This is a genomic window from Pseudomonas sp. SYWMCR5, assembly GCF_057197165.1.
The window spans coordinates 279,433-335,496 of record NZ_JBXUNH010000004.1; the positions used below are offsets into that span (position 1 = coordinate 279,433).

53 protein-coding genes (1 of these 53 only partly in view) are annotated in these 56,064 nt (G+C 64.3%); 28 read left to right on the forward strand and 25 right to left on the reverse strand.

The window, feature by feature from the left end; genetic code table 11:
- The first annotated feature begins 192 nt into the window (after positions 1-192).
- From adk to AC2CGW_RS13925, 6 genes are all read left to right on the forward strand, one after another.
- Positions 193-843, forward strand: a complete 651-nt coding sequence (gene adk / locus AC2CGW_RS13900) for an adenylate kinase (protein WP_484574178.1) — start codon at positions 193-195, stop codon at positions 841-843.
- Positions 844-930: 87 nt separating this feature from the next.
- Positions 931-1,599, forward strand: a complete 669-nt coding sequence (tsaB, locus tag AC2CGW_RS13905; RefSeq protein ID WP_186710648.1) for a tRNA (adenosine(37)-N6)-threonylcarbamoyltransferase complex dimerization subunit type 1 TsaB — start codon at positions 931-933, stop codon at positions 1,597-1,599.
- A gap of 131 nt (positions 1,600-1,730) precedes the next feature.
- A complete protein-coding gene (locus tag AC2CGW_RS13910; protein WP_186668644.1) occupies positions 1,731-2,027 on the forward strand; it encodes a hypothetical protein in 297 nt (98 codons plus the stop codon).
- 3 nt (positions 2,028-2,030) lie between these two features.
- Positions 2,031-2,900: a DUF72 domain-containing protein gene (locus AC2CGW_RS13915; RefSeq protein WP_288374451.1), complete on the forward strand. Its 870-nt coding sequence runs from the start codon at positions 2,031-2,033 to the stop codon at positions 2,898-2,900.
- 27 nt (positions 2,901-2,927) lie between these two features.
- A complete protein-coding gene (locus AC2CGW_RS13920; RefSeq protein ID WP_186668640.1) occupies positions 2,928-3,758 on the forward strand; it encodes an isocitrate lyase/PEP mutase family protein in 831 nt (276 codons plus the stop codon).
- 6 nt (positions 3,759-3,764) lie between these two features.
- Positions 3,765-4,454, forward strand: coding sequence for an extensin-like domain-containing protein (locus AC2CGW_RS13925; protein WP_288374454.1), 690 nt, complete (start codon positions 3,765-3,767; stop codon positions 4,452-4,454).
- A 1-nt stretch (position 4,455) separates the two neighbouring features.
- On the opposite strand, the gene AC2CGW_RS13930 is transcribed toward AC2CGW_RS13925, so the two are convergent.
- Entirely contained in the window at positions 4,456-5,079 is a 624-nt protein-coding gene (locus AC2CGW_RS13930) for an energy transducer TonB (protein WP_186668636.1), read from the reverse strand.
- Between the two features lie 94 nt (positions 5,080-5,173).
- On the opposite strand from AC2CGW_RS13930, the gene AC2CGW_RS13935 reads away from it, so the two are divergent.
- Positions 5,174-5,956, forward strand: a complete 783-nt coding sequence (locus tag AC2CGW_RS13935; protein ID WP_186710653.1) for a class I SAM-dependent methyltransferase — start codon at positions 5,174-5,176, stop codon at positions 5,954-5,956.
- 83 nt (positions 5,957-6,039) lie between these two features.
- Here AC2CGW_RS13935 and AC2CGW_RS13940 read toward each other — a convergent pair whose 3' ends face one another.
- Entirely contained in the window at positions 6,040-6,675 is a 636-nt protein-coding gene (locus tag AC2CGW_RS13940) for a TetR/AcrR family transcriptional regulator (protein WP_186668632.1), read from the reverse strand.
- 183 nt (positions 6,676-6,858) lie between these two features.
- Between AC2CGW_RS13940 and AC2CGW_RS13945 the strand changes: the two genes are divergently transcribed.
- A complete protein-coding gene (locus AC2CGW_RS13945; RefSeq protein WP_186668630.1) occupies positions 6,859-7,959 on the forward strand; it encodes an efflux RND transporter periplasmic adaptor subunit in 1,101 nt (366 codons plus the stop codon).
- A gap of 6 nt (positions 7,960-7,965) precedes the next feature.
- A complete protein-coding gene (locus tag AC2CGW_RS13950) occupies positions 7,966-11,034 on the forward strand; it encodes an efflux RND transporter permease subunit (protein WP_484574179.1) in 3,069 nt (1,022 codons plus the stop codon).
- A 9-nt stretch (positions 11,035-11,043) separates the two neighbouring features.
- Here AC2CGW_RS13950 and AC2CGW_RS13955 read toward each other — a convergent pair whose 3' ends face one another.
- Positions 11,044-11,736, reverse strand: a complete 693-nt coding sequence (locus AC2CGW_RS13955) for a pseudouridine synthase (RefSeq protein WP_186710656.1) — start codon at positions 11,734-11,736, stop codon at positions 11,044-11,046.
- Between the two features lie 10 nt (positions 11,737-11,746).
- Positions 11,747-11,968, reverse strand: coding sequence for a cysteine-rich CWC family protein (locus tag AC2CGW_RS13960; RefSeq protein WP_065863133.1), 222 nt, complete (start codon positions 11,966-11,968; stop codon positions 11,747-11,749).
- Between the two features lie 232 nt (positions 11,969-12,200).
- On the opposite strand from AC2CGW_RS13960, the gene AC2CGW_RS13965 reads away from it, so the two are divergent.
- Positions 12,201-12,614 carry a hypothetical protein gene (locus tag AC2CGW_RS13965; protein ID WP_484574180.1) on the forward strand — a complete coding sequence of 138 codons (414 nt, stop codon included), beginning with the start codon at positions 12,201-12,203 and terminating at the stop codon, positions 12,612-12,614.
- Positions 12,615-12,616: 2 nt separating this feature from the next.
- On the opposite strand, the gene AC2CGW_RS13970 is transcribed toward AC2CGW_RS13965, so the two are convergent.
- A complete protein-coding gene (locus tag AC2CGW_RS13970) occupies positions 12,617-13,723 on the reverse strand; it encodes an enoyl-CoA hydratase/isomerase family protein (protein WP_484574181.1) in 1,107 nt (368 codons plus the stop codon).
- 129 nt (positions 13,724-13,852) lie between these two features.
- Here AC2CGW_RS13970 and ung point away from each other — a divergent pair, with 129 nt between their 5' ends.
- The gene (gene ung / locus AC2CGW_RS13975) at positions 13,853-14,545 is read left to right on the forward strand and encodes a uracil-DNA glycosylase (protein WP_186668619.1); all 693 of its coding nucleotides are present in this window, start codon (positions 13,853-13,855) and stop codon (positions 14,543-14,545) included.
- A 99-nt stretch (positions 14,546-14,644) separates the two neighbouring features.
- Here ung and AC2CGW_RS13980 read toward each other — a convergent pair whose 3' ends face one another.
- The 5 genes from AC2CGW_RS13980 to AC2CGW_RS14000 form a co-directional block, all read right to left on the reverse strand.
- Entirely contained in the window at positions 14,645-15,676 is a 1,032-nt protein-coding gene (locus tag AC2CGW_RS13980) for an AbrB family transcriptional regulator (protein WP_186668617.1), read from the reverse strand.
- The gene (locus AC2CGW_RS13985; protein WP_186668616.1) at positions 15,669-17,183 is read right to left on the reverse strand and encodes a tripartite tricarboxylate transporter permease; all 1,515 of its coding nucleotides are present in this window, start codon (positions 17,181-17,183) and stop codon (positions 15,669-15,671) included. The genes AC2CGW_RS13980 and AC2CGW_RS13985 overlap by 8 nt, the downstream gene beginning before the upstream one ends.
- A gap of 3 nt (positions 17,184-17,186) precedes the next feature.
- A complete protein-coding gene (locus tag AC2CGW_RS13990) occupies positions 17,187-17,645 on the reverse strand; it encodes a tripartite tricarboxylate transporter TctB family protein (protein WP_186668800.1) in 459 nt (152 codons plus the stop codon).
- A gap of 76 nt (positions 17,646-17,721) precedes the next feature.
- Positions 17,722-18,702 carry a Bug family tripartite tricarboxylate transporter substrate binding protein gene (locus AC2CGW_RS13995; protein ID WP_125930594.1) on the reverse strand — a complete coding sequence of 327 codons (981 nt, stop codon included), beginning with the start codon at positions 18,700-18,702 and terminating at the stop codon, positions 17,722-17,724.
- 31 nt (positions 18,703-18,733) lie between these two features.
- The gene (locus AC2CGW_RS14000; RefSeq protein WP_484574182.1) at positions 18,734-20,008 is read right to left on the reverse strand and encodes an OprD family porin; all 1,275 of its coding nucleotides are present in this window, start codon (positions 20,006-20,008) and stop codon (positions 18,734-18,736) included.
- Between the two features lie 201 nt (positions 20,009-20,209).
- Between AC2CGW_RS14000 and AC2CGW_RS14005 the strand changes: the two genes are divergently transcribed.
- Both AC2CGW_RS14005 and AC2CGW_RS14010 read left to right on the forward strand, forming a co-directional pair.
- Entirely contained in the window at positions 20,210-20,881 is a 672-nt protein-coding gene (locus tag AC2CGW_RS14005) for a response regulator (RefSeq protein ID WP_054891845.1), read from the forward strand.
- Entirely contained in the window at positions 20,874-22,253 is a 1,380-nt protein-coding gene (locus AC2CGW_RS14010) for a sensor histidine kinase (RefSeq protein WP_186668614.1), read from the forward strand. Before AC2CGW_RS14005 ends, AC2CGW_RS14010 begins: the two co-directional genes overlap by 8 nt.
- 18 nt (positions 22,254-22,271) lie before the next feature.
- On the opposite strand, the gene AC2CGW_RS14015 is transcribed toward AC2CGW_RS14010, so the two are convergent.
- Both AC2CGW_RS14015 and ygfZ read right to left on the reverse strand, forming a co-directional pair.
- Complete coding sequence (locus AC2CGW_RS14015) at positions 22,272-23,078, reverse strand: HDOD domain-containing protein (protein ID WP_484574183.1); 807 nt, start codon at positions 23,076-23,078, stop codon at positions 22,272-22,274.
- A gap of 55 nt (positions 23,079-23,133) precedes the next feature.
- Complete coding sequence (gene ygfZ, locus AC2CGW_RS14020) at positions 23,134-24,075, reverse strand: CAF17-like 4Fe-4S cluster assembly/insertion protein YgfZ (protein ID WP_484574184.1); 942 nt, start codon at positions 24,073-24,075, stop codon at positions 23,134-23,136.
- 135 nt (positions 24,076-24,210) lie between these two features.
- Here ygfZ and AC2CGW_RS14025 point away from each other — a divergent pair, with 135 nt between their 5' ends.
- Together AC2CGW_RS14025 and AC2CGW_RS14030 are read left to right on the forward strand one after the other, a co-directional pair.
- A complete protein-coding gene (locus AC2CGW_RS14025) occupies positions 24,211-24,465 on the forward strand; it encodes an FAD assembly factor SdhE (protein WP_054891841.1) in 255 nt (84 codons plus the stop codon).
- Positions 24,449-24,904, forward strand: coding sequence for a protein YgfX (locus tag AC2CGW_RS14030; protein ID WP_484574185.1), 456 nt, complete (start codon positions 24,449-24,451; stop codon positions 24,902-24,904). Before AC2CGW_RS14025 ends, AC2CGW_RS14030 begins: the two co-directional genes overlap by 17 nt.
- A 60-nt stretch (positions 24,905-24,964) precedes the next feature.
- On the opposite strand, the gene nadB is transcribed toward AC2CGW_RS14030, so the two are convergent.
- Entirely contained in the window at positions 24,965-26,569 is a 1,605-nt protein-coding gene (nadB, locus tag AC2CGW_RS14035) for an L-aspartate oxidase (RefSeq protein ID WP_186668608.1), read from the reverse strand.
- A 435-nt stretch (positions 26,570-27,004) separates the two neighbouring features.
- Here nadB and rpoE point away from each other — a divergent pair, with 435 nt between their 5' ends.
- The 10 genes from rpoE to pdxJ all read left to right on the forward strand — a co-directional run bounded on the left by rpoE (position 27,005) and on the right by pdxJ (position 37,025).
- A complete protein-coding gene (gene rpoE, locus AC2CGW_RS14040; protein ID WP_003252049.1) occupies positions 27,005-27,586 on the forward strand; it encodes an RNA polymerase sigma factor RpoE/AlgU in 582 nt (193 codons plus the stop codon).
- 31 nt (positions 27,587-27,617) lie between these two features.
- Positions 27,618-28,208, forward strand: coding sequence for a sigma-E factor negative regulatory protein (locus AC2CGW_RS14045; protein WP_186668606.1), 591 nt, complete (start codon positions 27,618-27,620; stop codon positions 28,206-28,208).
- Positions 28,209-28,220: 12 nt separating this feature from the next.
- Positions 28,221-29,183: a MucB/RseB C-terminal domain-containing protein gene (locus AC2CGW_RS14050; RefSeq protein WP_186668604.1), complete on the forward strand. Its 963-nt coding sequence runs from the start codon at positions 28,221-28,223 to the stop codon at positions 29,181-29,183.
- 207 nt (positions 29,184-29,390) lie between these two features.
- On the forward strand, positions 29,391-30,791 hold the full coding sequence (locus tag AC2CGW_RS14055; RefSeq protein ID WP_411384446.1) for a DegQ family serine endoprotease: 1,401 nt from the start codon (positions 29,391-29,393) through the stop codon (positions 30,789-30,791).
- Between the two features lie 215 nt (positions 30,792-31,006).
- Positions 31,007-32,806 (forward strand): translation elongation factor 4, encoded by a 1,800-nt coding sequence (gene lepA, locus AC2CGW_RS14060; RefSeq protein ID WP_186668600.1) that lies wholly within the window; start codon positions 31,007-31,009, stop codon positions 32,804-32,806.
- 5 nt (positions 32,807-32,811) lie between these two features.
- Positions 32,812-33,666: a signal peptidase I gene (lepB, locus tag AC2CGW_RS14065; RefSeq protein WP_054891835.1), complete on the forward strand. Its 855-nt coding sequence runs from the start codon at positions 32,812-32,814 to the stop codon at positions 33,664-33,666.
- A 158-nt stretch (positions 33,667-33,824) separates the two neighbouring features.
- On the forward strand, positions 33,825-34,514 hold the full coding sequence (rnc, locus tag AC2CGW_RS14070) for a ribonuclease III (protein WP_288374473.1): 690 nt from the start codon (positions 33,825-33,827) through the stop codon (positions 34,512-34,514).
- On the forward strand, positions 34,507-35,409 hold the full coding sequence (gene era, locus AC2CGW_RS14075) for a GTPase Era (RefSeq protein ID WP_186668596.1): 903 nt from the start codon (positions 34,507-34,509) through the stop codon (positions 35,407-35,409). The genes rnc and era overlap by 8 nt, the downstream gene beginning before the upstream one ends.
- Positions 35,410-35,554: 145 nt before the next feature.
- Positions 35,555-36,238, forward strand: a complete 684-nt coding sequence (recO, locus tag AC2CGW_RS14080; RefSeq protein ID WP_186668594.1) for a DNA repair protein RecO — start codon at positions 35,555-35,557, stop codon at positions 36,236-36,238.
- Between the two features lie 61 nt (positions 36,239-36,299).
- Positions 36,300-37,025, forward strand: coding sequence for a pyridoxine 5'-phosphate synthase (pdxJ, locus tag AC2CGW_RS14085; RefSeq protein ID WP_484574220.1), 726 nt, complete (start codon positions 36,300-36,302; stop codon positions 37,023-37,025).
- A gap of 117 nt (positions 37,026-37,142) precedes the next feature.
- Here the strand turns inward: pdxJ and AC2CGW_RS14090 are convergent, their stop codons facing one another.
- Positions 37,143-38,528: a heavy metal sensor histidine kinase gene (locus tag AC2CGW_RS14090; RefSeq protein ID WP_484574186.1), complete on the reverse strand. Its 1,386-nt coding sequence runs from the start codon at positions 38,526-38,528 to the stop codon at positions 37,143-37,145.
- Positions 38,525-39,199, reverse strand: a complete 675-nt coding sequence (locus AC2CGW_RS14095) for a heavy metal response regulator transcription factor (protein WP_186668589.1) — start codon at positions 39,197-39,199, stop codon at positions 38,525-38,527. Before AC2CGW_RS14095 ends, AC2CGW_RS14090 begins: the two co-directional genes overlap by 4 nt.
- Before the next feature lie 269 nt (positions 39,200-39,468).
- On the opposite strand from AC2CGW_RS14095, the gene AC2CGW_RS14100 reads away from it, so the two are divergent.
- Positions 39,469-39,672 (forward strand): hypothetical protein, encoded by a 204-nt coding sequence (locus AC2CGW_RS14100; protein WP_186668587.1) that lies wholly within the window; start codon positions 39,469-39,471, stop codon positions 39,670-39,672.
- 72 nt (positions 39,673-39,744) lie between these two features.
- Here the strand turns inward: AC2CGW_RS14100 and cmoB are convergent, their stop codons facing one another.
- From cmoB to AC2CGW_RS14135, 7 genes are all read right to left on the reverse strand, one after another.
- Positions 39,745-40,701 (reverse strand): tRNA 5-methoxyuridine(34)/uridine 5-oxyacetic acid(34) synthase CmoB, encoded by a 957-nt coding sequence (gene cmoB, locus AC2CGW_RS14105; protein WP_186668585.1) that lies wholly within the window; start codon positions 40,699-40,701, stop codon positions 39,745-39,747.
- Positions 40,698-41,441: a carboxy-S-adenosyl-L-methionine synthase CmoA gene (gene cmoA / locus AC2CGW_RS14110; protein ID WP_186668583.1), complete on the reverse strand. Its 744-nt coding sequence runs from the start codon at positions 41,439-41,441 to the stop codon at positions 40,698-40,700. Before cmoA ends, cmoB begins: the two co-directional genes overlap by 4 nt.
- Before the next feature lie 91 nt (positions 41,442-41,532).
- Positions 41,533-41,925, reverse strand: a complete 393-nt coding sequence (locus tag AC2CGW_RS14115; protein WP_186668581.1) for a protease inhibitor I42 family protein — start codon at positions 41,923-41,925, stop codon at positions 41,533-41,535.
- A 104-nt stretch (positions 41,926-42,029) separates the two neighbouring features.
- Positions 42,030-44,450 (reverse strand): endopeptidase La, encoded by a 2,421-nt coding sequence (lon, locus tag AC2CGW_RS14120; protein ID WP_186668579.1) that lies wholly within the window; start codon positions 44,448-44,450, stop codon positions 42,030-42,032.
- Between the two features lie 166 nt (positions 44,451-44,616).
- On the reverse strand, positions 44,617-47,028 hold the full coding sequence (locus AC2CGW_RS14125; RefSeq protein WP_484574187.1) for a glucose/quinate/shikimate family membrane-bound PQQ-dependent dehydrogenase: 2,412 nt from the start codon (positions 47,026-47,028) through the stop codon (positions 44,617-44,619).
- A 30-nt stretch (positions 47,029-47,058) separates the two neighbouring features.
- Positions 47,059-48,405, reverse strand: a complete 1,347-nt coding sequence (locus tag AC2CGW_RS14130) for a carbohydrate porin (RefSeq protein ID WP_484574188.1) — start codon at positions 48,403-48,405, stop codon at positions 47,059-47,061.
- 366 nt (positions 48,406-48,771) lie between these two features.
- Positions 48,772-50,829 carry a TonB-dependent receptor gene (locus AC2CGW_RS14135; RefSeq protein ID WP_186668574.1) on the reverse strand — a complete coding sequence of 686 codons (2,058 nt, stop codon included), beginning with the start codon at positions 50,827-50,829 and terminating at the stop codon, positions 48,772-48,774.
- A gap of 212 nt (positions 50,830-51,041) precedes the next feature.
- On the opposite strand from AC2CGW_RS14135, the gene AC2CGW_RS14140 reads away from it, so the two are divergent.
- Positions 51,042-51,263 (forward strand): VF530 family protein, encoded by a 222-nt coding sequence (locus tag AC2CGW_RS14140; protein WP_186668572.1) that lies wholly within the window; start codon positions 51,042-51,044, stop codon positions 51,261-51,263.
- Positions 51,264-51,265: 2 nt separating this feature from the next.
- Positions 51,266-51,895 carry a Pr6Pr family membrane protein gene (locus tag AC2CGW_RS14145; protein WP_186668570.1) on the forward strand — a complete coding sequence of 210 codons (630 nt, stop codon included), beginning with the start codon at positions 51,266-51,268 and terminating at the stop codon, positions 51,893-51,895.
- A 55-nt stretch (positions 51,896-51,950) separates the two neighbouring features.
- Here AC2CGW_RS14145 and AC2CGW_RS14150 read toward each other — a convergent pair whose 3' ends face one another.
- The 3 genes from AC2CGW_RS14150 to AC2CGW_RS14160 all read right to left on the reverse strand — a co-directional run.
- Positions 51,951-52,712, reverse strand: coding sequence for a siderophore-interacting protein (locus AC2CGW_RS14150; protein ID WP_484574189.1), 762 nt, complete (start codon positions 52,710-52,712; stop codon positions 51,951-51,953).
- Positions 52,709-53,251 (reverse strand): PadR family transcriptional regulator, encoded by a 543-nt coding sequence (locus AC2CGW_RS14155; RefSeq protein ID WP_186668566.1) that lies wholly within the window; start codon positions 53,249-53,251, stop codon positions 52,709-52,711. The genes AC2CGW_RS14150 and AC2CGW_RS14155 overlap by 4 nt, the downstream gene beginning before the upstream one ends.
- A 114-nt stretch (positions 53,252-53,365) precedes the next feature.
- A protein-coding gene (locus AC2CGW_RS14160; RefSeq protein ID WP_484574190.1) for a transglycosylase domain-containing protein crosses the window boundary here: on the reverse strand, positions 53,366-56,064 show its 3' portion. The gene runs 418 nt beyond the window's last position; 2,699 of the gene's 3,117 nt are visible here — the last part of the coding sequence; its start codon lies beyond the right edge, outside the window; the stop codon is at positions 53,366-53,368.

Below are 56,064 nucleotides of genomic sequence, written 5' to 3' on the forward strand. Positions count from 1 at the left end.
GATGGGTGCAACCTGCTCGGCAGAAGGGCGCCAGATGGGCGTTCGTGCAATTTTGGAACGCTTGTCTGGCTGCCGGGCGCTGTGTATCTTGAGCAGCCTTTTGACCGATTTTCCGGTCTGATCCGATTTTCCGGACTTGGCCCTGAACGCCGAATCCATTGATTTGCAATAAAAAAATATGAGGAGCACAAGATGCGCGTAATTCTGCTGGGAGCTCCCGGGGCCGGTAAAGGTACTCAGGCAAAGTTCATCACCGAGAAGTTCGGTATTTCACAGATCTCCACCGGCGACATGCTGCGTGCCGCTGTCAAGGCCGGCACCCCGCTGGGGCTGGAACTGAAGAAAGTCATGGACGCCGGCCAGCTGGTTTCCGACGATCTGATCATCAGCCTGGTGAAGGAGCGCATCGCTCAGCCAGACTGCGCCAAGGGCTGCCTGTTCGACGGTTTCCCACGCACCATCCCGCAGGCCGAAGCCATGGTCGCTGCCGGTGTCGACATTGATGCCGTGGTCGAAATCGCCGTGGACGACGAAGAGATCGTCGGTCGCATGGCCGGTCGCCGCGTGCACCTGGCCTCGGGCCGCACCTACCACATCCAGTACAACCCGCCGAAAGTGGCAGGCAAGGACGATGTCACCGGCGAAGACCTGATCCAGCGCGACGACGACAGGGAAGAAACCGTGCGTCACCGCCTGTCGGTCTACCACAGCCAGACCAAGCCGCTGGTGGACTTCTACCAGAAGCTGTCGGCCGCCAACGCCGGCAAGCCCAAGTACGCCCACATCGAAGGCGTCGGCTCGGTCGAGTCGATCACCGCCAAGGTGCTGGCAGCCCTGAGCTGATCGCCCTCTGCGTTTTACAACGGCCCGCTTGCGGGCCGTTGTCGTTTATACTGCCGCTCTTTTCCCTTTCGCCTGGATACACGTTCGATGACCACCCTGCTGGCCCTGGATACCGCCACCGAAGCCTGTTCCGTCGCCCTGCTGCATGACGGCAAGGTGACCAGCCATTACGAGGTGATCCCGCGCCAGCACGCGCAGAAGCTGCTGCCGATGATCAAGCAGTTGCTCGCCGACTCCGGTGTCGCCCTGAGCGCAGTGGATGCCATCGCCTTTGGCCGTGGGCCTGGGGCCTTCACCGGTGTGCGCATCGCCATCGGTGTGGTCCAGGGGCTGGCATTCGCCCTCGAACGGCCGGTGCTGCCGGTGTCGAACCTCGCCGCCCTGGCCCAGGGGGCGCTGCGCCAGCATGGTGTGCAGCAGGTGGCCGCGGCCATCGATGCACGCATGGATGAAGTGTACTGGGGCTGCTACCAGGCGCACGATGGCGAAATGCGCCTGCTCGACCAGGAGCGGGTGATCGCCCCTGAGCGGGTCGTACTGCCCGAGGGTGGCCAGTGGTTCGGTGCGGGCACCGGCTGGGGCTATGGCGAGCGTCTGGGCGTTCAGGTCGAGCGCTGCGATGCCCAGGCCCTGCCGCATGCCCTGGATATCCTCAGCCTGGCCGGTCATGCCTGGGCGCGGGGCGAGGCGGTCGTCGCCGAACAGGCGCAACCGGTCTATCTGCGCGATAATGTCGCCACGCCCAAGGCGCGCTGAGTGCAGTTCGTCGGCTATTGCCGTTCGAGATAAAACCTTTTGCGCGATCTGTGGTCCAGTTATCACACGCGCATTGGTGATGGACGCCTGATGCTGCTAGATTGCCATCATCGCTCCCGAGTGCACCCATCATGCGCATCGACGGTTTCTCCTCACAGTCCTACCCGGTCAAGCGCGCACCGCGCAAAGCATCGGTGCGCGACGAGAGCATCGACGATGCGCAGGTCATCGAGGACGTCGAAGACCACGAAGCCGAGCAGATCGCCCGCGCCAACCGCCGCAGCGCTGGCCTGCCAGCGCGCCAGCAGGACATGGTGTTCCCCCGCGCCCGCGACAGACGCACCGCCACCGCGTTGGCCAGCTACCTCAGCACCGCGGGTTTCACCGACTGGGAGATGGAAGTGCTGGGGTTGGACCTGTACATTTGATGGATGAATCCATCGCCTCTGCCTTATCACCTCGGTTGTCCGTCCTGGAGCGAGAACGCCTGGCGCGACTACCTCTATCCCGCCGACGCTCGCCCTGCTGAGTACCTTGGCCTGTACAGCCAGGTGTTCAATGCGGTCGAGGGCAACACCACCTTCTACGCCCGTCCTGCGTCTGCCACGGTGGAGCGCTGGGCCCAGGTCATGCCCCGGCAGTTTCGCTTCACTGCGAAGTTTCCCGGTGACGTCAGCCATGCTGGCGACCTGCGTGATCAGCTCGAATCCGCGCTGGACTTCACCCGCCTGCTGGCGCCGCTGGGCGAGCGAGTATCTCCCTACTGGCTGCAGCTACCGGCGCTGTTCGGCCCGGCGCGATTGGCGGAACTGAGCCACTTCCTCGACGAGATCGGTGTGCCGGTGGCCGTCGAGGTGCGCAACGATGCCTTCTTCGCCCGTGGCGATGAGGAGCGTCTGCTCAACCGGCTGTTGCATGAGCGCGGTGTGGAGCGAATCTGCCTGGATCCGCGGGCGCTGTTCAGTTGCACGTCGCGCGACCCAGCGGTGCTGCACGCGCAGGCCAAGAAGCCCAAGGTGCCACCGCGTCCGGCCGCCTTCAGCCAGCACCCGCAGGTGCGCTTCATCGGTCATCCGGAGTTGGCCGCCAACGAAAGTTTTCTCACACCCTGGGTGGACAAGATCGCTGGCTGGATCGAAGAGGGGCGTTGCCCGTACATTTTCCTGCATACCTCCGACAACCGCCTGGCTGCTGCGCTGGCCCAGCATTTTCACCAACGCCTCATGGTGCGGTTGCCGGGCCTGGCGGCCTTGCCGGAATTGCCGCGCGCACCTGAGGTCGAACAGCTGGGACTACTCTGACCCCCAGACCCTGCCGGAGACCTGATCATGGATGTGCAAACCCTGCGAGCCGAAGCCTTCAAGAAGTTGCACGAGCGTGATGGCGCCTTCGTCATTCCCAACCCGTGGGATGCCGGGTCCGCCAAGCTGCTGGCGGCGCTGGGCTTCGAAGCTCTGGCCACCACAAGCGCAGGATTGGCCTTCAGTCTGGGCCGACCTGACGCCGAGGGTGCACTGAGCCTCGACGATACCCTGGCCAATGCCCAGGCCATCGTCGATGCCACACCCCTGCCGGTGGCCGCAGACTTGGAGAACGGTTTCGGCGACCTGCCCGAAGACTGCGCGCAGACCATCCTGCGCGCGGCCGAGGCTGGGTTGGTGGGCGGCTCGATCGAGGACGCCACCGGTCGCAGCGACGCCCCCATCCACGATCTTGGCCTGGCCGTCGAGCGTGTCCGCGCCGCAGTTCAGGCGGCCCGCAGCCTGCCATTTCCTTTCACCCTGTGCGCCCGTGCGGAAAACCTCCTGCACGGGCGCCTGGACCTGGATGACACCATCAAACGCCTGCAGGCGTTCGCCGAGGCGGGCGCCGATGTGCTCTACGCCCCAGGCCTGCGCAGTGTCGACGAGATTCGTGCAGTGGTGCAGGCGGTGGCGCCCAAACCGGTCAATGTGCTGCTGGGCATGGCGGGTGTGCCGCTGTGCGTGAATCAGTTGCAGGACCTGGGCGTGCGCCGGATCAGCGTCGGCTCGTCGCTGGCGCGTGCGGCACTGGGCGCGTTCCAGCGTGCGGCGCTGGAGATTCGGGATCAGGGCACCTTCAGCTATGGCGAACAGGCGATGCCGTTCGCCCAGCTCAACGACCTGTTCCGACGCTGACCGGCCATGCGCTTGCTGGCGATGGTGCTGGGCGGGCTGATGGCCGCAGGTGCGCTTGCCTGGTATCTGGGCTGGCGTCCACCGGCGGCTTGGAATCCCTGGGCGGCGCTTGATGTGCGTCAGCCGCCGAACCTGCTGACGGCCTACAAGCTGTCACGTCTGCGTGACGACCCGGCTTTGTGTCGACAGGCACTGCAAACGTCTGCGCTGCGTTATCGAGAACAGGCCGACAGCCCGGAAACGGCGCGTTGCCCGTTACGCAATGTGTGGCGTATCGAAGGTGGCGAGGCGCGCCTGATCAGCAGCTTTCTCGCCAGTTGTCCGCTGGCGGTGGCCTATGCGCTGTTCGAGACCCACGGCTTGCAGCCTGCGGCGCAACGTGTGTTCGGTCAGTCGGTGGCACAGGTGGATCACCTGGGCAGCTTTGCCTGTCGCAATATCTATCATCGCGAGCAGGGGCGGCTCAGCCAGCACGCCACGGCCAATGCCCTGGACATCAGTGGCTTTCGCTTGAAGGATGGCCAGCGCATCGTACTGGCGCGAGACTGGCAGGCGGGGGGAGCGAAGGCGCAATTCCTGCGCGAAGTGCGCGATGCGGCCTGCGAGAGCTTCAGTACGGTGCTGGGGCCTGACTACAACGCTGCCCACGCGAATCACTTTCATCTGGACGCGGGGCTTTGGCAGGTCTGCCGCTGACTCAGGCGTGTACGCGCACGTTGTTCAGCACCACAGGGCGGGCCCAGTGGGTATCGAATTCCAGGTCGTTTTGCTGTTTGGCGAGGGTCGCGTCGTCGAAGGGTTCCGGAGCCGGTTCGAGCAGGTACTTCTCCAGTTCGGCGATCGGCAGGTGCAGCGGACGCGGCGAAGGCGCCGGGCCCGGCTCGGGCGAGGGATGGCCCTGGTTCATCACCAGCGGGCGCAGCCAGCTGCCATTGAGGTCGAGCTGGCGCTGCTGTTCGATCAGTTCGCTGGCGCTGAAGGGTTCGGGCGCCGGCTCCAGCAGGTTGGCTTCCAGTTCTGCCTTGGGCAGGAACAGCGGCTCGGGCGGACGCACCTCGGTATCCTGAACCGGCAGCGCGCGCTGAATCTCGATCAATGCCAGCGCCTTGGCGCCGCCCAGTGGCTCGCCGCTGTCCTTGTCGTACTGGCGGGTCAAGGCCTGGCTGAAGCTGTCCTGCTCTTCTGCGGACTGCTCGGCCATCGCGCGGGCGAAGAAGTCCTGCCACAGGTGGCTGACGCCGCCCAGTGCCTGGGTATTCTGGCGACCGTAGTTGCCGACTGGCGACAGGTAGGTCAAACCGATGGGAAGAGTATCTGACATGGCAGTCGCGCGCGTTGTGCTCTGGCAGAATAGCGGATAGAGCTTTTATCGGCCGTGGCCGGGGTTTCATTAATTTTTTCGAGTGCGGGTTCGGATGGCAGAGCAAGAGCAGGGCACAGGTATCAGGGTCGAGGCGCTGTCGGCGCCGTTCCAGGCGCAGGCGCAGGATTGGGCGCAGCGTCTGGGCCTGCCGCAGGAGGATGACTCGGCGCAGTTCGCCGTGCAGATCGGCGCTGATGGTCTGCAGATCCAGCAATTGGGGCCGCAGGCCCCCGGTCCGGTGCGGGTGGATTTCGTCGAAGGGCAGGCGGCGCATCGACGCCTGTTCGGCGGCGGCAATGGGCAGATGATCGCAAAGGCGGTCGGTATCGCCCAAGGCGTTCGGCCTCAGGTGCTGGATGCCACCGCGGGGTTGGGCAAGGATGCTTTCGTGCTGGCGAGCCTGGGCTGCCAGATGACCCTGATCGAACGCCAGCCGCTGATTGCTGCGTTGCTCGAGGATGGCCTGGCGCGTGGGCGCCTGGATGCTGAAGTGGCGCCGATCGTCGAGCGCATGCGCTTGCTGACGGGCAATGCCATCGAACGCATGCGCGATTGGCAGGGCGAGGCGCCGCAGGTGATCTACCTCGACCCGATGTTCCCGCACCGTGACAAGAGCGCACTGGTGAAGAAGGAAATGCGCGTGTTCCGCCCGCTGGTGGGCGACGATCTGGATGCTCCGGCATTGCTGGAGGCCGCGCTGGCGCTGGCCAGCCACCGGGTCGTGGTCAAGCGCCCACGCAAGGCACCGATCATCGACGGGCCAAAGCCGAGCCATAGCCTGGAGGGCAAGTCCAGTCGCTACGATATCTACCCGAAGAAGGCGTTGAAGGCTTAGGGTAAGCGGGCGCCGAATCGCCGCGAACACCGGCAAAGCCGGTGCCATGCATCGCGGTGTACTTTTCGCGGGCAAGCCCGCTCCTACAGGTGGCTGCTATACGCCCGCATGAACACCCCGACCACCTCGCGCACATGCTGCTCGGCTTCCTCTCCGGCCAGCGGCGGTGCGCAACCGAGCAACAGCCGGTAATCGGCGGCGCCCTTGATCAGGCAGAAGAAATGCTCGGCCGCGCGCAACGGATTCTCCATCCGCAGCAACCCGCGTGCATCGACGCAGCGCAGCAGCGCCTCCATTTCGGCCAGCACCCGCTTGGGCCCCACCTCGTAGAAGAACTGCCCAAGCCCCGGGTCCTGGCTCCCCAAAGCCATGATCAGGCGCGTCAGCTTGACCGACTCGTCGCTGCTGATCAGCGCCTGGAAGCCCCGGGCAATTTTGAGCAGCACGTCTTCGATCGGCACGCCCTCGGGCAGCTCGAAGATCAGGTCGGGCAGTTGCGTCTGGCAGGTGGCCATGACCGCCGAGCCGAACAGGGTCTGCTTGTCGTTGAAGTGGCTGTAGACCGTGAGTTTTGAAACACCTGCCGCCGCAGCGACCGCATCCATGCTGGTGTTGGCGTAGCCAAGGCTGAGGAACAGCGACTTGGCGGCTTCGAGGATGGCCTCGCGCTTGGCGAGATCCTTGGGCCGGCCAGGGCCTGTGGGTGCGTCGATGGGCATTGGAGTCCGTGTCTGTCTGATGAAGCGCTCATATTACCGAGTCGCGCGGCTCGCGGCTGCTACGCACGTCGCGGGATAAATACATTTTTTCTGTCTGGCACCCGCTTCCCGGCGTCGGTTCCCTGACTTAATATACCCGCCAGTATAATTATTCGATGCGTCCTCTGCGAAAGGTTATTCATCATGTTGCGTCGTGCGTCGCCCCTCGTCCTGCCCCTTGCCTGCGTCTTGCTGCTCACTGCCTGTGGCCAGGAGGCCGCGGCACCTGCGGCCCCGCGTCCGGCACTGGTGATCCAGCCCCAGCCCACCGGCGCTTCGGCCAACAGCTATCCGGGCGAAGTACGCGCCAGGTTCGAGCCGGAGCTGGCGTTTCGTATCGGCGGCAAGGTCAGCAAGCGCCTGGTCGAGGAAGGGCAGCGGGTCAAGGCCGACCAGCCACTGGCCGAGCTCGATCCGCAGGACGTGCGCCTGCAGTTGGAGGCCAACCGCGCGCAGATGGCCGCCGCCGAGGCGAACCTGTCGCTGGTGCGTGCCGAACGCGACCGTTACCAGAAGCTGCTTGACCGCCAGATGGTCAGCCATTCCCAGTTCGACAATGCCGAGAACCTCTACCGTGCGGGTCTTGCCCGCCTCAAGCAGGCCAAGGCGCAATTCGACGTGGCCGGCAACCAGGCGGAATACGCTGTGCTGCGGGCGCCGCAGAACGGTGTGATCGCCAAGCGCCAGGTCGAAGTGGGCCAGGTGGTTGCGGCTGGGCAGACAGTATTCACCCTGGCAGCCGATGGCGAACGTGAGGTGGCCATCGGCCTGCCCGAGCAACAGTTTGCCCGCTTCACGGTGGGGCAGGCGGTAACTGTCGAACTCTGGTCGCACCCCGAGCAGCGCTTCGAGGGGCGTATCCGCGAGCTGTCGCCGGCCGCGGATCCACGCTCGCGCACCTTCGCTGCGCGAATTGCCTTCACATCGACGCAAGCCCCGGCAGAGCTGGGCCAGAGCGCCAGGGTGTACATCGCCCATGCCGAACGCTCGCCGCTGTCGGTGCCGCTGTCGGCGGTGACTGCCGAGCAGGGCCAGGCCTATGTCTGGCGAGTGGGCAAGGACAATCGGCTGGAGCGTGCGCCTGTTCGTCTCGGCCCCTACGGTGCCGACAGCGTGCCGGTGCTCGAAGGGCTGGGCGTCAACGACTGGGTGGTCGCCGCAGGTGGCCACGTGCTGCGCGAAGGCCAGGAGGTACGGCCGGTCGATCGCAGCAACCGTGTGGTGAACCTGGCGAGCAAGGAGTAAGTCCCGATGGGGTTCAACCTTTCCGCCTGGGCGCTGCGCAATCGCCAGATCGTACTGTTCCTGATGATCCTGTTGGCGGCCATTGGCGCTATGTCCTACACCAAGCTGGGACAGAGTGAAGATCCACCCTTTACCTTCAAGGCCATGGTCGTGCGTACGTTGTGGCCTGGTGCCACCGCTGAAGAGGTGTCGCGACAGGTCACCGAGCGCATCGAAAAGAAGCTGATGGAGACCGGCGAGTACGACAAGATCGTCTCGTTCTCCCGTCCGGGGGAGTCCCAGGTCACGTTCATGGCTCGCGACTCGATGCATTCGGACGAAATTCCCGAGCTGTGGTACCAGATCCGCAAGAAGGTCGCGGATGTTCGTCACACCTTGCCGCCTGAGGTGCAGGGGCCGTTCTTCAACGATGAGTTCGGCACCACGTTCGGCAATATCTACGCCCTGAGCGGGGCAGGCTTCGACTATGCAGTGCTCAAGGATTATGCCGACCGCATCCAGATCCAGCTGCAGCGGGTCAAGGATGTGGGCAAGGTCGAGCTGATCGGCTTGCAGGACGAGAAGATCTGGATCGAGCTGTCCAACACCAAGCTGGCGACCCTGGGGGTGCCGCTGGCCGCGGTGCAGCAGGCGTTGCGCGAGCAGAATGCGGTGAGCACCGCAGGCTTCTTCGAAACGCCCAGCGAGCGCCTGCAACTGCGGGTCAGCGGGCGCTTCGACAGCGTCGAGCAGATTCGCCAGTTCCCTATCCGCGTGGGCGATCGTACCTTCCGCATCGGCGATGTTGCCGAGGTCCATCGCGGCTTCAACGACCCACCTGCGCCGCGCATGCGCTTCATGGGCGAGGATGCCATCGGCCTTGCTGTGTCGATGAAGGACGGCGGTGACATCCTGGTACTGGGCAAAGCGCTGGAAGCCGAGTTCGCCCGGCTCGCGCACGACCTGCCGGCGGGCATGGAGCTGCGCAAGGTGTCCGACCAGCCGGCAGCGGTCAAGGCCGGGGTCGGCGAGTTCATCCAGGTGCTGGTCGAGGCACTGGTCATCGTGTTGCTGGTGAGCTTCTTCTCGCTGGGGGTGCGCACGGGGCTGGTGGTGGCCCTGGCGATCCCGCTGGTGCTGGCCATGACCTTCGCTGCCATGCACTACTTCGGCATCGGCTTGCACAAGATTTCGCTGGGGGCGCTGGTACTGGCCCTGGGGCTGCTGGTGGACGATGCGATCATTGCCGTGGAGATGATGGCGATCAAGATGGAGCAGGGCTACGACCGGCTCAAGGCGGCAAGCTATGCCTGGTCGAGTACCGCCTTCCCGATGCTGACCGGAACGCTGATCACCGCCGCAGGCTTTCTGCCGATCGCCACGGCCGCGTCGAGCACCGGCGAATACACCCGTTCGATCTTCCAGGTGGTGACCATCGCGTTGCTGACCTCGTGGGTCGCGGCGGTATTGTTCGTCCCCTATCTGGGCGACCGCCTGCTGCCGGACCTGGCCAAGCGCCATGCGGCGCGTCACGGCAATGGCGAGCATACGCCCGACCCTTATGCCACGCCGTTCTACCAACGTGTGCGCAAGGTGGTGGAGTGGTGCGTGCGTCGTCGCAAGACGGTGATCGTGCTGACCATTGCCGCCTTCGTCGGCAGCATCGTGCTGTTCCGCTTCGTGCCCCAGCAGTTCTTCCCGGCATCGGCGCGGCCTGAGCTGATGATCGACCTGAAGCTGGCCGAAGGTGCTTCGCTGGCAAACACCGCCGAGCAGGTCAAGCGCCTGGAGGCGCTGCTCAAGCAGCAGGATGGTATCGAGAACTACGTGGCCTACGTCGGCACCGGTTCACCGCGTTATTACCTGCCGCTGGACCAGCAACTGCCGGCAGCGAGCTTCGCCCAGTTCGTGGTGCTGGCCAAGTCGCTCAAGGACCGCGAAGCCCTGCGCAGCTGGGCCATTACCACCCTTGACCAGGAATTCCCGCAATTGCGCTCGCGGGTCACGCGCCTTGAGAACGGCCCGCCCGTGGGTTACCCGGTGCAGTTCCGGGTCACCGGCGAACACATCGAGAAAGTGCGCGCCCTGGCCCGAGAGGTGGCGGTCAAGGTGCGCGAGAACCCGCACGTGGTCAACGTGCACCTGGACTGGGAGGAACCGAGCAAGGCGGTGTTCCTGGCAATCGACCAGGACCGCGCCCGCGCGCTCGGCGTGAGTACCGCGCAGCTGTCGAGCTTCCTGCAAAGCTCGTTGACGGGCACCACGGTCAGCCAGTACCGCGAGGACAACGAACTGATCGAAATTCTCTTGCGCGGCACTCGCGAGGAGCGCAGCGACATTGGGGGCCTGGGCAGTCTGGCGCTGCCGACCGACAACGGCCAGAGCGTGGCGTTGTCACAGGTGGCGACGCTGGAGTACGGTTTCGAGGAGGGTGTCATCTGGCACCGCAATCGCCTGCCGACGGTGACCGTGCGTGCCGACATCTACGATAAGGAACAGCCGGACAGCCTGGTCAGGCAGATCCTGCCGACCCTGCAGCAGGTGCGCGAGCAATTGCCCGACGGTTACCTGCTTGAGGTCGGCGGCACGGTGGAGGATGCCCAGCGCGGCCAGCGCTCGGTGAACGCCGGCATGCCGTTGTTCATCGTGGTGGTGCTGAGCCTGCTGATGATCCAGCTGCGCAGTTTCTCGCGCACGGTGATGGTGTTCCTCACCGCACCGTTGGGGCTGATTGGTGTGACCTTGTTCCTGCTGGTGTTCCGCCAGCCGTTCGGCTTCGTGGCGATGCTCGGCACCATCGCGCTGGCAGGGATGATCATGCGTAACTCGGTGATCCTGGTGGACCAGATCGAGCAGGACATCGCCGCTGGGCTGGACCGCTGGCAGGCGATCATCGAGGCTACGGTGCGGCGCTTCCGGCCCATCGTGCTGACGGCATTGGCCGCGGTGCTGGCGATGATTCCACTGTCGCGCAGCGTGTTCTACGGGCCGATGGCAGTGGCTATCATGGGGGGCTTGATCGTGGCGACGGCCTTGACGCTGCTGTTCCTGCCGGCGCTGTATGCGGCCTGGTTCAGGGTGAAGAAGAGCGCCTGAGGTCGACCGTCAGACCGCCGCGATTTCCTCGGCGGTCAGGGCCCTGAACGCGCCTGGCGTCAGGGCCGGATCCAGGCTGATGGGCCCCATGCTTTCGCGGTGCAGGCCGATCACCTTGTTGTCGAAGTGGCCGAACATGCGCTTGACCTGGTGATAGCGGCCTTCGACGATCGCCAGTCGCGCGCTGCGCGGGCCAAGAATGTCGAGTTGGGCGGGCAGGGTGGTGAGGTCTTCGAAGGCGAAGTAGAAGCCTTCGCGGAACTTTTCGATGTAGTGCGCGCCGATTTCGTCCTCGGTCTCGACCTGATAGACCTTCGCCTGCTTGGTGCGCGGTTGGGTCAGGCGGCGTGACCATTGGCCGTCATTGGTCAGGATCATCAGCCCGGTGGTGTTGTAGTCCAGGCGCCCGGCGATGTGCAGGTCGTCACGCAGGTCGGCCGGCAGCAGGTCGAGTACGGTGGGGTGCTGCGGGTCGCGGGTGGCGCTGACGCACCCCGCGGGCTTGTACAACATCAGGTAGCGTGCCGGGCGCCCGGCCTGCAACAACTGCTCATCGACCTCGACCCGGCTGAATTCACGCACCTCGTGTCGCGGATCTATCACCGGCTGTGCGTCGACCCGCACACGGCGCTGCACCAGCAGCAAGCGCACCTGCTGGCGGTTGTACTGGGGGAAGTTGGCGAGAAATCGATCGAGGCGCATCGTAGCAATCTTAAAGAGGCTGCCGCTGGTCGGCTGCCTTGAGCTGTTCGTCGACTGCTGCGCAGCGAGGGCACAGGCAGGCCTTGTTGCGCAGTTCGTCGGGAAGCGCTTCGAGCACAGCGGCATCGATGCTGACGCTGAAACACCAGCAGGCCTGGGTGGCACTGCGCGGGTCGGCCAGGGCGCACTGGTTGGCGGCGCCGCAGGCGGGGCAGCGCTGGCTGTCGTTCATGGTGGCTTCCGGGTTCGCGATATGTCTGCACCGAGGCGCGCAGTATATCCGTTGGAGGCTTTTGTCGCGCCTCTGTCTATTTGTATTTCCGGATCGTTCTGTCTGTTTCAATTTGTTGCGCAAATGGCACCGGACCTTGGGCGCACTGTCTTACTCAGTGTCGATCAACGTGTTGCGATCGACGCCCGCCAGCGCCGCTGTGCCGGGCAATCCAGCGGTCCAGGAGGCCGCCATGTACCCGCGAATCCTGTTGGTCGTTCTGCTTGGCCTGATGACCAGTGCCTGTGCCCCTTACTACGGGGGCGGGGGCTATTACCGCAGCGAGTACTACACCGCTGACCGCTACGCCTACCCGGGTTACTACTACCGTCAGGACCGTTACTACGTCGCGCCGCAGCCTCGGTATTACTACCAGACGGCACCGCGTTACTACCGTCCGGCGCCGGCACCTTACTACCGGCCCTACACGCCACCGGTGGTGAACCAGTGGCATGGCAATCCGCGTCATGACTACGGCAACCGCCAGCGCTACGACTACGGGCGTGACCGCGATCGCCAGGACTACCGTGGCGGCGTGCGGGATGATCGCTGGCATTCCAATGGGCAAGGCGATCGGGGGCGTGGGCATCGCAACTGGCAGCGATAGGGTCAGCCCAGATCCGCCAGCGGGTGTCGCCCCTCCCAGACTTTGACGAAGTGCGCTTCGACCACCGCTGCTGGCACCTTGCCGATATCCGGCCAGTGCCAGTGCGGTTGGTTGTCTTTGTCGAGCAAGCGAGCGCGCACCCCTTCGCTGAATTCCGGATGCCGACAGCAGTTCAGGCTCATGGCGTATTCCATCTGGAACACCTGGGCCAGCGACAGGTGACGGGCGCGGTGAAGCTGTTCCCAGACCAGATGACCGGTAAGCGGGCAGCCTTCATGCAAGCGCTCGCCCGCCTTGGCCAGCAGTGGATCGGTGTGGTGTCTCAAGCCGCACACGGCCCGCCAGGCGGCTACCGGGTCAGCGACATCGAGCAATGCGTCGATCACGGCGCGGCGAGGCAGCCACTGCGCTTCGGGAAGCTCGGCCCAGGCGCGATGCTGCTCGGCCTTGAGCAGGCTGTTCAGTTGCAAGGCGGTCTGTTCCTGCCAGTTCAGTTGCAGCAGTTCTTTGATCAGCGAAGCCTGCTGCTGCTCGCCGAGGAAACGGTCGGCCAGCCCCAGATCAAGGGCGTCACGGGCATTGATCGGCGCGCCGGTCAGCCCCAGGAACAGCCCAAGCTTGCCCGGCAGGCGGCTGAGGAACCAACTGGCGCCGACATCCGGATACAGGCCAATGCTCACTTCCGGCATCGCCAGTCGGCTGCTGGGGGTGACGATACGCACATTGGCGCCCTGCAGCAGGCCCATGCCGCCGCCCAGCACATGACCGCGGCCCCAGCACAATAGCGGCTTGGGGTAGGTGTGCAGCAGATAGTCGAGGCGATATTCGGCGGCGAAGAAGGTTGCTGCCAGCGGTGGCACGCTGCCGGGATGCTCGCGACAGGCCTGCACCAGCGCGCGCACATCGCCGCCTGCGCAGAAGGCCTTTTCGCCGTTGCCGCGCAGCAGCACGCAGACGACGCCCGGATCGCGCGCCCATTCGCGCAGGTGCGAATCGAGCATCTCGATCATCGGCAGGGTCAGGGCGTTCAGGGTCTTGGCGGCATCCAGGGTGGCGATGCCGATACGGGCGCCATCGGCGCCGGTGAGTACCTCGCAATGAATGGACATGGACAACCTCGCGCAAGTCGTCGCACAAGTATGGCTTGCCTGACCGATCGTGCCTGTCACCGGTCGGAGCGATTGACAAGCGGGGGCGGCTTTCCTAGTGTCGCGCCCACTCTGATTCAGGATTGCTCCATGACCGACGACGATCGCATCAAGCTCGAACCCAGCTGGAAGGCCGCGCTGCGCGCCGAGTTCGACCAGCCCTACATGCACCAGCTGCGCGAGTTCCTGCGCCAGGAGCATGCCGCCGGCAAGGAGATCTATCCACCTGGGCCGCTGATCTTCAATGCCCTCAACACCACGCCGCTGGACAAGGTGAAGGTGGTGATCCTCGGCCAGGACCCTTACCACGGCCCGGGCCAGGCCCATGGCCTGTGCTTCTCGGTGCAGCCGGGGGTGCCGACGCCGCCTTCGCTGGTGAACATCTACAAGGAGCTGCAGCGCGACCTGAACCTGCCGATCCCCAATCATGGCTACCTGCAGAGCTGGGCCGAGCAGGGGGTGTTGCTGCTCAATACCACCATGACCGTCGAGCGCGCCAATGCCGCGTCGCATGCCAAGAAGGGCTGGGAGTTCTTCACCGACCGCATCATCCAGCTGGTCAGCGAGCAGTGCGAGAACGTGGTGTTCCTGCTGTGGGGATCGCATGCGCAGAGCAAGCAGAAGCTGATCGACGGGACCAAGCATCTGGTGCTCAAGTCGGTGCATCCGTCGCCTTTGTCGGCGTATCGCGGGTTTTTGGGCTGCGGGCATTTCAGCCGGACCAACAGCTTCCTGCAGCAGCGCGGATTGGAGCCCATCAATTGGGCGGTGCCGCCTTTGTAAGGGCTTGCGGTCGGGTTGGCCTCTTCGCGGGCAAGCCCGCTCTCAGCCAGTGGGGGCGGCGGTTCGGCGCTCCGACTTGCCCGCGAAGAGGTCGACCGGTCAATCGTCCTGGCGTATCCAATACCTGAACATCGGTTCTGCCAGGAACAGCACGAACAGCAAGCGCATCACCTGCAGCGCCGTCACCAACGGCACCGACAGTTGCAGGGTCTCCGCCGTCAGGCTCATCTCGGCGATCCCGCCCGGCATCATCCCCAATGTCAGCGAACGCAGGTCCAGGTGGCTGAACAGGCTCAGCCCCCAGGCCGCGCCGCCTGCGATCAGCATGCACAGGGCCGTCGCCACCAGGGTGCGCCCCAGGAAGGCCGGCGCACGGCGGAAGAACGCGCGGTTGAAGTGGCAGGCCAGGCCGCTGCCGATCAGCCACTGGCCGATCTGGCTGGCGCCGTTGGGCAGGCCGATCTGCAGGTTGTTGGCCAGGCTGATGCTGGCAGCCACCAGCAGTGGCCCGAACAACCAGGGATTGGGCTGGCGCAGGCGCTGCCAGAGCAGCGCCACGCCAATGCTCAGCGGCGCAATCAGCGCCAGCCAACCCCAACTGACGCTGCCGGCATGGTTCAGCGCCACGCCATCGCCCAGCAGCAGCTTGAACAGCGCCGGTACGCACAGCACCACCGCCAGTACGCGCAGGCTCTGCGCCGCCGCCACTTGGCTGAGCACCGCACCATTGCGCGCGCCCAGGTTGACCATCTCGCCCGAGCCGCCGGGCATGCTGGCAAAGAATGCCGTGGCACGGTCCTCGCCGGACCGGCGCAGCAGCCACACGCCGACGCCGCTGGAGACCGTGGTCAGCAGTGCGCCGAAGAAGATCAAGCCGAAATGGCTGGCAACCTGTTCGATCACTTCCGGGGTGAAGTGCAGGCCGATACCGATACCGATCACCCACTGCCCGCATTTGCGGCCGTTGGGGATTTCCGACAGCTGCCAGGGGGTGAGGCAGCGCACCGCGATGATCGCCAGCAGCGAGCCGACCATCCACGGCAAAGGCCAGCCGACCTTGCTGGCGATGAAACCGCCAGCAAGTCCGACCAGCCCGGTGGCCCAGAACAGCGGCAACGACCGATCAGGCATCGGCCATGGCCCGGCGCTGCAGGCTGCGGCGGCGCCAGATGCGCAGCAGCGGCAGGGCCAGCATGCAGACCACCAGTGCCCATACGCTCATGCTGATCGGGCTGGACCAGAGGATGCCCAGCTCGCCGTTGGAGATCGACAGCGCACGGCGCAGGTTCTGCTCCATCAGCCCCCCGAGGATGAAGCCCAGCAGGATCGGCGACAGCGGGAAGTCCAGCTTGCGCAGGATATAGCCCATGATGCCGATGCCGACCATCAGGAACAGGTCGAAGGTGGTGGCGTGCACGGCGTAGACGCCGATCGCGGTGATGATCGCGATCACCGGCACCAGCGCCCAGTTCGGTACGGCAAGGATGCGGGTGAAGATGCGGATCATCGGGATGTTCAGGATCACCAGCATGATGTTGGCGATGAACAGCGAGGCGATCAGGCCCCACACGATGTCAGGCTGCTGTTCGAACAGCAGTGGGCCGGGGGTGATGTTGTACAGGGTCAGTGCACCGATCATCACGGCGGTGGTGCCCGAACCTGGCACGCCCAGGGTCAGCATCGGCACCAGGGCGCCGCAGCAGGATGCACCGATGGCGGTTTCCGGGGCGGCGAGGCCACGGGCGTCGCCCTTGCCGAATTTGCCGCTGGCACCGGCGATACGCTTCTCGGTCATGTACGCCACGGCGCTGGCCAGGGTGGCACCGGCACCGGGCAGCACGCCCATGAAGAAGCCGAGCAGGCCGCAGCGAATGTTGACGACGAAGACCGAGGCGGCTTCCTTGAGGTTGAACAGCATGCGCCCGGTGGCCTTGACCGCCTGGTGGCCATGGTGGGTCTTCTCCAGCAGCAGGAGAATCTCGCTGATGGAGAACAGGCCCAGTACCAGCACCACGAACTGGATACCGTCGGCCAGGTGAACGCTGTCACCGGTGAAGCGGTACACGCCGCTGTTGGCGTCGATGCCCACGGCCGACAGGAACAGGCCGATCAGCGCGGCGATGAAGGTCTTCAGTGGCTTGTCGCCGGCCATGCCGCCGAGGGCGACGATGGCGAACACCATCAACACGAAGTATTCCGCCGGTCCGAAGGCGATCGCCCATTTCGCCAGCAGCGGCGCGAACAGCACCATGCCGCAGGTGGCGATGAGGGCGCCGATGAACGAGCTCCAGGCCGACAGCGACAGGGCGACACCGGCCAGGCCCTGGCGGGCCATGGGGTAGCCATCGAGAGTGGTCATCACGGTCGAGGCTTCGCCCGGGATGTTCAGCAGGATCGAACTGATCCGGCCGCCGTATTCGCAGCCCAGATACACCGCGGCCAGCAGGATCAGCGCCGACTCCGGCGGCAGACCGAGGGCAAAGGCGATGGGGATCAGCAGCGCCACGCCGTTGATCGGGCCCAGACCTGGCAACAGGCCGACCACGGTGCCGATCAGGGTGCCGCTCAGTGCGGTGACCAGGTTGTAGGGGCTCAGGGCGACGCCGAAGCCCTGGCCGAGGTAGCTCAAGGTATCCATGTGTCAGTTCTCCAGTACGTCGAGCAGGCCGAGGGGCAGGGGGACATCCATCACCCGGTCGAACAGCCAGTAGAGGAAGATGCTCATGCCCACCACCACGATCGCGCTGTGCAGCCAGCGGCCGCCATACAGGCGGGCCATGGGCAGGCCGGCGAGGACGGCGCTGAGGATGAAGCCCAGCGACTCGAAGGTGGCGGCGAAGACGATCAGCAGGCCGACGCAGGCGGCGATCTTGGTGAGGGTCTCGCGGTCCAGGGGGACTTCGTCGTCCTTGTGCACGATGGGCGTCGGACGAATTGCCAGATACAAGAGGCCCAGGCTCATCAGGCCGAGCATCAGCAGCGGGTAGGCACGCGGGCCCACCGGCTCATAGGAAAACGCCGCCTGGTAAGGCCAGGCCATAACGGCCAGGGCGGCGCAGACCGCCAGCAGCACCAGGGCGAAGATGCGTTGCAGGATCATGAAGGAATCCTCGATAGAAGCGGCTTTCATGCTTCCTTCGTGGGGGCGGGAAAGCCCGCTCCCACAAGGGCCGAGATTACTGGATCAGGCCGAATTCCTTGGCCAGGGTCTTGTAGTCGGCGACCTGCTTCTTCACATAGCCATCGAGCTCTTCACCGGTCATGGCGAACGGGAACAGCTCGCGCTGGTCACGCAGCTTGGCGAAGTCTTCCGAGGCCAGCAGCTTGTCGAACGACGCTTTCCACCAGGCGTACTCTTCGTCGCTCACCTTCGGGCCGAGGTAGAAGCCGCGCACCACCGGCCAGACGATGTCGTAGCCCTGCTCCTTGGCGGTCGGGATGTTCTTCATCTCAGGCTCGTCCAGGCGATTTTCCGAGAACACCGCGAGGATGCGCATGCTGCCGCTCTGGATGTGTGGCATGGAGTCGGAAATGTCGGTCGAACCCACCTGGATATGGCCGCCGAGCAGCGCGGTGGCGATTTCGCCGCCGCCTTCCAGGGCCACGTAGCGCAGGTCGCGCGGGTTGATGCCGGCAGCCTTGGCGATCAGCGCGGTCTGCATCCAGTCCTGGCTACCGACGGTGCCGCCGGAACCGATCACCACCTTGCTCGGGTCTTTCTTCAGTGCGGCAACCAGGTCATCGAGGGTCTTGTAGGGCGAGTCGCTTTTCACTGCGATGGCGCCATAGCTGGTGCCGACGGCGGCCAGCCATTTCACCGCGTTCTCGTCGAAGCGGCCGAACTTGCCCTGGGCCAGGTTCAGCAGCGAGCCGCTGGACCAGGCCACCAGCGTACCGCCATCGGCCGGACGCTGGGCTACCACGGCGTTGTAGGCCACCGCGCCGACACCGCCTGGCATGTAGGTGACGCGCATGGGTTTGCTGAGGATCTTCTCCTCGACCAGTGCGCTCTGCACCAGTTTGCAGGTCAGGTCAAAACCACCGCCGGGCGAGGCCGGGGCGATGCATTCGGGGCGTTTCGGTTCGGCGGCCAGGGCGTTGCCGGCCAGCAGCAGGCAGCCGGTGGCCAGGACGAGTCGGCGCAGTGAAAGGTTCATCGTCTATCTCCGTGAGCGTTGTTGTTATGGGTTACCACAGGGCCACGCTGTAGCTGACCAGCAGGCGTACTTCATCGGCATCGCGGGCGAAGTTGGAGCGGAAGGTAGCGTTGCGCAGGCGCACCGCGACGTTCTTCAGCGGACCGCTCTGCACCACATACTTGAACTCGGTGTTGCGTTCCCATTCCTTGCCCTCGCTGCCATCGGCGCGGCTGACGTTGTCGCCGTTGATGTAGCGGGTCATGAAGGTCAGGCCAGGAATGCCCAGGGAAGCGAAGTTGTAGTCGTAGCGTACTTGCCAGGAGCGTTCGTCGGCGCCGGCGAAGTCGTTGATCTGGACGAAGTTGACCAGGTACGGGTCGGCGCCGTCGACATAGGGGAAGGCGCTGTCGCCGGACAGGTGCTGGTAGGCGGCGCTGAACTTGTGGCCGCTGAGCGCGTAGCTGAGCATGCCGTTGAGCGTGGTGTTGTCGATCTTGCCGGCCAGGGCCTTGCCCTGTTCGTCACTCTTCGAGAGGCGCAGGTCGGCGCCGAAGGTGCCCGGCCCCCAGGGCTGTGTGGCGACCATGCCGACGAAGTGCTGGCGGTAGATGTCGTCGAGCTGGGCGAAGTGGTAGCTGCCGGTGATGCGGTCGGTGAACTTGTAGTCCAGGCCACCCAGGTCGAAGTGGTCGGCGCGGAACGTACCACCGAAGCGGCCGTTCTTGTTGTTCAGCGCCAGGTCTTCCCAGTTGGTGTCGTCGCGGTCCTTTGCCTTTTCAAGGCGCCCGCCAGTGAAGGTCAGGTTCTTGATCTCGCGGGAGGTGAGCAGGCCGCCTTCGAAGGTCTGCGGCAGGATGCGCCCATCGTTGGGCTGCAGCGTCGGCAGTTCCGGGATCAGGGTGCCGACTTTCAACTCGGTCTGGGAGATCTTGACCTTGCCGGTCAGGCCGAGCTTGGAGTACTCGTTGGCCGCCTTGCCGTCGTCATGGGTCGGCAGCAGGCCGGTGCCTGTGCGGTCCTTGCTGGAGTCGAGCTTGATGCCGAGCATGCCCAGGGCGTCGAGGCCGAAGCCCACGGTGCCGTCGGTATAGCCGGATTCGAAATTGAGCATGAAGCCCTGGGCCCATTCGTCGCGTTTGGATTGTTGCGCGCTGGTGCCATCGCGGAAGTCGCGATTGAAGTACATGTTTCGGGTTTCGAAGGTGGCCGTACTGTCTTCGAAGAAGGCGGCCTGGCTCATCGGAGCAATGCCGGCAAGGGCAATGGCGCTGGCGAGCGTGGAAGGGCGGGCGGAAAGGGACCGGCTGGGCTGCATTGACAGCATCGTCGTCTGACTCCGTTTTATTGTTCTTATTCGTTGCACCTTGCTGGTGCTTTTTTCGGCGCGTGGAGCGACCGTGGTGCGATGCTAGGTGGCGAACCTTTCGCTAACCTTTCAGCGCGAAAGGTTTGTCACAAGGGCTTCACAGTGCCGGCGAGGGCGTTACACTCCGCGCCACCGCCCAACCCGAGCAGGGAGAATCCGATGCGTGTGTTGCTGGTCGAAGACCATCTGCCGTTGGCTGAAAGCGTGGCCCAGGCCCTCAAGAGCCAGGGCTTGACCGTGGATGTGCTGCATGACGGCGTGGCCGCCGACCTGGCCCTGGCCAGCGAGGACTATGCTGTCGCCGTGCTGGATGTCGGCCTGCCGCGCATGGACGGTTTCGAAGTGCTGGCGCGCCTGCGCTCGCGGGGCAAGACCCTGCCGGTGCTGATGCTCACCGCGCGCAGCGACGTCAAGGACCGCGTGCACGGCCTGAACCTTGGGGCCGACGACTACCTGGCCAAGCCTTTCGAGCTCACCGAGCTTGAGGCGCGGGTCAAGGCACTGCTGCGCCGTAGCGTGCTCGGTGGCGAACGTCAGCAACGTTGCGGGCCCCTGGTGTATGACCTGGACACGCGGCGCTTTGCGCTGGGTGACGAGCCGCTGACGTTGACCTCGCGCGAACAGAGCGTGCTCGAGGCGCTGATCGCCCGTCCCGGGCGGGTGATGAGCAAGGAGCAATTGGCCGCACAGGTGTTTGGCCTGGACGAAGAAGCCAGCCCCGATGCCATCGAGATCTACATCCATCGCCTGCGCAAGAAGCTCGATGGCCACCCGGTGGCGATCGTCACGTTCCGCGGCCTGGGCTACCTGCTCGAGCATCGCGATGCGTGACAACGGCAGCCTGCGCGCGCGCCTGCTCGGCAACCTGGCGCTGTTGCTCGTGGTGCTGATGCTGGCCAGCGGCCTGAGCGCTTACTGGAATGGCCGCGAGGCCGCCGACACCGCCTATGACCGCACGCTGCTGGCCTCGGCGCGGACCATTGCCGCCGGCCTTTCCCAGCGCGATGGCACGCTCAGCGCCGATGTGCCCTATGTGGCCCTGGACACCTTCGCCTACGACAGCGCCGGACGCATCTACTACCAGGTGCTGGATATTCACCAGAGGCTGATTTCCGGTTACGAGAAGCTGCCGCCGCCGCCCCCTGGCACGCCGCGCACCGACGACTATCCGGCACTGGCGCGCTTCTACAACGCCACCTACCTGGGCCAGGATGTGCGCGTGGTGAGCCTGCTCAAGGCCGTCAGCGAACCGAACATGAACGGCATGGCCGAGATCCGCGTGGCCGAGACCGAAGAGGCGCGGGTGAGCATGGCGCGCGGACTGATGGCCGACACGTTGCTGCGCCTGGGCATGCTTGCGCTGGGCGCGCTGGTGATGGTGTGGTTCGCGGTCAGTGCTGCACTGCGTCCGCTGGAGCGTCTGCGCACGGCGGTGGAGGCCCGTCAGCCCGACGATCTGCGGGCCCTGCCGGTGGTGCAGGTGCAGCATGAACTGGGGCCGCTGGTGCGGGCCTTGAACCACTTCACCGAGCGGCTGCGCGGCCAGTTCGAGCGCCAGGCGCAGTTCATCGCCGATGCTGCCCACGAGTTGCGCACACCACTGGCGGCGCTCAAGGCTCGGGTGGAGTTGGGCTTGCGCTCGCGGGAGCCCGAGGAGTGGCGCCAGACCCTGGAGTCTGCGGCCCAGGGGACTGATCGCCTTACCCACCTGGCCAACCAGTTGCTGTCGCTGGCCCGTGTGGAAAATGGCGCCCGGGCAATCGCCGAAGGCGGTGCAAAGCGCCTGGATCTCAGCCAGCTGGCCCGCGAACTGGGCATGGCCATGGCGCCGCTGGCCCATGCCCGGGGTGTTGCCCTGGCGCTGGAAGCCGAGGCGCCGGTTTGGCTGAAGGGCGAGCCGACCTTGCTCAACGAGCTGCTCAGCAACCTGGTGGACAATGCCCTGGCCCACACACCGATGGGCGGCAACGTGATCCTGCGCGTGCTGGCCCCTGCGGTGCTGGAGGTCGAGGACGATGGGCCGGGGATTCCACTGGATGATCGCGAGCGCGTGTTCGAGCGCTTCTACCGGCGCAGTGCCCAAGGCAGTGGGCTAGGGTTGGCGATCGTCGGCGAAATTTGCCGTGCGCATCTGGCGCAGATCAGCCTGCATGATGGCGACAACGGCGGTTTGAAGGTGCGGGTAAGTTTCATCGCGGATTGACCGCCGCACCCGCGGCAGTCAGCGCAACATGTCCCGTGCCTCGACCAGTTCCATCAGGTCCAGCTCCTTGCCCTCCGGCAGGCGCAGCAGCTTGTAGGCGGGCAGGCTGGTCAAGGGCTGGCCGCGCCCGCGCAGGCTGAGCGAGCGGGCGATCTGGACGATGCCGATGTAGTCGATCTTGTCGGTCTCGCGCTCCAGGTCCTGGACCTGGCTGGGCAGGTTGACCAGTTGCTCGGGAAACTCCCAGGCGCTGAGGATCTTGTCGCCCAGCACGGGATGGATCTGTTCGATCACGAAGTGCAGGCACACCGGGTCGGACAGCAGCTCGTTGTGCTCTTCGGCGTAGATCAGTACCGGCAGGGCGCCGATCTGGTGCACAAGACCACCCAGGGTGGCCTGGTCGGGTTTGAGGTGGGTGTAGCGTCTGCAGATTTCGTAACTGATGCCCGCCACTTCCAGGCTGTTTTCCCAGATATCGCGCAGCTTGTGTTCCACCGCCGGCGATCGGGCATGGAAGATCTGTTCGATCACCAGGCCGATAGCCAGGTTGCAGCTGTAGTTGACGCCCAGGCGTGTGATCGCGGTGTGCAGGTCGGTGACCTCCACCAGTGCGCGCAGCAGCGGGCTGTTGACCACCTTGATCAGGCGCGCCGACAGCGCAGCATCGCGACCGATCACGCGGCTCAAGGCGGCCACGCTGATTTCGCTGTCTTCGGCGGCTTCGCGGATGCTCAGGGCAACCTCGGGCAGCGTGGGCAGGACCAGGTCGTCGTTGTCGATGGCAGCGAGCAACTGCGCTTGAACCATCTCGGCCAGCTTGTTCATGGACTTCTCTACCGCAGTGGTGGGGCTGCCCCGCCGCAGCGGCGGGGCGGGCTGGTCAGCGCTGGATTTCCCGATCGCGGTCCAGTTCGTAGGGCAGGTCGAGCAGGGTCAGGCGTGGGCCTTCGAGGCTGCCCAGGTGCAGGTTGTCATCTTCCACCGAGTCGGCGCTGAGCACTGCCAGCAGTTCGACACCTTGCTCGGCCGGTGCCGCGATGACCACCTCGCCGACCGAGGAGCCGTGGGTGGGCGAGAAGATCTCTGCGCCGGGTGCGGGGGCTTCGTCCACGGGCAGCGAGAGGCGATACTGGCGACGCTTGAGCTTGCCCAGGTACTGCATGCGCGCGACGATTTCCTGGCCGGTATAGCAGCCCTTCTTGAAACTCACGCCGTCGACGGCCTGCAGGTTGATCATCTGCGGGATGAACAGTTCACGGGTCGGGCCCATGACCTGGCCGATGCCGGCGCGGATCTGGCCCAGCAGCCAGGCATCCAGGGTGCCTTCGGGCAGTGCGGCGGCGAGGACTTCGCGCACGTTGGCGGCCTGTTCGGCGGGCACCCACAGTTCGACGCGTGCAGGCGAGACAGCGATGGCGACGAGCCCTTCATGACGCACGGTGGCGCCGGCTGCCTGTGGTGTTTCAAGCCCCAGCGCGTGCAGCGCGGCATCGCCCTGCTGCAGGCCGAAGCGTACCCAGGCGGGGCTTTCGTCGGTCAGCGTGGCCTTGGAGAACACCGCGTACTTCTTCAGATCCGCCAATTGCGCCTCGAGCAGTTCGCTGGCCATGGCAAGCAGATAGCCATTGCCTTCGGGCAGGATGCGGAAGCTGGATTGCATGCGGCCTTTGACCATGCAGCGAGCGCCGAGACTGGCGTGCTGCGGATTCAGATAGTCGAGGTTGCAGGTCAGCTGGCCTTGCAGGAACTTGCCGGCGTCGGAGCCGCGGACAGCGAGGATGCCCTCGTGGGACAGGGGACAGAAGAAAGCGGAGTCGGCCATGGGTCATCGCGGTAGCTATAAAGACTGGCGGCCATCATAGAACGCCAGTAACAAAATAGGTAGGTGACTAGACCAATGCCTCGTGCCGCTGTGGTTGCAGCGCGGTATACTGCGCGACCATTCGAGGAGGGCCCCATGGTCGAACAAACTGAACTCAACCGGCTTTTCTGGCACAGCCGCCGCGGCATGCTGGAGCTGGACGTGCTGCTCGTACCCTTCACCCAGGAGGTTTACCCGAACCTGAGCGAAGCGGATCGCGAACTGTACCGCCGCCTGTTGACCTGCGAGGACCAGGACATGTTCGGCTGGTTCATGGAGCGTAACGAATCCGAAGACCCTGAGCTGCAGCGCATGGTCCGCATCATCCTGGACCGTGTCCAGCCCAAGTGAGTGCTTCGAGTGCCGTTGGCAGGGCTCGCGCCTGCTGCTGACGGCCTATCTTGCCGGGCAGGCGCTGGCGCTCGCCACTCTGTGGTTCAGTGCCTTGCCCTGGTGGTTGGCAACCTGCGTGCTGTTTGCCTGCCTCGCCCATGCCTGTTGGGTGATTCCCCGTCGTATCCTCCTGACCCATCCTGATGCCGTGACCGGTCTGCGCCGTGATGCGCGTGGCTGGCAGGCGTTCAGCCGTGCCCGTGGCTGGCAGCGGGTTAGGTTGTGCCGTGACAGCGTCGCGCTGCCGGTGATGGTGGTGTTGCGCTTCGTGCGCGAAGGGCGGCGGGTTGCCCAGAGCCAGTGCATTCCAAGGGATGCGCTGACGGCGGATGAGCACCGACAGCTTCGTGTGCGCTTGAAGTTCAGCCGACGCCGATGGGTGATGGCTGTAGAGTGAAGTGGGTGTTGCCGACCTCTTCGCGGGCAAGTCGCCGCGGCGAAAAGGCCGGCGCCAGGCTCAGGTCGGGCTGAGTATCGTATCCCTGGCCTCACCCAGCATCCCCGGGTAGTCCAGGGTGTAGTGCAGCCCACGGCTTTCTTTGCGCTGCATCGCCGAGCGAATCATCAGCTCGGCCACCTGTGCCAGGTTGCGCAGCTCGATCAGGTCGCGGCTGACCTTGTAGTTGCTGTAGAACTCGTCGATTTCGTCCAGCAGCAGGCGCACCCGGTGCTCGGCGCGCTGCAGGCGTTTGCTGGTGCGCACGATGCCGACGTAGTCCCACATGAATCGCCGCAGTTCGTCCCAGTTGTGCGCGATGATCACGTCTTCATCCGAATCGGTGACCTGGCTGGCATCCCAGCAAGGCAGGGCCTGCGGCCTGCCGACTTGATCCAGGTGCGCCTCGATGTCCGCGGCAGCCGCGCGGCCGTAGACGAAGCACTCCAGCAGCGAATTGCTGGCCATGCGATTGGCGCCGTGCAGGCCGGTGAAACTGGTCTCGCCAATGGCATACAGGCCCGGTACGTCGGTGTGGCCGCGCTCGTCGACCATCACGCCGCCGCAGGTGTAGTGCGCTGCCGGTACCACCGGGATCGGCTGGCGAGTGATGTCGATGCCGAAGGTCAGGCAGCGTTCGTAGACCGTGGGGAAGTGGCTCTTGATGAACTCGACCGGCTTGTGGGTGATGTCCAGGTACACGCAGTCCACGCCCAGGCGCTTCATCTCATGGTCGATGGCGCGAGCGACGATATCCCGTGGCGCCAACTCTTCGCGCGGGTCAAAGCGCGGCATGAAGCGCTCGCCGTTGGGCAGGCGCAGCAGCGCACCTTCGCCACGCAGGGCCTCGGTGATCAGGAAACTCTTGGCTTGCGGGTGGTACAGGCAGGTTGGGTGGAACTGGTTGAACTCAAGGTTCGCCACCCGACAGCCGGCGCGCCAGGCCATGGCAATGCCATCACCGCAGGCGCCGTCGGGGTTGCTGGTGTAGAGATAGACCTTGGCCGCGCCGCCTGTCGCTAACACCGTGAAGCGTGCGCCGAAGGTGTCCACCTCGCCGCTGTTGCGGTCGAGCACGTAGGCGCCCAGGCAGCGTTCGCCGGGCAGGCCCAGGCGCCGCTCGGTGATCAGGTCCACGGCTACACGCTGTTCGAGCAGGTCGATGTTCGGGCGCTGGCGCGCCTGTTCCAGAAGCGTGGTGAAGATCGCGGCGCCCGTGGCATCGGCGGCATGGATGATGCGGCGGTGGCTGTGACCGCCTTCACGGGTGAGGTGGAACTCGAAGCCGCCGTCGTCGACGCTGTGGTGTTCATCGCGGGTGAAGGGCACGCCCTGCTCGATCAGCCACTCGATGGCTTCGCGGCTGTGTTCGACGGTGAATCGCACGGCGTCTTCATGGCACAGGCCACCGCCTGCATTGAGCGTGTCCTCGACGTGCGATTGCACCGTGTCGGTGTCGTCCAGTACCGCGGCGACACCGCCCTGGGCCCAGAAGGTAGAGCCGTTGGCGAGGTCGCCCTTGCTCAGGACCGCGACGCGCAGGTGGCCGGGAAGGTTCAGTGCCAGGCTGAGACCGGCGGCGCCACTGCCGATCACCAGGACATCATGTTGGAATTGTTGGCTCATGTCGGGACACTAGTAACTAGGGAAGGGGAGCGGCACAATAGTGATGCGTATATGGCATTGTGAAACTATCGTGAAAGATGCCGGGCTGCCTTTATAGCAGCCCACGGCGTCGGATTTCCAATGGCGGTTGCGCAGGCGTGGCGACTTTGTGGGAACTTTCCAGTACCCCTGCAAATCTCAAGAAGGCTGCCCGTCTGCCACGATTGCCGAGGCGACGCAGGACAGCGGCTCTACCCGGGCTGAAACCTGTGTATTCGAGACACCGATTATCGACGCAGCCGGCTGCGACCGCGCTGTGTCTTTTTCGTGCGAGCCGACCAGAGGCCGCAGGAAACTTGCTTGGAGGGGAGAACTTTTGCGCAAAGCCCGAGTCTATGGTTGCAAGCCTGAACGATGGCTGTCGCAACGCTCCTTTGAGTTCACTGAGGAGTGTTCATGCTAACCCAGGAAGAGGATCAGCAGCTTGTCGAGCGCGTGCAGCGCGGTGACAGGCGAGCGTTCGATCTGTTGGTGCTGAAGTATCAGCACAAGATTCTCGGGTTGATCGTGCGTTTTGTACACGACACCCATGAAGCGCAGGACGTGGCGCAGGAAGCTTTCATCAAGGCCTACCGTGCGCTTGGCAACTTCCGCGGTGACAGTGCGTTCTACACGTGGCTGTACCGCATCGCCATCAACACGGCGAAGAATTACCTGGTGTCCCGTGGAAGACGGCCGCCAGACAGCGATGTGAGCTCCGAGGATGCGGAGTTCTACGACGGCGATCATGGTCTCAAGGATCTCGAGTCCCCAGAGCGCTCGTTGTTGCGGGATGAAATCGAAGGCACTGTCCATCGCACCATCCAGCAACTGCCCGAAGACCTGCGCACGGCATTGACCCTGCGCGAGTTCGACGGGCTGAGTTACGAAGACATTGCCAGTGTCATGCAATGTCCGGTGGGTACCGTGCGCTCTCGAATCTTCCGCGCTCGGGAGGCCATAGACAAAGCCCTGCAACCCCTGTTGCAGGAAACCTGAGACAGCGGCGACAGCCAAGAGAGGAACCGCCATGAGTCGTGAAGCTTTGCAGGAATCGCTGTCCGCGGTAATGGATAACGAAGCGGACGAACTGGAATTACGTCGCGTGCTGAACGCGGTCGATGATGCCGAGACACGTGCCACCTGGTCGCGTTACCAGGTCGCTCGCGCAGCCATGCACAAGGAGCTGCTGCTGCCCAAGCTCGACATCGCGTCGGCCGTTTCTGCCGCGCTGGCCGACGAAGCCGTCCCGGTCAAGGCCAAGCGTGGCCCTTGGCGCAGCATTGGTCGCCTGGCCGTTGCCGCTTCGGTGACCGTCGCTGTGCTGGCGGGCGTACGCCTGTACAACCAGGATGAGATCAACGGCGCGCAACTTGCTTCGCAGCAACCTGTGCAGCAGGGGGTCACCGTACCGCAGACTCAAGGTCCAGCCGTTCTGGCAGGCTATAGTGAGAGCAGCGAGCAACCGACCGGGCCGATGGCCAACGGTGTGCTGCAGAACCAGGCCGGCTGGGATCAGCGTCTGCCAGGTTACCTGCGCCAGCACGCTCAGGAGTCTGCGCTGAAGGGCACTGAAACCGCTCTGCCTTACGCACGCGCCGCCAGCCTGGAAAATCGCTAAGTAAGGAGGATCATGCGCGCGCTACCTCTTCTGTCGCTGCTGCTCGGCAGCTGCATCACGGTGCCGGCATTGGCGGCCAACTCTTCGCCCGAGGCGAGCGAGTGGCTGAATAAGCTGGCACAGGCCGAGCAAGGGCAGAGTTACCAGGGTTCTTTCGTCTACGAACGTAACGGCAGTTTTTCTTCCCACGATATCTGGCATCGCGTCCAGGACGGCAAAGTCAGCGAGCGGTTGTTGCAGCTCGATGGCGCCGCCCAGGAAATCGTGCGGGTCGACGGCAAGGTGCAGTGCGTCAGTGGTTCCCTGGTCAGCGGGGTCGGTACGCCGCCCGATTCCGCCCCGCGAGTGCTCGATCCTCTGAAGCTGATGAGCTGGTACGACCTGGGTGTGGCTGGCAAGGCACGTATCGCCGGGCGCGACGCGGTGATCGTCACCCTCACTCCACGCGACCAGCACCGTTACGCCTTTGAACTTCACCTGGATCGCCAGACCGGCCTGCCGCTGCGGTCGTTGATGCTCAACGACAAGGGCCAGTTGCTCGAGCGCTTCCAGATGACCCGCCTGGATACCGATGATGTTCCGACCGATCGCGACCTGCAGGCCAGTTCCGCGTGCAAGCCGGTGCAGCCTCTTGCGGCGGCGAAGCCTGAAACTGTCGCTGGCTGGCGTTCCGACTGGCTGCCGCCTGGCTTCGAGCTGGTCAACAGCGCCGTGCGCCGTGATCCCGAACGCAACAGCACCGTCAGCAGCCTGATGTACGACGATGGGCTGGCGCGGTTCTCCGTCTTTCTCGAGCCGATCAAGGAAGACGCCGGTACCGATACCCGTGCGCAACTGGGGCCTACCGTCGCTGTCTCGCGGCATCTGAACACACCCAAGGGCAAGGTCATGGTCACCGTGGTCGGAGAGATTCCGCTGGGGACCGCCGAGCGCGTGGCATTGTCGATGCGCGCCCAGGATGTCCAGGCGCGGTAATGACCGTCCCAGACCCTTCCTACAAGCTGTCAGGCGCGCAGCTGACATGAAATTAAAGCATTGTCATTTGCAATCAACTGGTAAATTTTCTATAGGTCAGACTTCCTGGAGTCTGGCCTTTCCTGCATCTGCAGGGGCCCTTCTGCTAACTACGCTCGTTGTGACGGGAGCCGTATGTCAATACCACGCTTGAAAACCTATCTATCGATGTTCGCCGCCGTGCTGATGCTCGGCCAGGTGCTTACCGCCCAGGCCGAGGAAGCCCTGCCGGACTTCACCACCCTGGTCGAGCAAGCCTCGCCGGCGGTGGTCAACATCAGTACCAAGCAAAAACTGCCGGACCGTCGCGTCGCCGCCGGGCAGATGCCCGACCTGGAGGGCCTGCCTCCGATGTTCCGCGAGTTTTTCGAGCGCAACATGCCGCAGCAGCCGCGCTCCCCGCGTGGCGATCGCCAGCGTGAGGCTCAGTCGCTGGGCTCGGGCTTCATCATCTCCAGCGATGGTTATGTCCTGACCAACAACCATGTTGTCGCCGATGCCGACGAGATCATCGTCCGCCTGTCCGATCGCAGCGAACTGCAAGCCAAGCTGGTTGGCACCGACCCGCGCACCGACGTGGCACTGCTCAAGGTCGATGGCAAGAATCTGCCGACCGTCAAGCTGGGCGATTCCGAGAAGCTGAAGGTCGGTGAGTGGGTGTTGGCCATCGGCTCGCCGTTCGGTTTCGATCATTCGGTGACCAAAGGTATCGTCAGCGCCAAGGGGCGTACCTTGCCCAACGACACCTACGTGCCGTTCATCCAGACCGACGTCGCGATCAACCCGGGTAACTCCGGCGGCCCGCTGTTCAACATGAAGGGTGAGGTCGTGGGTATCAACTCGCAGATCTTCACCCGCTCCGGCGGCTTCATGGGCCTGTCGTTCGCCATCCCGATCGACGTGGCGATCGATGTCTCGAACCAGTTGAAGAAAGACGGCAAGGTCAGCCGCGGCTGGCTCGGCGTGGTGATCCAGGAAGTGAACAAGGACCTGGCCGAGTCCTTCGGGCTCGACAAGCCTGCCGGTGCGCTTGTAGCCCAGGTGCTGGAGAACGGCCCTGCGGCCAAGGGCGGCCTGCAGGTCGGTGACGTGATCCTGAGCATGAACGGCCAGCCGATCGTCATGTCCGCAGACCTGCCACACCTGGTCGGCGGTCTCAAGGATGGCCAGAAAGCCAAGCTCGAGATCATCCGCGAAGGCAAGCGTCAGACCCTGGACATCACCATCGGTGCACTCCCTGAAGACGATGCCGACATTGGCACCGCTGGCCAGGCAGGCGTGGAGCGCAACAGCAACCGCCTGGGCGTCTCGGTCGCCGACCTCAGCGACGAGCAGAAGAAGTCGCTCGAGCTCAAGGGTGGTGTGGTCATCAAGGAGGTTCAGGATGGTCCGGCAGCACTGATTGGCCTGCGTCCGGGCGACGTGATCAGCCACCTGAACAACCAGGCGATCAGCTCGGCCAAGCAATTCACCGAGATCGCCAAGGACCTGCCGAAGAACCGTTCGGTATCGATGCGTGTGCTGCGACAGGGCCGCGCCAGCTTCATCACCTTCAAGTTGGCTGAATAGGCTGAGTGAAGGGTAGGAAAGGGCAGCTTCGGCTGCCCTTTTTCATGAGCGTGTCATGATGTTCTGTGGGAACATCAGCGAGCCGAGCAAATTCATGTCGCATTTGCAGGTGTGCGTGGCGATAGAGGAATCTCCCATATCCCTCCGGCTTGAGGTACAATTCCCGGCTATTTTTCCGCGGGCGTCCGGCTCGCAGCCTTTTCGAGTGTTGACCCGTGAGTGATTTGAGTCATATCCGCAATTTCTCCATCATCGCCCACATCGACCATGGCAAGTCGACGCTGGCCGACCGTTTCATCCAGATGTGCGGTGGCCTGTCGGCGCGCGAAATGGAGGCCCAGGTCCTCGACTCCATGGACCTCGAGCGTGAACGCGGTATCACCATCAAGGCCCACAGCGTCACCCTGCACTACAAGGCGCAGGACGGCAAAACCTACCAGTTGAACTTCATCGACACCCCCGGCCACGTCGACTTCACCTACGAAGTCTCGCGTTCGCTGGCCGCGTGCGAGGGCGCGCTGCTGGTGGTCGATGCCGGTCAGGGCGTCGAGGCGCAGTCGGTCGCCAACTGCTACACCGCCATCGAGCAGGGCCTCGAGGTCATGCCGGTACTGAACAAGATGGACCTGCCCCAGGCCGATCCGGACCGCGTCAAGGACGAGATCGAGAAGATCATCGGCATCGACGCCACCGAAGCCGTGGCCTGCAGTGCCAAGAGCGGCATGGGCGTGGACGAGGTGCTCGAGCGCCTGGTGCAGACCATTCCCGCGCCAGAAGGCGAGATCGACGCCCCTCTGCAGGCGCTGATCATCGACTCCTGGTTCGACAACTACCTGGGCGTCGTGTCGCTGGTGCGTGTGCGCCAGGGCCGGGTCAAGAAGGGCGACAAGATCCTGGTCAAGTCCACCGGCAAGGTGCACCTGGTCGACAGCGTCGGTGTCTTCACCCCGAAACACACCCAGACCGCCGACCTCAAGGCTGGCGAAGTGGGCTTCATCATCGCCAGCATCAAGGACATTCACGGCGCGCCGGTCGGCGACACCCTGACGCTGTCCTCGACCCCCGAGGTCGAGGTGCTGCCTGGCTTCAAGAAGATCCAGCCGCAGGTGTACGCCGGCCTGTTCCCGGTCAGCTCCGACGATTTCGAGGACTTCCGCGACGCCCTGCAGAAGCTGACGCTCAACGACTCGTCGCTGCAGTACATGCCGGAAAGCTCCGACGCTCTGGGCTTCGGCTTCCGTTGCGGCTTCCTCGGCATGCTGCACATGGAGATCATCCAGGAGCGCCTCGAGCGCGAATACGACCTGGACCTGATCACCACCGCACCGAGCGTGATCTACGAGCTGGAGCTCAAGACCGGCGAAACCATCGTCGTCGACAACCCGTCGAAGCTGCCGGATGTCTCGGCGGTCGCGGACTTCCGCGAGCCGATCGTCACGGCGACCATCCTCGTGCCGCAGGAGCACCTGGGCAACGTCATCACCCTGTGCATCGAGAAGCGTGGCGTTCAGCGTGACATGCAGTTCCTCGGCAGCCAGGTACAGGTGCGCTACGACCTGCCGATGAACGAAGTGGTGCTGGACTTCTTCGACAAGCTCAAATCCACCAGCCGCGGCTACGCTTCGCTGGACTATCATTTCGATCGCTACCAGTCGGCCAACCTGGTCAAGCTGGACGTGCTGATCAACGGCGACAAGGTCGATGCCCTGGCATTGATCGTGCATCGTGACAACGCGGCCTACAAAGGCCGTGCGTTGACCGAGAAGATGAAGGAACTGATTCCTCGGCAGATGTTCGACGTGGCGATCCAGGCAGCTATCGGCGGCCAGATCATTGCGCGGACCACTGTCAAGGCGCTCAGAAAGAACGTACTGGCTAAGTGCTATGGCGGTGACGTCAGCCGTAAGAAGAAGCTGCTGGAGAAGCAGAAGGCCGGTAAGAAACGCATGAAGCAGGTGGGCAACGTGGAGATCCCACAGGAAGCCTTCCTCGCTGTGCTCAGGTTGGATAGCTAGGTCCTATGTCGCTAAATTTCCCGCTGTTGCTAGTCATCGCCGTCGCTGTCTGCGGCCTGTTGGGTCTGATCGATCTGCTGTTCCTGGCCCCGCGCCGGCGAGCGGCGATCGCCAACTACCAGGGCAGCGTCAGCCAGCCCGAGGTCGCGGTGGTCGAGCGCCTGAACAAGGAGCCGTTGCTCGTCGAGTACGGCAAGTCGTTCTTCCCGGTACTGTTCATCGTGCTGGTGCTGCGCTCGTTCCTGGTCGAACCCTTCCAGATTCCGTCGGGTTCGATGAAGCCGACCCTGGAAGTGGGCGATTTCATCCTGGTGAACAAGTTCTCCTACGGTATCCGCCTGCCGGTGATCGACAAGAAGGTCATCGAGGTCGGTGACCCGCAGCGCGGTGACGTCATGGTGTTCCGCTACCCGAGCGACCCGAACGTCAACTACATCAAGCGTGTGGTCGGTCTGCCGGGCGACCGGATCCGCTACACCAACGAGAAGCACCTGTACGTCAACGACCAGCTGGTCGCTGAGCAACTGGTGGGCACCGAAGCCGGATCCTTGGGTAGCGCCGAGTTGTACAAGGAGAAGCTGGGCGAAGCCGAGCACCTGATCCGCAAGGAAATGAGCCGCTATCGCATGCCGCCGGACCAGCAGTGGACCGTGCCGGCTGGCCATTACTTCATGATGGGCGACAACCGCGACAACTCCAACGACAGCCGCTACTGGGACGACCCGAGTATCCCGCGCGAGCTGCAGGGCATGGTCCCGGACCGTAACATCGTCGGCAAGGCCTTTGCGGTCTGGATGAGCTGGCCCGAGCCCAAGCTCAGCCACTTCCCCAACCTGTCACGGGTCGGTCTGATCCATTGATACCCCTCGGCGCTGTCCACAGACAGCGCCGAATGCATTTCTGACATAGGCTGTGTTCTCAGGGATGGGTAAATTCGCCGCTGCATGACGGCGTGACACAGCCAAACAGTCTTTCAGGATGTTGATTTGAACGCGTTTAACAACGAAGGGGTGGCTGCATGAGCGCTTCCCTCGAACGCCTGGAGCGCAAGCTCGGCTATACCTTCAAAGACCGGGATCAGATGCTCCTGGCACTTACGCACCGCAGCTACGCCGGGCGCAACAACGAGCGCCTGGAGTTTCTCGGCGATGCGATTCTCAATTTCGTGGCTGGCGAGGCGCTGTTCGAGCGTTTCCCGCAGGCTCGCGAAGGCCAGTTGTCGCGCCTGCGCGCTCGCCTGGTCAAAGGAGAAACCCTGGCCCGCCTGGCCCGTGGCTTCGACCTGGGCGACTACTTGCGCCTTGGCTCGGGTGAACTCAAGAGCGGTGGTTTTCGCCGCGAGTCCATTCTTGCCGACGCCCTCGAAGCGCTGATCGGCGCGATCTACCTGGACGCCGACATGCCGACTGCCCGCGAGCGCATCCTGGCCTGGTTGGCCGGTGAGTTCGATGGGCTGACCCTGGTCGACACCAACAAGGACCCCAAGACGCGCCTGCAGGAATACCTGCAGTCGCGTGCCTGCGAGCTGCCGCGTTATGAAGTGGTGGATATCCAGGGCGAACCTCATTGCCGCACCTTCTTCGTCGAATGCGAAGTGGTGCTGCTAAACAACAAGAGCCGCGGTCAGGGCGTGAGCCGGCGTATCGCCGAGCAGGTCGCCGCTGCCGCCGCACTGATCGCCTTGGGCGTGGAGAATGGCAATGACTGAGAACAATCCGACCCGCTGCGGTTACGTGGCCATCGTCGGCCGCCCCAACGTGGGCAAGTCCACGCTGCTCAACCACATCCTCGGGCAGAAGCTGGCGATCACCTCGCGCAAGCCGCAGACCACCCGTCACAACATGCTCGGCATCAAGACCGAAGGTGACGTGCAGGCGATCTACGTCGACACCCCCGGCATGCACAAGGCCAACGACAAGGCCTTGAACCGCTACATGAACCGCAACGCCTCGGCAGCCCTCAAGGATGTCGACGTGGTGATCTTTGTGGTCGACCGCACCCGTTGGACCGATGAGGACCAACTGGTGCTCGAACGTGTGCAGTACGTCACTGGCCCGCTCATCATCGCGGTCAACAAGACCGACCGCATGGAAGAGAAAGCCGAGCTGATCCCGCATCTGCAGTGGCTGCAGGAGCAACTTCCGAACGCCGAAGTGATGCCGATCTCGGCCCAGCAGGGGCACAACCTGGACGCGCTGGAAGCTCAGATCGCCAAGCACCTGCCGGAAAACGAGCACTTCTTCCCGGAAGACCAGATCACCGACCGCAGCAGCCGTTTCCTGGCGGCCGAACTGGTACGCGAGAAGATCATGCGCCAGCTCGGTGCCGAGCTGCCGTACCAGATCACGGTCGAGATCGAGGAATTCAAGCAGCAGGGGCATGTGCTGCACATCCACGCCTTGATCCTGGTCGAGCGTGATGGCCAGAAGAAGATCATCATCGGCGACAAGGGCGAGCGTATCAAACGCATTGGTTCCGAGGCCCGCAAGGACATGGAGGTGTTGTTCGACTCCAAGGTCATGCTCAACCTCTGGGTCAAGGTCAAGGGCGGCTGGTCCGATGACGAACGCGCCCTGCGTTCGCTGGGTTACGGCGACCTCTAAGCCTCGCCGCGCACCTTGTAGGAGCGGGCTTGCCCGCGAACACGGGCAACGCCCGTGCCATGCATCCACGGTGCCTGGGCTGGCCTCTTCGCGGGCAAGCCCGCTCCTACAGGTGTGCGCTTTGCCTGAGACCGAGTGACCGCTCATGGACCAACCCACCCCGCAACCCGCCTACGTCCTGCACAGCCGCGCCTACAAGGAAACCAGCGCGTTGGTGGACTTCTTCACCGCCCAAGGCCGTGTGCGGGCGGTGCTGCGGCGCGCGCGCGGCAAGGGCGGCAGCCCGGTGCGCCCCTTCGTGCCGCTGGAAGTCGAGTTGCGCGGGCGAGGCGAGTTGAAGAACGTCGGTCGGTTGGATACGGTCGGCCTTGCCGGCTGGCTGCATGGCGATGCGTTGTTCAGCGGGCTGTATCTCAACGAGTTGCTGATGCGCCTGCTTCCTGCCGAGGCGCCGTTCCCTGCACTGTTCGAGCACTACACCCTCACCCTTGAGGCGCTGGCTGCCGGTCGCCCGTTGGAGCCGCTGCTGCGCGCCTTCGAATGGCGTCTGCTGGACGAGTTGGGTTATGCCTTCTCGCTGACTCACGACGTGAACGATGACGCGGTCGTCGCCGAGGGGCGCTACCGACTCCAGGTGGACGCCGGGCTGGAGCGGGTCGAACTGCTTCAGCCTGGTCTGTTCATTGGCACAGAGCTGTTGGCCCTGGCCGATGCCGACTGGGACGCACCTGGCGCGCTGCTTGCGGCCAAGCGCCTGATGCGCCAGGCGCTTGCCGTTCACCTGGGGCCCAAGCCGCTGGTCAGCCGGGAACTGTTTCGCAAGCGCTGAGCACGTCGTATGCTGTGTGGCTCAATCTTCAGGAGAGCCTTTCGTGACTCACAGCAACCGCATGCTTCTCGGCGTCAACATCGATCACGTGGCCACTCTGCGCCAGGCCCGGGGCACCCGCTATCCGGACCCGGTCAAGGCCGCGCTGGATGCCGAGGAAGCGGGTGCCGACGGCATCACCGTGCATTTGCGCGAAGACCGTCGGCACATCCAGGAGCGTGACGTGCTGCTGCTCAAGGACGTGTTGCAGACGCGCATGAACTTCGAGATGGGCGTGACCGAGGAAATGATGCTCTTTGCCGAGAGGATCCGCCCTGCGCACATCTGCCTAGTGCCCGAGACCCGTCAGGAGCTGACCACCGAAGGTGGCCTGGACGTGGCCGGCCAGGAGGCGCGGATCAAGGCTGCGGTGGAACGCCTGGCGCGTACCGGGGCCGAGGTGTCGCTGTTCATCGATGCCGACGAGCGGCAGATCGAAGCGTCGCGTCGCGTGGGCGCACCGGCCATCGAGTTGCATACCGGTCGCTATGCCGATGCACAGACCCCGACCGAGGTGGCCGAAGAGCTGAAGCGTATCGTCGAGGGTGTGGCCTTCGGCGTGGGGCAGGGGCTGATCGTCAATGCCGGGCATGGCCTGCACTACCATAACGTCGAGGCCGTGGCAGCGATCAAGGGTATCAATGAGCTGAACATTGGCCATGCGCTGGTGGCCCATGCATTGTTCGTCGGCTTCAAGGCCGCGGTGGCAGAGATGAAGGCCCTGATCGTGGCGGCCAGTTCCCGCTGATCAGTGCCGGCCCAATCGCGGGGCAAGCCCGCTCCCACAAGTACCCGCTGTCCATGAGAATAGCGGGTACTTGTGGGAGCGGGCTTGTCCCGCGATTGGGCCGGTGTGACCCCCTCATCATTCCGCCCGAAACACCAGGGTAAACCGCGTAGGCCCCTGAGCCTGGCTGCTCACCTCGACCCGGCCGCCATGCAGTTGCATGATCGACTTCACGATCGCCAGCCCCAGCCCGGTTCCACCCTCCTGTCGCGAGCGCCCACAGCCGACCCGGTAGAAACGCTCGAACAGATGCGCCAGATGCGCTTCGTCGATCCCGGGCCCCTGGTTCTGCACCCATAACCACACCTGGTCCTGGCGCCGCTCGATGCCCAGTTCGATCACCTGGTCTTGCGGGCTATGGCGAATCGCATTGCTCAGCAGATTCGACAGCGCCCGCTGGAACATCAACCGGTCGGCCAGTGCCGTGCCCCAGCCGTGTGCACGCAGCTCGATACCTTTCAGTTCGGCGCTGAAGTCGAACAGCGCCATCACCCGTGCGGTTTCATCGGCCAAGGACAGCGGCTTGAGCATGGCCAGCGCCTGGGGTTGGCTGACCTGGGCCAGGAACAACATGTCATTGATGATGCGGTTCAGGCGGGTGAGTTCCTCGACGCTGTCCTCCAGCGCCTCGCGGTAGCGGTTGCCGTCGCGCTCGCGGGACAGGGTGACCTGGGCCTTGCCCATCAGGTTGCCGATGGGAGTGCGCAGTTCGTGGGCCAGGTCGTCGGAGAACTGCGACAGCTGACGAACACCCTGGTCGAGGCGATCGAGCATGATGTTGATGCTGCCGGCCAGCTCCGCCAGTTCCTGGGGCAGGCCACTGGTCGGCAGGCGGTGCGCCAGGTCGTGTGCGCAGATCTGCCCGGCGATGCGGCGGAACCGGCGCAAGGGGTCGAGCCCGCGCTGCACCAGTTTCCAGGCACCGATGCCGATCAGCAGCAAGAGTATCGGCAGCGCCAGCAAGGTCGAATTCAGGTAGGCCTGGAGCAGCGCATTGTCGTCGGCGCGGTCCAGCGACATCATCACCCGCACCGGCTGGTCGTCGCGCAGGCGCATCAATTGAGTGACGGTGAGGATCTGCCGCCCGTCGCTGTCGCGCCATTGCGTGAATCTTGGTTGCTGCCCCGCCGGTAGCTGGCGCAAGGCCTGTGCTTCGAGCGCCGGGCCCAGGCTCAGCAGCGACGGATGCCGCCCGTTTATTGCCAGCACATTGAGGCTAAGGTTGTCGTGCCCCATCACCAGGTCGAGCAGGGGATGAGCGCGAGCGCCGAGGTCGTCGCTGCGCAGGTCCACCCGCAGGTTGTGCTCGACTTGCATCATCTTGCGCGCCAGGTCGCGACGGGCGCGGCTGTCCAGTTCGTGGTCGAGGGCGAACACTGCCAGGCAGGCCAGCAGCAGCACCAGCGCGGCGCCCATCAGGGTGACCGAAAGCCCCAGGCGCAGCGACAGGGTGCGGCCTTTCACGTGCGAGCCTCGAGTACATAGCCCACGCCGCGCAAGGTGTGTATGAGCTTGTTGTCGAAGGGGTCGTCGATCTTGGCCCGCAGGCGGCGGATCGATACCTCGACCACATTGGTGTCGCAGTCGAAATTCATGTCCCACACCAGCGAGATGATTTGCGTACGAGAGAGCACTTCGCCGCTCTGGCGCATCAGCAGGTGCAGCAGGGTGAACTCCTTGGCGGTGAGGTCGATGCGCTGGCCGCCACGCCAGGCGCGATGCCGGCCGGGGTCGAGCTCGAGGTCGGCGACTTTCAGGGTGTCCGGTTGAAGGTGCTGATCGTTGCGCCGCAGCAGGCTGCGGATTCGTGCCAGCAGCTCCGGGAACTCGAAAGGTTTGAGCAGATAGTCGTCGGCGCCCAGGTCCAGGCCCTTGACCCGGTCGGCCAGGCGACCGTGCGCGGTGAGCATCATGATCCGAGTGGACGATTCGGCACGCAGGCGCTGCAGCACGCCCCAGCCATCGAGCTCTGGCAGGTTGACGTCGAGGATCACCAGATCGTAGCTGTGCTGGCGCGCCAGGTGCAGGCCATCGGTGCCCGTATACGCGCAATCGACCACGTAGCCGTTTTCGCGCAGGCCCTGCTGCAGGTAGTCGGCGGTGCGGGGTTCGTCCTCGATGATCAATAGGCGCATGGGGGCCTCTGTGGGGTGGAAAGGGCGCGATTCTCAAGCCTGTAGGGGCTTTAGGGTCAAGCTGCAGGATGTTACGGCATGAGAACGCGTTGTCGGCGCAAATAACCGATTTGTAATGCGGGCGTCATCTGGCTGCTTGTTCGAGCTCCGTCGCGGGTAAACACAGCCCACAGGACCACATTGCAAGACTGTAATGCCCACCTCACCTTGGCGTTAGCTGCCCCTCGCTAGGATGGCGCTGTCTGAACGGTGATCATGAGGCAAGCACGATGAACCTGACCAAATACCTGCTGCTGGCGATTCTCGCCGTGGGCAGCACCAGCGTTTTCGCCGAGGGTGGCGCGGAGCGTTCGCAGCGGTTCGTGGATACATTTCTCAAGGAACAGCAGCGGCTGTTCGGCGACCGCCAGGAAGTGCTGGTCAAGCGTGAGCGCCAGGCGCAGGAGACGGCTCGTGAGGTGGCCAAGGAATAGTCTTGGTGAGGCACCGGTGCTGCGACAGCTCCCCGCCGCCGGTGAACTTGGGCGCCCCTCGGGGCGCCTTTTTTATTTGCGCGCCAGCAGCGTGGCGCGGCGGGGGGCCGGGAGGCCTTCGATGGTCTTGCTATGGTCGTTCGGGTCGAGGAAGTCAGCCAGCGACTGGTAACGCATCCAGTCGGTGCTGCGCTGCTCCTCGACGCTGGTGACGCTGACATCCACGCAGCGCACATCGCTGAAGCCGGCGCGGCGCAGCCAGCGCTCCAGCGCGGGCACCGACGGCAGGAACCAAACGTTGCGCATCTGCGCGTAGCGGTCTTCTGGCACCAGCACGTGCTGCTCGTCGCCTTCGACCACCAGGGTCTCGAGTACCAGCTCGCCGCCTTTGACCAGGCAGTCCTTGAGCGCCAGCAGGTGCTCGATGGGCGATCGACGGTGATAGAACACGCCCATCGAAAACACGGTGTCGAAGCCTTCAAGGTTGGCGGGCAGCTCTTCCAGGGCGAAGGGCAGGTGCCAGGCGGGCAGCTCCGGCAGGTACTTCTGCACCGCCTGGAACTGGCAGAAGAACAGCCAGTTCGGGTCGACACCGACCACCATGTCGGCACCGGCGCCGAGCATGCGCCATTGGTAGTAGCCGTTGCCGCAGCCGACATCGAGCACGCGTTTGCCCTTGAGGTTCAGGTGCGGGCCGACCCGCGACCACTTCCAGTCCGAGCGCCATTCGGTATCCACGTGCACACCGAACAGGTCGAACGGCCCCTTGCGCCAGGGCGAAAGCCCCATCAGCGCCTGGTGTACCTGGGCGCGGGTGGCGGCATCGCAGTCGCTGTCCAGGCGCAAGCCGTCGACCAGGTCGATTTTCTCGGGCGTCAGGTCCGGCAGCGCATCCAGCGCGCCGCGCCAGCGCTCGAGGTCGCCATGGCCTTTTTCCAGCTTGGTGTCGAGTTGTGCTTGCAGCCCTTGGGACCAGGAAGCCAGCGGCGTGCCCGCCAGACGGCGGACGAGGGGGGACAGATCGATCATGGCAGGGCTATCAGCGAGGCGAAATTGAGGCATTGGAACCAGGGCACGACTTTCGAGAAGCCGGCGGCGCGCAGGCGCTCCTGGTGGGCTTGCAGGGTGTCGGGCTTCATCACGTGCTCGATGGCGCTGCGCTTCTGGGCGATTTCCAGGTCGCTGTAGCCATTGGCGCGCTTGAAATCCAGGTGCAGGTCGTTGAGCAGCTCCTGTTCCTGTTCGTCGTCGAAGCGCAGTTTCTCGGACAGGATCAGCGCGCCGCCTGGCAGCAGGGCTTGGTGAATGCGTGCGAGCAGGGCCAGGCGTTGCTCCGGGGCGATGAACTGCAGGGTGAAGTTCATTGCCACCACCGAGGCAGGCTCGAAGGGCAGGGCGAGGATGTCGGCCTCGAGCACCTGCACCGGCAGCAGTTCCTGGAACATCGAGTCCTGGGCGGTGAGGTACTGCCGGCAGCGTTCGACCATGGCCGCGGAGTTGTCCACGGCGATCACCCGGCAGCCATCGTGGCGCACGTGGCGGCGCAGCGACTGGGTCACTGCGCCCAGCGAGGCGCCGAGGTCGTACAGGGCGGTGTGTGGCTGGGCGAAGCGTGCGGCGAGCACGCCGAGGTTTTCGACGATGGTCGGGTAGCCGGGTACCGAACGCTTGATCATGTCCGGGAACACACGCACCACGTCCTCGTTGAAGACGAAGTCGGGCACTTGCTCCAGGGGTTGGGCGAAGAGGCGGTCGGGGTCTTTGCTCACGGCGGATCCAGATTCAGCGGGTGATGTCGAGGGGCGGCATTCTAGCCAAACCGGGCCGAGGATGCATGGCCGGCTGACCAGTGTGGCGCGTTCATTTCACCCGGATGGCGCAATCGAAGGTTTCCACGGGCTGGACTTCCGGGGCCCAGGGCTGCTGGTAGACCAGCACCAGGTGCCCTTCGCCGGCACTGACCGCCTGGAAGCGCCAGGTGGCGACACCGGCACTTCCAACGATGCCAGCTTCCTCGGGCGAGTTGTAGACTTCCGGGCCGAGGCTGCGTAGCAGGCCCGAGGCCGGATCCTTGATGCTCCAGCGATACCCGGTGGAGGGGTTGCTGGCCAGCGACAGCGACAGGGTCTGGCCGACGTGCAGGCGTTGGGGGCATTCGCTGTCGGCATCCAGCTCGACGGTCTGCCGCGATTGCTGGGCGCAGGCGGCGAGCAGGCTGAGGCTCAGGGGGAGCAGCAGGCGGGAGAAGGTCATGATGGCTCCTGAGGCGGACGATGGCCCTGAGGATAACCGATGCGCTGGAGTGTGTGGGGCCTGTGAGGGCCCATCGCGGGGCATCGCGATGGGCCCTGGGTTTATCAGAACAATACTTTCGCCACGTCGGCAAAGCGTTTGGCGAAGTGGACGGTCAAGCCTTCGCGCAGGTACTCGGGCAGTTCTTCGAAATCACCTCGGTTGGCTTCCGGCAGTATCAGCTCGTGAATCTTCTGGCGCCGCGCGGCGATCACCTTCTCGCGCACTCCGCCAATCGGCAGCACCTGCCCGGTAAGGGTCAACTCGCCAGTCATCGCCACACCTTTCTTCGGCGCCTGGTCCCGCGCCAGTGACAGCAATGCGCTGGCCATGGTTACGCCGGCACTGGGGCCGTCCTTGGGCGTGGCGCCCTCGGGCACGTGCAGGTGAATGAAAGCTTCGTTGAAGAAGCCTGGATCACCGCCGTACTGCTTGAGGTTCGAGCTGACATAGCTATAGGCGATTTCTGCGGACTCCTTCATCACGTCACCCAGCTTTCCGGTGAGCTTGAAGCCGCGGTTGAGCGTATGAATGCGCGTGGCCTCGATCGGTAGGGTGGCGCCGCCCATGCTGGTCCAGGCAAGGCCTGTGATCACGCCCTTGCCCGCCAGTACTTGCTCGCTGCGGAACACCGGCATGCCCAGTGCTGCCTCGAGGTCCTTGGTGCCGATCTTGAGCTTGGCGTCCGGGCTCTCCAGCAACTTGACCACTGACTTGCGCACCAGCTTGCCGAGCTGTTTCTCCAGCTGGCGGACCCCGGCTTCACGGGCATAGCCCTCGATCACCATGCGCAGGGCGCCGTCGCTGATGCTCAGGCTGGTCTTGGCAACGCCGGCCTTGTCCAGTTGCTTGGGCCACAGGTGGCGCTTGGCGATGGCCAGCTTTTCTTCGGTGATATAGCCGGACAGGCGAATCACTTCCATGCGGTCGAGCAGCGGGCCGGGGATCGAGTCCAGAGTGTTGGCGGTGCAGACGAACAGCACCTTCGACAGGTCCAGGCGCAGGTCCAGGTAGTGGTCGAGGAAGTCGACGTTCTGCTCTGGATCCAGCGTTTCCAGGAGTGCCGAGGCCGGATCGCCCTGGTAGCTCTGGCCCATCTTGTCGATCTCGTCGAGCATGATCACCGGGTTCATCACCTCGACATCCTTCAGCGCCTGCACCAGCTTGCCGGGTTGGGCGCCGATGTAGGTACGGCGGTGGCCCTTGATCTCGGCTTCGTCGCGCATGCCGCCGACGCTGAAGCGGTAGAAGGGACGCCCCAGGGATTCGGCGATGGATTTGCCGATGCTGGTCTTGCCGACACCCGGCGGGCCGACCAGCAGCACGATCGAGCCGCTGATCTCGCCTTTCCAGGCACCTACGGCGAGGAACTCGAGAATGCGCTCCTTGATGTCGTCGAGCCCGGCGTGGTGCTGGTCGAGTACCTTGCGTGCATGCTTGAGATCGAGCTTGTCCTGGCCGTACTGCCCCCACGGCAATGCGGTAGCCCACTCGAGGTAGTTGCGTGTGACGGCGTATTCCGGCGAGCCGGTTTCCAGGATCGCCAGTTTGCCCATTTCCTCGTCGATGCGCTTTTTAGCCTGCTCGGGCAGGGTCTTGCCTTGAAGGCGCTGTTCGAACTGTTCGAGGTCGGCACTGCGGTCGTCTTTGGTCAGCCCCAGTTCCTGCTGGATGACCTTGAGCTGTTCCTTGAGGAAGAATTCGCGCTGGTGCTCGCCGATCTGCCGGTTTACTTCGGCGGAAATCTCGTTCTGCAAACGCGCGACCTCGACTTCCTTGCGCAGCATCGGCAGGACCTTCTCCATGCGCTTGAGCATGGGGACGCAGTCGAGCACTTCCTGCAACTGGTTGCCGGTGGCGGAGGTCAGGGCGGCGGCGAAGTCGGTGAGTGGCGAGGGGTCGTTGGGGCTGAAGCGGTTGAGGTAGTTCTTCAGCTCTTCGCTGTACAGCGGATTGAGCGGCAGCAGCTCCTTGATCGCATTGATCAGGGCCATGCCGTAGGCCTTGACCTCGTCGGTGGGCTGCGCGGGCTGATGCGGGTACTCGACCTCGACCAGGTAGGGTGGTCGATGGTGCTTGAGCCAGGTGCGGATGCGTACGCGGGTCAGGCCCTGGGCGACGAACTGCAGCTTGCCGTTCTCGCGGCTGGCATGGTGTACCTTGACCAGGGTGCCGTACTCCGGCAACGCCTTGGTGTCGAAGTGGCGGTGGTCTTCGGGCGGGGTGTCCATGAAGAACAGGGCCAGGGAATGATGATCGGTCTTGGCGACCAGGTCGAGGGTTTCGGCCCAGGGTTCCTCGTTGACAATCACCGGCAGCACTTGCGCGGGGAAGAACGGGCGGTTGTGGATCGGGATCACGTAGACCTTGTCCGGCAGTTGCTGGCCGGGCAGGGCAAGGGCGCGGCTGGTCTCGGCCTTGGCCTCGAGGTGTTCGATTTCGCTGTGTGCGTCGGGGTGTTCCGGGAAATCCTGCTGGTCGCTCATGGGGCACCTGCGTGAATGACTATGGTGCTTAGATGGGGCAGGGAGGGATGGGTTTCAATGGTAGACGAAGGCAGGAGGGGGAGGCTTTCATCTTTGCCGGCCGGTGCCGGACCGCTCGCGGGCTTGCCCGCGAAGGCGGCGGTGTGGCCACCGCCGCAGTCGAGGCTTACTCAGCCAGTTTGTAAGCGATGATGTAGTCGCCCATCTTGGTGCCTAGCGAGCCATGTCCTCCGGCCACGATCAGCACATACTGCTTGCCGTCCTTGCCCGTGTAGGTCATTGGCGTGGCCTGGCCACCAGCTGGCAGGCGAGCGCTCCACAGTTCCTTGCCGTTGTGCACGTCATAGGCGCGCAGGTACTGGTCCAGGGTGCCACTGAGGAAGCCCACGCCGCCGGCGGTGACGATCGAGCCACCCATGCTCGGTACACCCACCGGCAAGCCGATCGGCACAGGGGTGCTGTCACGAGTGGTGCCGTTCTTGCGCTTCCACACCACCTTGTTGGTGAACAGGTCGATAGCGGCCACATAACCCCAGGCTGGTGCCTGGCACGGCACGCCCAGTGGCGACATGAACGGGTGCATGGTCACGGCATACGGAGCGCCGGTATTCGGCTGCACGCCGCTGGTCTCGCTTTCGCGCTTGCTGCCTTCGGCCACTTGCTCGCGCGGAATCATCTTCGACACGAACGCCATGTAGTTCGGCGAGGTGAACAGCAGCTGACGCACCGGATCGACCGACACGCTGCCCCAGTTGAACACGCCGACGTTGCCTGGATACACCAGCGAGCCTTGCTCGGACGGCGGGGTGTACTGGCCTTCGTAGCGCAGCTCGCGGAACTGGATGCGGCACAGCATCTGGTCGAACGGCGTGGCGCCCCACATGGCCTGCTCGGTCAGCTCGGGGCCGAGCAGGTTGAGATCGGAGCGGGCCTGGGTCGGCGCGGTGTGGTCACCCTTGACCGCGCCTTGCGGCACCGGAATCTCGCGGATCGGCACGATCGGGGTGCCGTCACGACGGTCGAGCACGTACAGGCTGCCCTGCTTGGTCGGTACGATGACCGCAGGTTTCACGCCATCGTCGGTCTTCAGGTGCACCAGGGTGGGCTGGCTGCCCACGTCCATGTCCCACAGATCGTGGTGGGTGAACTGGTAATTCCAGCGTGCCTTGCCGGTGGCCAGGTCCAGGGCGACCACGCCAGCGCTGTACTTCTCGGCGCCTGGGGTGCGGTCGGCGCCCCATTGGTCAGGGGTCTGGTTGCCCAACGGCAGGTAGATCATGCCCAGCTCTTCATCGACGCTGGCCAGCGACCACATGTTCGCCGAGTTGCGGCTGTAGGTCTTGCCCGGCGCCAGGGGCTTGGTGTCGTCGGGGTTGTTGCTGTCCCAGTTCCACACCAGACGGCCGTCGTGCACGTCGTAGGCGCGGATCACGCCGGACGGTTCGTTGGTCGACTCGTTGTCGGTGACATGCCCGCCGATGATCACCAGATCACGGGTGATCGCAGCTGGCGAAGTGGAGTAGTAGCCGCCGGCGGTGAACGGGCCGATGCCGGTGGTCAGGTCGATCGCACCCTGGTTGGCGAAGCCTTCGCAGACCTTGCCGTTGTCGGCATTGATCGCGATCAGGCGGGCATCGGCAGTGGGCAGGTAGAGGCGTCGTGGGCAGGCCTGGGCAACGACCTGGCCGGCATCGGAGATCTTCGGCGCAGGGCTGCCGTCACGGCTGACGTAGCGGTTCTCGTCATAGTACGAAACGCCGCGGCAGGTCATGTGGGCGAAGCCCTTGAAGGTCTTGACCGGGCTCTTGACCTGCGGGTCGAAGCGCCAGATTTCGGCACCGGTGTCTGGGTCCAGGGCCAGCACCTTGCTGTGCGCGGTGCAGGCATAGAGCATGCCGTTGGCCTTGAGTGGGGTGTTCTCGTTGGTCAGCTCGACCGGGTCGTTGTCGGTCGGCAGGTCGCCGGTGCGAATACGCCAGGCTTCTTCCAGGCGATAAGCGTTCTGCGGGGTGATCTGGCGCAGTGGCGAGTAGCGGTCGCCGTGCTCGGTACGCCCGTAGGCCTGCCATTCGCCATCCGGCATGGAGGGAGCGGCACTGGCCATCTCGCTGCTGTCACGCCCCAGTTCGCCGAAGATTTCCCCGGGATGGGTGAACTGGCTACCGACTGCGGTTGCGCCGGAGGCGACCACCGCGGCGGCCAGCAGGGCGCCGTTGACCTTCGATGCAGGCCCAAGCAGCGGGCGGCGCGCCCAGGGCAGCAGCAGGATCACGCCAAGGGCGAACCAGATGGCCAGGCGTGGCACCAGTTGCCACCAGTCCAGGCCCACTTCCCACAGCGCCCAGGCGGTGCTGGCCAGCAGCACCACGCCATACAGGCCAAGGCCGATGCGGCGCAGGGCGATCAGCAGGATGCCCGAGAGGGCAAAGCCGATCCCGCCGATCAGGTAGTACAGGGATCCGCCCAGCTGGCTCAGCTTGATGCCGCCTGCGATCAGGGCCAGGCCCATCAGCAACAGCAGCACGCCTACGAGGCGCGGTAGCCAGCGGGTTCCATTCTTGGCACCGTCAGTGCTCATCGCATGTTCTCCGTTCGTTCAAGGTTGGGTTCAGAAACTGCTCTGGATCTTCAGGCCGCCGACCAGCGCGTCATCGACCTGCGACACCCCGCCCGGATGGCGGATGTACTGCAGGTTAGGGCGCACGGTAAGCCAGTCGGCCAAGTGAATGCCGTAGTAGAGTTCGGCGCTGTATTCGGTGTCCTGGACGGGCAGGAAGCCGGGATTGTCGTAGTCGACGACGGCGTTGGCCTGGTTGGCCAGGCGCGCGTTCTTGCGATAGGCGGGGTTGACGTGCACGCGGGCGAGGGCGAAACCGATATCGTCCTTGGCGCGGGCATCGAAGGGCCCCTTGTACACCACACCGGCCTGAACATAGTTGTCGATGGCATTGGTCTTCTTGTCGTGCATCGTGGCATTGGCGAACAGGCTGAGCCCGCGTGAGGCGTCCGAGGCGCGCGAGGTCACCTGCTGCTGGGCGCCGAGCCAGAAACCATGCTTGCTGGCGCTGCTGCGGTAAGCCTGGCCGCTCAAGGCCGCCGGTTGGCCGTTGCCGTCCTTGTAAACATCCTGTGCCTTGGCATTACTGTAGTAGTAGCCGGCGCGATATTCCCCTTTCAGGCCATTGACCCGTGGGCTCCATACCAGTTCGATCGGCATCAGTGCGCCTTGCGTGCCACTGCCGCTGAGCTTGAAGCCATTGCCGGATTCGAGGTTCGAGGGGTTCTGTTCGAAGACGCCGACCTGGGCATAGAGATCGTCGGCGAGGTTGTAGCGCACGCGCAGCGCCCACTGGCTGACCGGCCAGTTGTACCAGATGTCGCCAACCCAGTTACCCACCTGCGAGCCGCAGAATGCCAGGTTCTGGAAGTCACAGGGGAAGCTGTTGAAGTCTTCGCCTTCGCCGAAGCGGCCGAGCTTCACGTCCAGTGCGCCATCGAAATATTTCTGCTTGATCCACATCTGCGTCAGGCGCCAGGTTTCGCCACGGCCCCAGACTTCCTGGGCGGAGGTGAAGCCGCCCACGCGCGGGTCGTTGATGCGGTCATTGCTGATGTTCTGGCCGTGGCGTTCGGTTACCGTCAGCTGGAATTCGCTGTCTCGCCAGCCCAGGATCTTCTGCAGGTCCAGGTGCGCACCGAGGGTGAACTGGTCGCTGTTGCGCGCAGTGCGATCGTGATCGAAGCCGCCGTGCAGGTTGCTGCCCATTTCGCCGGTGTAGCCGAAGGTGAAGTCGTAGCCCTGGGCCTTGAGTGAGGTGCGGGCGCCGCCCCAGTCGCCGAACATCCAGGGCGAGTCGTTGGCGAAGGCTGCGGTTGCGCTGACGCTGGGCGAAAAGCCACCAAGCAGGGCAATGAGGGCAAGGCCCGGGTATGGATTCTTCGGCAGTTGGAGCATGAGATAGCGCTGTCTTTTGATTATTGAAAAAAACGCAAGCGCATCGAGGAGCGGGCTCTTCGATGGAAATGGCTGCAGGGATTTAAAAGTGAAGCGTTTCAGCTTGCGGTGGGCAGGATATAGCGGAAGTTGTAAGAAAAAAAGACAAAATGTCGCAGGGGATTGTTGTCGCAGAGGTAACAGTCGGCACAGTTCATGTAGGAGCGGCGGTTCGGCGCTCCGACTTGCCCGCGAAAAAGACCCCGCGCTGCCTGGCACTGGCTACGCCCATGTTCGCGGCGGTTCGGCGCCTCGACAAGCCCGCTCCCACAGGGGGATTGGGCTGGCCTTTAGATTTTGAACAAGACAGTCGCTCCTGCACGCAGGTCAGAAGCTGGTGCGCAGCCCGACTTCGACGCTACGCCCCGGTGCCGGCGCGATGTCGCGCAGGATGGAGCTGGCGTAACGCACGGTCTGGTCTGTCAGGTTTTCGCCACGTACGAACGCCAGCCACTGGCTCTGGCCAATGTCGAAGCGATAGCCGACGCTGGCGCCGAGGGTGGTGTAGCCGTCGGTGCTGTGTTCGTTGTCCGGCTTGCGGTGCTGGGAGGCGGCGTGTTGCACGTCCACCCGCGCCTGCCAGCGATCCAGCTCCCACAGCAGGCCTGTTCCAAGCCGCAGCGGGGCGATGCGTGGCAGTGGCTCGCCGGTGTCGAGGTTCTTGGCGCGGGTATAGTCGCCGGACAGCTCCAGGGCGAAGCTGCCGTAGCGGTTCTCCACCAGCTTCCAGCGATCCTGGGCCTCGATACCGTAGAAGCGCGCACGCACGCCTTGATACAGGTACTCAGGAATCCCGCCGTCGTCGTGGTCATGATCATGGTCGTGGTCGTGGTCGTCGTCACCATGGCCATGATCATGCCCTTCGCGCAGATTACCGCTGCCGATCAGGCCGATGTAGTTGCGAAAGTGGCTGTAGAACACGCCGACACTGCCCTTGTGCGTGCCGTTGTCGAAGCGCAGTGCCAGGTCGCCGGAAATCGCCTTCTCCTTGTTCAGGTTCGGGTCGCCCACTTCATAGGCGCCGGTGGCGACGTGCGCGCCGTTGGCATACAGCTCGTAGAAGGTCGGTGCGCGCTCGGTGTAGGCCAGGCTCGCCGCCAGCGCCCAGACCGGGTCGAGCTGGTACACCGCGCCCGATGACAGGCTTGCGGCATTGAAGCTGGTCGATTTGTCGGCACCGACGAAGTTTTCGTTACCCTTGGCATCCGGATCGATGCGGGTGTGCTCCAGGCGCGCGCCCAGGCTCAGGTTCAGGCGTTCGGTAGCCTGCCATTGCTCGAGCATGAACAGCGCCAGGCTGTCGGTGTCGGTGTGCGGCACAAAGGCTTCTTCACCCAGCGCCGAGAATTCGTTGCGGCTGACGTGGGCACCGATCACCCCTTCGACCGGGCCGATGGGTTGGTGGCGGGCCTCGATGCGTGCCTCATAGCCTTTGTTCTTGAAGGTGGTGTGGACCTCGCCCTCTTCGATCTCGCGGTGCTGGTAGTCGGTGTAGCCAGCGTCGACCTTGACCGAGCTGAACGGCCCTTCGAGATCGCGCAACTCCGAGGCGAAGGCGTAGTGATCCTGCTGCATGTCCAGGCGCACACCGGGCTCGGCCACCGAGCCGTAGTTGCTGTCGTAGCGGCTGTAGGACAGGCCGGCATAGCCATGATCCCAATGGTAGGCCCCGCCGATGGCGCCGCCGTCCTGGCGGCCGTCGCTGTTTTCCAGGCGATGCTTGCTGCCGGGGTCATCGGCGTCGCGCACCTTCGAACTGCGGGCGTAGCCGGGGATGCGCAGGTCGTTGAACTGACGGCTGTTGGCGTCCAGGTGCAGGGCGAAGTTGCCGTCACCGGCTTCGAGCTTGCCGGCGCTGCTGCGTGTGGTATCGGCGCCGCCGTAGCGCAGCTCGCCGGCGCCATGGATGCCGTCGATGGGCGAGTCGGGAATGCGGTTGTCGAAGGTGTTGATCACACCGCCAATGGCGTTGCCGCCATAGAGCAGGGCGGCGGGGCCGCGGACGATCTCGACGCGGTCTACGGTGACCGGGTCCAGCGGCACGGCGTGGTCATAGGACAGCGACGAGGCATCGAGGGCACCGACGCCGTTGCGCAGGATACGGATGCGGTCGCCATCCAGGCCACGGATCACCGGGCGACTGGCGCCTGGGCCGAACCAGGTGGAGGCGACACCAGGCTGCTTGTTGAGGGTTTCACCGAGGCTGCCGTGCTGCTGTTGCAGCAGGTCGTCGCCTTCGAGCACGGTGCTTGGCGCGGCGAGTTGGCGGTTGCCGAGTGGGTTGGCGGTGATCACCTGGGGTTCGAGCTCCACCGCCTGGCTGGGCGATGACGCCAGCCACAAGGCGACGGCGAGGGGAGAGAGACGCAGGGGCTTGGACAACATGAGCGTGTGACGTTCCTTGGCAGATACTTATAGTAAAGATACGTATGGATACAATATAACATTACTATTTCATCACAGAGGTTGCGTCGTGGCCAGGGGGGGCGTGCTGTGGAAGGCTCTGGCCTGGGCTGGGAGCACAGGCGGTCCGCATCCTTGCACACCGGCCCACTACACTCGTGTAAGGTGCGCATCTTTCAACGCGGGAGCACTGCATGAGCACGGCCCAACACAACGCACTGCACGGCAAGACGCTGGAGCAGATCCTCATCGAGCTGGTGGCCCACTACCAATGGCAGGGGCTGGCCGAGCGCATCGACATCCGCTGCTTCAAGAGCGACCCGAGCATCAAGTCGAGCCTGACCTTCCTGCGCAAGACGCCTTGGGCGCGGGAAAAGGTCGAGCAGCTGTACATCAAGCTGTCGCGCAAGGCTTGAGGGTGCCGCGTCCCTGGCTGACCCTGGCCGCGCTGCTCGGCTGGACGGGGTTGGCGGTGCAGTTGTACCTGGTGCTGCTGGCGCGCTGGCAGGAACAGGCCAGCCTGATCGGTGGCATGGTCAATCTGTTCGGCTATTTCACCGTGCTGAGCAACACCCTGGTGGCCACGGTGCTGAGCCATGCGGCGTTCGGCCGTGAGACGGCGGCACGGCGTTGGTTCCTGGCGCCGGCGGTGAGCTCCGGTGTGCTGGTCAGTATCGTGCTGGTGGCGCTGGCCTATAGCCTGCTGCTGCGGCACCTGTGGCAGCCCGAGGGTTGGCAATGGCTGGCCGATGAGTTGCTGCACGACGTGATGCCACTGGTGTTCGTGCTGTACTGGTGCGTGGCGGTGCCCAAGGGGCGCTTGCGGCTATGGCACCTGGGGGCCTGGAGCCTGTATCCGCTGGTGTATTTCCTGTTCACCTTGTGGCGAGGGCATGAGATCGGGGTCTATCCCTATCCCTTCGTCGATGTGGCGAGCCTGGGGTATGGGCGAGTGCTGCTCAATGCGCTGGCGATGTTGGCGGGGTTCTGGGGGATCGGGTTGCTGGTGATTGGGGTGGATCGGTGGTGGGGGCGGGTGAAGGGATGAGTCGGGACGAGTCGCTGCGACTCGTCCCGCGACAGGGCCGGATCGGTCTTACTCGCTACTCATCATCCGCAGTGCCCTCTGCACGCCAGTACGCAGCAGCTTTGAGCGCATCCTCTGGCACACCCTTTTCAAGCAGCAAGGCCTTGGCCTGCCGGGTCAGGCCTTTCTCCAGCGCCACCCAGCCATACAGACGGCCCTGGGGCAATGCCAGGTGTTTCACCTGCTCAAGCAGGTTCTCTTTCTGCCGACGTACCCAGATCACCTCCACCTGCGCCTTGCTGGGCAGCGGCTGGCGCTCCTGTTCATCCTCGATCTGGATGACCGCCAGCACCTGGCGTCCGGCTGGCAGTTCTTCGAGCCTTCTGGCAATGGCGGGGATGGCGGTTTCGTCGCCGATCAGCAGGTAGCTGTCGAAGATGTCCGGCACCACCATCGACGCGCGTGGGCCGGCGATATCGAGGTGCTGACCCGGCGCAGCCTGGGCAGCCCAGGTCGAGGCAGGGCCGTCGCCATGCAGAACGAAATCGATGTCCAATTCCAGGGCTGTCAGGTCGATGCGTCGCGGTGTGTATTCGCGCATGGTCGGCCGCGCGCCGCCGTCGCGGCCCAGGTTGCGGGCGTCGATCGCCTGTTGCTCTTCGGGCGTGCAGCCGAACAGGACCTTGACGTGGTCGTCCGTGCCCACGCTGGTGAAACCTGCCAGTTCCGCACCGCCCAGGGTGATGCGGCGCATGCGCGGGGTCAGGTCGGTGACCCGCAGCACCTGCAGGCGACGTTGGCGGATCTCGTGGTTGACGCGGTGAATGGTGTCGCTCATGGGGTTTTCTCCTGAACGGAATCGCTCGGCCCGCCTGCGATGGCCTTGGCCGTGTCGTTGAGCAGATCGCGCACCCGCTCGATTTCCTCGGGTGTCCAGCGGCCGCTGTGCATGTGCAGGGCGTGGCGCAGATTGCCGACTGCCTCGTTGATCTCTGGCGGGCGGTCATGTCCGCGCAGGGCACGCTTGCTCAGCTCGATGCGCATGCGTACGCCGTCGAGGGCGACGGCTTGTTCGGCGAGTGAATGGCGGCCGACCTCGGTGATGACATAAAGGCGTTTGCTGCCCTGGATCTGGCCACTGATCAGCTCGGCTTCCTCGAGAAAGTTGAGGGTCGGGTAGATCACCCCGGGGCTGGGGCTGTAGCTGCCATCGAAGAGTCCTTCGATCTGGCGGATCAAGTCATAGCCATGGCCCGGTTGCTCGGCGAGCATCGACAGCATCAGAAGTTTCAGATCGCCAGGGGCGAACACCCGTGGGCCGCGCTCACCGCGACCGGGGCGGCGCTCGAAAGGGTCATGGGGGGCGTGGTCACGCATGGTGGGGAGGTTCCTTGTGTTTCGATATATCGCAAGATATTACTCAAGATATATCTAAACACAAACCCTTAAATGCAGATGATTATCATCTTGTTTTTTGATGAGTCGGCCATCTCAGTGCATCGCCAATTGCGGCGCCTTGCATTCATTGGGGTTTCCCGGCTCCAGGTACGGCATGAGAATCGGCGCCATGCCCTTGAGCACCTGCACGGGCAGGGCCGAGGTGAACTTGAACGACTCTGCCGTGCGCCCTGGTACGAAGGCGGTGAGCGTGCCGAAGTGGTTGTCGCCGAGGAAGAACACGAAGGTGGCGGTGCGGTTCAGCGAGCGTGAGCCGATCAGCCGTCCACCGGCGCCGTAGCTCTGCAGGCGGTTGTCACCGGTACCGGTCTTGCCACCCATCACCAGCGAGGTGCCGTCGTGCAGCTTGAAGCTGCCGGAAATGCGCCGCGCGGTACCGGCATCGACCACCTGCGACATGGCGCCTTTCAGAGCCCGCGCCACTTCCACCTTGAGGATCCGCTGGCCGCGGTCGGGATCGCTGATCAGCTTGGTTTCATAGGGCGTGCCGGCGGCGAAGTGCAGAGTGTCGATGCGCAGGGTCGGCAGGCGTACGCCATCGTTCTGGATGATGCCCACCAGTTCGGACAGCGCCGCAGGGCGGTCGCCCGAGCTGCCAATGGCCGTGGCCAGCGACGGTACCAGATGATCGAAGGGGTAGCCGACGCGCTTCCAGCGCTGGTGGATGTCGAGAAACGCCTCGATTTCGACCATGGTACGGATGCGACTGTCACGGGCGCCCTGGTGACGGCTCTTGAACAACCAGCTGTATACCTCCTGACGCTCGAAGCGGCTGGCGTTGACCATCTCGGTGGGGGTGGCACCTGGGTTTTTCAGCAGGTAGCCGAGCAGCCAAAGGTCCAGGGGGTGGACCTTGGCGATGAAGCCCTGGTCGGGCAGGTCGTACTTGCCGGGACCGTAGGCGGCGTACATCTCCGAGAGGCGGCCGTCATTGAGCTTGGCCATGGCGGCCTTGTCCTTGGCACTGTGCGCGCGGACGAAGGCGTTGAAGGTTTCCTGGCTGGCCTCGGGGAACAGGTAGCGGTGCACCGCCGCCAGGCGCTGGGGGGTGACGCGCATGCTGTCGAGGAAGGTGTCCAGGCGTTGCTGCGAGGTCTTGCGCTGGTACTTGCGCCAGAAGCGCATCAGGTAGTTGGTGCCCTCGCGATCGGCGAAGCGCGCCAGGTATTCCTGGCGGCGCGGATCGGCGTCATCCTTGAGCAGTGGCTCGCGGTTGTAGGGTTGCTGGTAGGTGACGTAGCGCACCAGGTCGCGCATCAGGCGGATGAACGGCAGGTTGATCGACTCGCGCAATGCGTCCTTGAGGGTCGGGTTGCGGCCGTTGTCCTCCTTGCGGAAGTTGTTGAACACGTGCATGCCGCCGCCGGTGAAGAATGCCTCGCCGGTATTGGCCGAGTATTTGCGCTCCAGCGCGGCGTCGAGCATGGCGTCGAGGTTCTGGTTCTTGCTGTTCTGCATCAGCCATTCCAGCGACCACTGGGTGATGCGGTCGAGGTCGGCCACCTCTACTTTCTTGAGCTCGGCCACCGGCTTGCCGGCGTACTTGTCGTGCAGCTCGGCGACGATCTCAAGGTAGGTGGTCAGCACCCGCAGCTTGGCGGTCGAGCCCAGTTCCAGCTTGCTGCCCTCGTTGATGTCGAACGGCTGGTTGGTGCTGTCGGTCTGCACCCGAACCCGCGAGCCGTCGGCGGTGCGCTCGAACAGGGTGAAGCTGTAGCTGACCTGGTCGGTGGTCTTGCTGGTCAGCAGGCGCTCGCCGATCAGGCCCATCTGCGCGGCGAACTCGGGGTCGGCGAGGTTTTTCAGGTACTGGCTGACCTGGGTCTGCAAGTCGGCCTGCAGGGTGCTGGTGGCCGAGAGATCGAGGCGATCGAGGTCGTACAGCGGGCGGTTGAGCATGGCCGCCAGGCGGTTGCGGGCCAGGCTGATGCCCTTGTTGGTGATGATCGGCACGATGGTCGGCTGGGCCACCCAGTCGCGGTACACCGCCTTGCTGGCCAACGCGGCGTCGGCCAGCGGGCGATCGATGATGCCATTGGCGGCGAGCACGCGGATATGCGAGTCGGTGAGCTCGGCCAGCTCGACGCGGCCTTTGGACAGGTAATGCGAAGGCCGGCGCTGGGCGATCATCAGCGACAGCACCTCACGCAGGGCCAGGCCGCGAGCGGCCATGCTCTGGGGGTCGGTTTCGGTCGAGTTGAGCGCCTGGTTCACCTCGGCGAAGTCGGCGCCGTACCAGACCCTCAGCCCTTCTGCCATGCCATGCACTTCACCGTGCCCGGGTACCGCCGAGAGCGGCACGCTGTTCAGGTAATCGCGCACGATGCGCTGGCGCGCCTCGGTGGTGTCCGGCCCACCCTGATAGGCGCGTACGCTGGCGGAAATCATCTGGCGGATCTTCTCGGCGCCATTGACCGTCAGCCCATCCGGCGAGTGACGGTATTTTTCCAGTTGCGTGGCCAAGGTGCTGCCGCCTGCCGACTGGCCGGGCAGGGCGAGGTACTTGGCGACCTGGCTGTAGGCGGCCTTGGCGAAACGTGGCCAGTCCACCGCCGGGTTGTTCTGCGGATCCTTGCTGTCGAGCAGGTCGCGGTTCTCGATGAACAACAGGCTGTTGACGATCACCGGCGGGATCGAGGCGAAGTCGCCGTACAGGTGCTGGGGGTAGTGATACTGGTAGAGAGTGTCGCCGCGGCAGTCGGTGATCGACAGACCGGCCTGGATCTTCTCGA

Bases quoted from the DNA above. Each gene is read 5' to 3' on its own strand.
- adk (WP_484574178.1), top strand. From the start codon at position 193: ATGCGCGTAATTCTGCTGGGAGCTCCCGGGGCCGGTAAAGGTACTCAG.
- tsaB (WP_186710648.1), top strand. From the start codon at position 931: ATGACCACCCTGCTGGCCCTGGATACCGCCACCGAAGCCTGTTCCGTC.
- AC2CGW_RS13910 (WP_186668644.1), top strand. From the start codon at position 1,731: ATGCGCATCGACGGTTTCTCCTCACAGTCCTACCCGGTCAAGCGCGCA.
- AC2CGW_RS13915 (WP_288374451.1), top strand. From the start codon at position 2,031: ATGAATCCATCGCCTCTGCCTTATCACCTCGGTTGTCCGTCCTGGAGC.
- AC2CGW_RS13920 (WP_186668640.1), top strand. From the start codon at position 2,928: ATGGATGTGCAAACCCTGCGAGCCGAAGCCTTCAAGAAGTTGCACGAG.
- AC2CGW_RS13925 (WP_288374454.1), top strand. From the start codon at position 3,765: ATGCGCTTGCTGGCGATGGTGCTGGGCGGGCTGATGGCCGCAGGTGCG.
- AC2CGW_RS13930 (WP_186668636.1), bottom strand. From the start codon at position 5,079: ATGTCAGATACTCTTCCCATCGGTTTGACCTACCTGTCGCCAGTCGGC.
- AC2CGW_RS13935 (WP_186710653.1), top strand. From the start codon at position 5,174: ATGGCAGAGCAAGAGCAGGGCACAGGTATCAGGGTCGAGGCGCTGTCG.
- AC2CGW_RS13940 (WP_186668632.1), bottom strand. From the start codon at position 6,675: ATGCCCATCGACGCACCCACAGGCCCTGGCCGGCCCAAGGATCTCGCC.
- AC2CGW_RS13945 (WP_186668630.1), top strand. From the start codon at position 6,859: ATGTTGCGTCGTGCGTCGCCCCTCGTCCTGCCCCTTGCCTGCGTCTTG.
- AC2CGW_RS13950 (WP_484574179.1), top strand. From the start codon at position 7,966: ATGGGGTTCAACCTTTCCGCCTGGGCGCTGCGCAATCGCCAGATCGTA.
- AC2CGW_RS13955 (WP_186710656.1), bottom strand. From the start codon at position 11,736: ATGCGCCTCGATCGATTTCTCGCCAACTTCCCCCAGTACAACCGCCAG.
- AC2CGW_RS13960 (WP_065863133.1), bottom strand. From the start codon at position 11,968: ATGAACGACAGCCAGCGCTGCCCCGCCTGCGGCGCCGCCAACCAGTGC.
- AC2CGW_RS13965 (WP_484574180.1), top strand. From the start codon at position 12,201: ATGTACCCGCGAATCCTGTTGGTCGTTCTGCTTGGCCTGATGACCAGT.
- AC2CGW_RS13970 (WP_484574181.1), bottom strand. From the start codon at position 13,723: ATGTCCATTCATTGCGAGGTACTCACCGGCGCCGATGGCGCCCGTATC.
- ung (WP_186668619.1), top strand. From the start codon at position 13,853: ATGACCGACGACGATCGCATCAAGCTCGAACCCAGCTGGAAGGCCGCG.
- AC2CGW_RS13980 (WP_186668617.1), bottom strand. From the start codon at position 15,676: ATGCCTGATCGGTCGTTGCCGCTGTTCTGGGCCACCGGGCTGGTCGGA.
- AC2CGW_RS13985 (WP_186668616.1), bottom strand. From the start codon at position 17,183: ATGGATACCTTGAGCTACCTCGGCCAGGGCTTCGGCGTCGCCCTGAGC.
- AC2CGW_RS13990 (WP_186668800.1), bottom strand. From the start codon at position 17,645: ATGATCCTGCAACGCATCTTCGCCCTGGTGCTGCTGGCGGTCTGCGCC.
- AC2CGW_RS13995 (WP_125930594.1), bottom strand. From the start codon at position 18,702: ATGAACCTTTCACTGCGCCGACTCGTCCTGGCCACCGGCTGCCTGCTG.
- AC2CGW_RS14000 (WP_484574182.1), bottom strand. From the start codon at position 20,008: ATGCTGTCAATGCAGCCCAGCCGGTCCCTTTCCGCCCGCCCTTCCACG.
- AC2CGW_RS14005 (WP_054891845.1), top strand. From the start codon at position 20,210: ATGCGTGTGTTGCTGGTCGAAGACCATCTGCCGTTGGCTGAAAGCGTG.
- AC2CGW_RS14010 (WP_186668614.1), top strand. From the start codon at position 20,874: ATGCGTGACAACGGCAGCCTGCGCGCGCGCCTGCTCGGCAACCTGGCG.
- AC2CGW_RS14015 (WP_484574183.1), bottom strand. From the start codon at position 23,078: ATGAACAAGCTGGCCGAGATGGTTCAAGCGCAGTTGCTCGCTGCCATC.
- ygfZ (WP_484574184.1), bottom strand. From the start codon at position 24,075: ATGGCCGACTCCGCTTTCTTCTGTCCCCTGTCCCACGAGGGCATCCTC.
- AC2CGW_RS14025 (WP_054891841.1), top strand. From the start codon at position 24,211: ATGGTCGAACAAACTGAACTCAACCGGCTTTTCTGGCACAGCCGCCGC.
- nadB (WP_186668608.1), bottom strand. From the start codon at position 26,569: ATGAGCCAACAATTCCAACATGATGTCCTGGTGATCGGCAGTGGCGCC.
- rpoE (WP_003252049.1), top strand. From the start codon at position 27,005: ATGCTAACCCAGGAAGAGGATCAGCAGCTTGTCGAGCGCGTGCAGCGC.
- AC2CGW_RS14045 (WP_186668606.1), top strand. From the start codon at position 27,618: ATGAGTCGTGAAGCTTTGCAGGAATCGCTGTCCGCGGTAATGGATAAC.
- AC2CGW_RS14050 (WP_186668604.1), top strand. From the start codon at position 28,221: ATGCGCGCGCTACCTCTTCTGTCGCTGCTGCTCGGCAGCTGCATCACG.
- AC2CGW_RS14055 (WP_411384446.1), top strand. From the start codon at position 29,391: ATGTTCGCCGCCGTGCTGATGCTCGGCCAGGTGCTTACCGCCCAGGCC.
- lepB (WP_054891835.1), top strand. From the start codon at position 32,812: ATGTCGCTAAATTTCCCGCTGTTGCTAGTCATCGCCGTCGCTGTCTGC.
- rnc (WP_288374473.1), top strand. From the start codon at position 33,825: ATGAGCGCTTCCCTCGAACGCCTGGAGCGCAAGCTCGGCTATACCTTC.
- era (WP_186668596.1), top strand. From the start codon at position 34,507: ATGACTGAGAACAATCCGACCCGCTGCGGTTACGTGGCCATCGTCGGC.
- recO (WP_186668594.1), top strand. From the start codon at position 35,555: ATGGACCAACCCACCCCGCAACCCGCCTACGTCCTGCACAGCCGCGCC.
- pdxJ (WP_484574220.1), top strand. From the start codon at position 36,300: ATGCTTCTCGGCGTCAACATCGATCACGTGGCCACTCTGCGCCAGGCC.
- AC2CGW_RS14095 (WP_186668589.1), bottom strand. From the start codon at position 39,199: ATGCGCCTATTGATCATCGAGGACGAACCCCGCACCGCCGACTACCTG.
- AC2CGW_RS14100 (WP_186668587.1), top strand. From the start codon at position 39,469: ATGAACCTGACCAAATACCTGCTGCTGGCGATTCTCGCCGTGGGCAGC.
- cmoB (WP_186668585.1), bottom strand. From the start codon at position 40,701: ATGATCGATCTGTCCCCCCTCGTCCGCCGTCTGGCGGGCACGCCGCTG.
- AC2CGW_RS14115 (WP_186668581.1), bottom strand. From the start codon at position 41,925: ATGACCTTCTCCCGCCTGCTGCTCCCCCTGAGCCTCAGCCTGCTCGCC.
- lon (WP_186668579.1), bottom strand. From the start codon at position 44,450: ATGAGCGACCAGCAGGATTTCCCGGAACACCCCGACGCACACAGCGAA.
- AC2CGW_RS14125 (WP_484574187.1), bottom strand. From the start codon at position 47,028: ATGAGCACTGACGGTGCCAAGAATGGAACCCGCTGGCTACCGCGCCTC.
- AC2CGW_RS14130 (WP_484574188.1), bottom strand. From the start codon at position 48,405: ATGCTCCAACTGCCGAAGAATCCATACCCGGGCCTTGCCCTCATTGCC.
- AC2CGW_RS14135 (WP_186668574.1), bottom strand. From the start codon at position 50,829: ATGTTGTCCAAGCCCCTGCGTCTCTCTCCCCTCGCCGTCGCCTTGTGG.
- AC2CGW_RS14140 (WP_186668572.1), top strand. From the start codon at position 51,042: ATGAGCACGGCCCAACACAACGCACTGCACGGCAAGACGCTGGAGCAG.
- AC2CGW_RS14150 (WP_484574189.1), bottom strand. From the start codon at position 52,712: ATGAGCGACACCATTCACCGCGTCAACCACGAGATCCGCCAACGTCGC.
- AC2CGW_RS14155 (WP_186668566.1), bottom strand. From the start codon at position 53,251: ATGCGTGACCACGCCCCCCATGACCCTTTCGAGCGCCGCCCCGGTCGC.